Raw genomic sequence first — 45147 nt, 5'->3', positions numbered from 1 at the left:
GAGCACCCCGGGCCGCGAACACGCAGCGCGCAGGCGCTGCAAAACCAACACAGCTAATGTTGCTGCCGTGTCGGATAAATATGTGGTGTGGATGGATTGTGAGATGACTGGGCTGCGCCTGGACAGCGACAAGCTGATCGAGGTGGCGGCGCTGGTCACCGACAGCGATCTCAACATCCTCGGCGAGGGCGTGGACGTCGTCATCCACGCCGACGACGCGGCGCTGGCCGCCATGCCCCAGGTGGTCGTGGACATGCACGCGCGTTCCGGGCTCACCGAGGAGGTGCGCCGCTCCACCGTCACCATGGCCGAGGCCGAGCAGCAGATCCTCGACTACATCAAGCAGTACGTGCCGACCCCGGGCACCGTGCCGCTGGCCGGTAACTCGATCGCCACCGACCGCGGCTTCATCGCCCGCGACATGCCCGCGCTGGACGCCCACCTGCACTACCGGATGATCGACGTCAGCTCGATCAAGGAGCTGTGCCGCCGCTGGTACCCGCGCATCTACTTCGGCCAGCCGGAGAAGGGCCTGGCCCACCGCGCGCTGGCCGACATCAAGGAATCCATCCGCGAGCTGGAGTACTACCGCCGCACCGCGTTCGTCGCGGCGCCCGGTCCGTCCACCACCGAGATCGCCGCCGTGGCCACCGAGATCAGCGGCGCCGCGGTGGCCGCCGAATCGGCCCAGGTCAACGCCTCGCCGGAAACCGATTAGGGAGACGACGGGGTGACACGCTAATATCGACGGCGCCGGTGTTCATCCGGTGATGGTGACCGTAGTTCAGTTGGTAGAGCACCAGGTTGTGATCCTGGCTGTCGCGGGTTCGAGTCCCGTCGGTCACCCTGAGGGCCCGGGTCGGAGCGAAATCTCCGACCCGGGCCTTTTCTTTTGCCTCGCCGCCCACATCACAATGTGAAACATCCTTCTTCCGATTGCGGGACGGATCCCGCACCCCGTCCGTAGACTGCGGCGCGTGGGCGGTGCCGCTGGAGCATCACCCCGGTTTGACCAGAAAGACACAGGTCGTGATGCGTTCCGCGGTAATCGCAGCTTTCTTCGGCGCCACCCTCATCACCGGAGCTACCGGGACCGCGGCCGCGGGCATCGGGCTGCCCGGCATGCCGGACTCCGGTTCGGCGTCCAGCGGGTCGACCGGCGGGCTGGTCGGCACCGGATCCGGCAGCAAACTGGCGTGCCTCGCCACCGGCAGCGCGCTGGCGATCATCGGCGACGCCCATCTCGGCTGCAACATGCTCCCCTGAGCCGAGCAAGCACAACGGGCCACCAGTTCACCCTGGTGGCCCGTTCGCGTTGCGGCTCAACGCGGGTCGGCGTTACCCGCCTTCCACACCGGCCACGGGATGTTCCAGTCGCCCAAACCGTCTACGCCCGAGAGGGTTCCGCCGACGGTGTTCTTGATGATGGTGATGTCGCCGCGCTTGGCGTTCTGATAGACCCACTGCGCGTTCGCCGGGCTCAGGTTCAGGCAGCCGTGGCTGGTGTTGCTGTAGCCCTGCTGCCCGACCGACCACGGCGCGGAGTGAAAGAAGATGCCGCTGTAAGAGATTCGGGTGGCGAAGTCGATCGGCGTCTTGTAACCGTCCGGCGAGTTCACCGGGACGCCGTAGGTCGAGGAGTCCATGATGATCTTCTCGAGCCGGTCGCTGACGATGTAGATGCCGTTGTCGGTGGGCGTGCTGTTCTTGCCCATCGAGGTAGGCATGGTCCGGATGACCTGACCGTTCTGCTCGACCGTCACCTGCTTGGTGTTGTCGTCGGCGGTGAAGATGGTCGCGTCGCCGACGGTGAAGAACGACTGGATGTTGTCCTGGCCGAACAGGCCGTTGCCGAGATCACGGCCATACACGTTCACATTGATCGTGACCTTGGTCCCGGGAGCCCAGAAATTCTCCGGACGCCAGCGAACCTCACGGTTGTTCACCCAATAGAACGCGCCTTCGACCGGCGGCTCGGTGGTGATCTTGATCGCATCCTGGGCGGCCTTACGGTCCGGGATGGTCTCGTCGAACTGCACCGCGACCGGCTGGCCGATCCCGACCACCTCGCCCTCGCCGGGCAGCAGATACGGCTTGGTCTGGCTGTCCGGGGAGCTGGTGGTGAAGTTCAACACAGTGGAATTGGCGCCGCCGAGACCGATCGCATCGGCCTTGAGCCGATACGGCTTTCCGTACCCGAGCACCTCGGTGGTCTCCCACGACCGCCCGTCGGCGGCCAGCCTGCCGCCGCCCACCGGCTGCCCCTGCGCGTTCATCAGGGTCACGTTCGTGAACTTGCCGTCCTCGACCTGAAACGCCAGCGGCACACCCGGCGAGACCCCCATCTCGCCGTCCTTGATCGGGGACAACAGCTTCGGCTTGATCAGCTCGAGCATCGGGTTACGGTCGATCGCGACCGTGGAGGTCTCCGACGTCGTCGACGACGAGCACCCCGACAACACCAGTCCGGCCACCGCGAACACCACGACGGGTGCGGTGATATGTCGTATCCACCGACGCCGACCTCGACCAACGCTCATCTCAACCCCGTTTCAAGTCCCTACAGCCCAACCCGCCGTGCCTGCGGAGCGGTCGAGACCACGTTCGGTCATTCTGCCAGTGCGAGGTGCTCGCACCAACGCAAATACCGCGTCGACACAGGGGTGTTACACGGGATAGATCCGAACTGTCCGGTTCGGCGTTAACACCCCGCCCGAACCGCGCATCGCCCCCGGTCAGGGCGCGATTTCACTTCTGCCGCCTCGGCCTGTTAAAGTTTGTCCCGCACCGGAACACGGAGCAAGCGCCATTAGCTCAATTGGCAGAGCAGCTGACTCTTAATCAGCGGGTTCGGGGTTCGAGTCCCTGATGGCGCACCATGAAACAGCCCCTGACCTGGCAATATCGGTCAGGGGCTGTTTCGTTTACGGGGTAGATCGGGCCGTTCCCAAAGATATCCCAAGGATTGGCGCGTTTCACGTCCGTCAGCTGGCCCCGCCGAAACCCAACTCCAACACCGCCGATGAGTCCGGTGCTTGCTCGGGCGAGGCGATGTAGTGCCGCTCCGTGATCCCCTCGCGGGAGTGCGACACGGTGAACGTCGCAGGTTCCGCCCCCAAGGCCGAACTGATCCCAGCAGGTGCGCCAACGCCTCTCCCTGGCGCACGCCGGAGCCGAGAACCAGGTCCGCGACATCGGCTACGCACCGATCTCGTTTCCGGCCAACCCCTTATCTGCGAAGACCCCATCAGTGTGGAAACGCGGTGAGCCAATGCGGAGCCGCGGCTCAGCTGGCTTCGGTCGATTCGTGTTCGGCCGGTGCGGCCCGCTCTGTTGGTGTCTCGGCGTCGGCCCGGCCGCCACGCAGCAGCCGCCAGGCGAGCACACCCAGCGCGACCGCGGCGAGCACCAGCAGCAGCGTGCTGTTGGAGACCAGGTCGCCGACCTGCCGCACCCGCGTCTCCAGTGTGAATTCGGTGTCCGCGCTGAGGATTCCGGGCAGCGCGGCGGTGCCGTCGAAGGCCAGCAGCAGCGCCCCGAGCGCGACGAAGAACAGGCCCGACAGCACCGAGGTGGTGTGCAGCTCGATCCGACCGAGCCGGAAGCTGCTTCCGCGCAGCCACTTTCGCCGTCCCAGCTGGAATCGGTCCCAGAGCGAGGCCAGCACGAACAGCGGCGTGGCCAGCCCCAGCGCGTACACCGCCAGTAGCAGGCCGCCGTGTACCGGCGAGCCGCTGACCGCGGCCACCGCCAAGATCGAGCCCAGGATCGGGCCCGCGCAGAAACCGGCCAGGCCGTAGACCAGACCGAGCAGATACACCGCACCGGTCTGCTCGGGTCGGCCCAGCTTGGCGGCGGCACGCTGGGCGAAGCCGAAAGCGAAACCGCGGCCCAGGATCTGGGCGACGCCGAGCCCGATGATGGTCCAGCCGCCGATCGCGATCAGCAGGTCGCGATGCCCAACCAGCAGCCGTCCGGCCAGCGAACCGGCCGCACCCAGCGGGACCAGCGTGGTGCACAGGCCCAGGTAGAAGACGCCGGTGCGGGCCAGCAGCCGGCCCTGGTTCTCGAAGGAGTAGGCGAAAAAGCTCGGTAGCAGCAGGGCGCTGCACGGGCTCAGTAGCGCCAGCAGTCCACCCAGGAAGGCCGCGAACAGGCCGATGCCGCCGGTCATTCCGAGTCCTGCCCGGCGGCCTTGGCGGCGGCGTCGATGGTGGCGCGGAACTGTTCGATAGGCTGCGCGCCCAGGATCGGCCTGCCGTTGATCAAGAAGGCCGGAGTCGAGTTCACGCCGATGCCGATGCCCTCGTTCACGTCCGCCCGCACGGCCGCCGCGGCGGCGGGGGAGTCCAGGTCGGCGCGGAACTTCCCGACATCGGGAATGCCTGCGGCCACCGTCAATTCGACCAGCTTGTCGCGGGTGAAGGCGCCGGTGTTCTTCTTCTCGGGCGCATGCTCGAACAACGCCCGGTGGTACTGCCAGAACCGGCCCTGCTGCCCGGCCGCCCACGCCGCCCGGGACGCGGCCTCGGACTCCGCGCCGAAAATGGCCATACTGCGCCACTCGACGCGCAGCACGCCCTTGTCGACGTAGTCGGCGATGAGCTGCGGCTCGATCTTGGTGGCGAAGACCTTGCAGAACGGGCATTGGAAGTCGGAGTACTCGACCAGGACGACGGGGGCGTCGGCGCGGCCGACGGCCAGCGGGTCGGCGACGTCGCGGCGGGCCAGCGCGGCCAGCTGCGCGTAGGCCGGGTTGGTCTCGGTCGCGGTGGTGGCGGACTGCGCGGGCTTCTTGTCGGCGCCCAGCATCTGTACCGCGGCGATGACGAGCAGGCCGACGGCGGCCACGATGGCCAGTGCGGCGAAAGACTTTCTCGCGCTGGAATTGCGAGGTTTCCGGAATTCAGGCTTTTTGCGGGGTTCGACGGACATGCGAGTACTCCTCAACGGCTGCATCGACAATGACGAAAAAGTGCTGGACCATTCAGGAGCTCTAAATGATCAGCACGGTCGTCAGATGCGGTGCCGCCACCGGAAGGGTGGGAGCGCGCGGTTGTTTTCCGATCGAGAACTTCTGGGCAGTCTGGAATTCCGGGGCGAATGCGACGCAATCACCGACGAGTTGATCCCCGAGCGCCCGGGGCGGAGTCACCAGTGTCCCGACCGGGGCGGGGCCGGGCGACTCCTGTTTGCGGCAGGCCGGTGCGAAATCCACCGACTGCCGTCCAGAATCCTTCTCGACCTGCACGGGGGCGGCAGTAGCGGCTACCGTCGTCCCCGTCACCGGCGGTGAATCCCGCTGTGACGAACCCCATCCCGCCACCGCGGCGACCAGGCCCAGGACAATCACGACACCCGTCAACAGCGCACACCAATTCGACCGAATGAGCATTCGGTCGCGGGAGGCGGGGGTCGGATTCACCGACTCGACCATAACAGAGCGCCCGCCCGTCGACTTTCGACGAACGAGCGTCCAACCGGGGGGACGAGCCACGTCGCGTCAGGCGCGCCGCATCTACGCCGCCGCAGCCAGCGGCGAGGATCGCGGTCACGACCGACCCGTTCCGGAACCACAGCGCCTCGGCATGGTTCGAGCTCCCACCACCGCTGCACCACCCACCGCCGGACAGCAAATCACCGAGGCATACACCCCATGAGGTATTGCGGCGGCTGCTGTTCGCGCTGGCATCGGCACTCCTTGCCGCCGACGGCATGCGTGGGACCGCCGCATTGGGTGTGCGTGGTCCGCCGATCGCGTGGGGCCCATAGCCGGTGGCAGGTCTATTTTGACGCAGTTCCGTATCACTCGACGCTGACAGGGCTGCACACGGTGCGTCTAGCCGAGCAGCGCGGTTATCTGGCCCCCGGGAGCGCGATCATCGAATCCACCTGCGGCACCCTGGGATTGACCTGATGGGGGTCGACACTCATCATCCGGGCGGAGCGACCTGAGCAGGCCGCTCCGCCAGCAGCTGCCGATCCAGTCCTTACGTCACCATTTATTCAACCACTGAAATTCACCGCCGCGGACCCAGAATCCCAGATCTTTACCGTCGAGATCCATAGCCTTATAGAAGTACTGGTATCGACCTCCACCTGGAATCCAGACTTCGCCGGAGTCAGTGACATTGTAATTCCCTTTCACATTTTGACCGGTCTTTATGCATTCCCCTTTGGCCATCACGTCATCTTTGACGAAGTTGGGTCCACCATGGCTGTATCGCGTGGTTATGTATTCCGATCCGCCCTTCCCACCCGTCCAGCCGGCCATAGCATTGTATCCATCCCGCTTGCATATCTGGATATGATCGACGATGTACCCGGATGGCTCCGCGGTCGCATTCGGAGCCGCGTACGACAAACATACGAATGCGCATGCAATGGATGTAGCGGAAGCCGCCCACCGGCGATTCCGAAGCGATACGAGGGGCATGGAGGGTTCCTTTCTCAATTCGCGATGTCAAGGACGTCGATGCTGGCACCTGTTCCGGCCCGCTACTCCGATCGAACGTTCGAACCAGCGGGCCACCGCACGACAAATTATTCGTTCCACCCGGTAGCTCCGGATGGGTGACGCGCCGGATCTACCGAAACGACCCGCGCCCGGCACCGCCGAGGATTTGCGGGGCGGGGTGCTCCGGGTCATACGGCGGCCAGCCGGGATCCCCTGTGGTGGCGAAGGCGATCCAGGTGGCGTGGATCTGGGCGGCCAGGCCGGGTGGGGCGGGTTCAGGGCCCAGGAGGCCGGTTTCGCCGTGTAGCCAAGGCTTTTCGGCTATGTCGAAGACGAACGGGAGTTCGGTGGTGTGGGTGGCGCCGAGTCGGCCGTCGAGGGCGGTGGAGCGGTGTTCGAAGGAGTAGAGGTGGGTGCGGCCGGTGGAGATTCGGGCGTGCGACTGGGTCATGCGGGTGGTGCCTGCGCCGAACAGGGCCTCGCCCAGGATTGTGGAGCGTAGTTCGCCGGGGGTTGCGGTCGGGTGGGCTGTGCGGTGTTCGGCGATCTCGGATTCCGGGTTCGAGGACAGTCGGGCGGCGAGGGCGAGCAGGTCGGCTTCGGTGGTGGATTCGAGGTTGCCTTGGGGAACAACGTAGAGGTTGCCCTCTTCTGCGTTGGTTCCGATCAATAGGTCGATCTCGGAGGCAGGACCGTCGGCGAGGCTGTCGGCCGGTTGGGTGGGTAGGACCAGGCTGAACGGGCTCAGTCCGACCAGGGGGTCCGTTGCTGTGTCGGTGCGCAGGTCCAGGCCGGCGAGGGCGGGCAGGTTTTCCAGAAAGCGCTCGTCCGGGATGGCGGAGAACGCCTCGGCGGTCGGTTCGACGCCCAGCGCGGCGGCCGCTGCGACAGTCACCCGATGCGCCTGTTCCGGGGTGAAAGCGCCTGTCCCATTGCCGCTTTGGCTGATCGCGCGCCGGAACAGACCCTTCGCCGCGGGCGTCGCGAGTAGTGCTCCGACGAGCGTGGCGCCCGCGGACTGACCGAAGATCGTGACGTTGTCGGGGTCACCGCCGAACGTCGCGATCGTGTCGCGCACCCAACCGAGTGCGGCGAGCACGTCGAGCAGCCCGCGGTTGGGTGGCGCACCGGCCAGGTCGAGAAACCCGGGGATGCCGACGCGGTAGTTCAGCGTCACCAGGACGACGCCGTCGCGAGCGAACGCGCTCCCGTCGTAGAGGGCGGCGCGGGTCGAGCCGGTGACGAATCCGCCGCCGTGCACGAAGACCATCACCGGATGCTTGCCGTCGGTGGCCGGCGTGCAGACATCCACGGTCAGGTACTCCGCGCCGCGCACCCAACCCGGCCCGAAGTAGGGAATCATGTCGAGCCGCCCGAAATCGCGGGCCGGTTGGGGTGCGGTCGGCGACGGCCGGGTGCCGTCGCGCACACCGGACCAACCCGCGTGCGGCCGGGGCGCGGCGAAACGGCGAGCACCGACGGGCGCCATGGCGTAGGGAATGGCGCGGTAGAGCTCGCCGGACTCGTCGCGGATACCGCGCACGGCGCCGACGGGGGTTTCGACGGCCTCTGTATATAAGGGCATGGGAAACGCTTCCTCTGAGTGGGATCAGGACATGCGGGAGAAGCCGGCCCAGTCCTTGATCGTGAATTTCGACCCGCTGCGCTCGACCTCCACCGCGCCCTGTCCGCCGAAATGCGCGGGAAAGACGAGCGCGTTGCGCTCGGCGGCGCGACCGAGCAGCTTGTGCCGGGTGGCGCCGGCTTCGGCCGGGTCCTCGCAGAAGCAGGAGTTGATTTCCGGTTCGACGATTTGCAGCGGGGTGTGCAGCAGGTCGCCGACGAACAGGGCGCGGTCGGTGCCGGATTCCACGTTGAGCACCGAGGAGCCGGGGGTGTGGCCGGGGGCGAGATCGAGGCGCAGGTTCTTGTCGATCTGGTAGGACCCGTCCCACAGGTGGGTCAGTCCGGCCTGGTGGACCGGGACGACGCTGTCCTCGAAGACGTTCTGGTTGCCCCGCCCGAATACGGTCGGGTGCTCGTTGGCCGGATTCCAGAAGTCGAAGTCCCGCAACGGCATCAGGTAGGTGGCGTTCGGGAAGGTCGGTACCCAGGTGCGTCCGTCGAGGCGGGTGTTCCAGCCGACGTGGTCGATGTGCAGGTGGGTGTTGATCACCAGGTCGACATCCTCGGGACGCACGCCCGCGGCGGCGAGGTGGCCGAGGAAGCCGGTGTCGAGGCGGCTCCACACCGGCGCGTACGGGCGGTCCTTGTGGTTGCCGACGCCGGTGTCGACCAGGATCGTGCGGCCCTCGCTGCGCAGCACCCAGGTCTGCAGCGCGGAGTGGCACTCGCCGGTGTCGAGATTCCAGAAGTCGGGGGCCAGCAGGGGGCGGTGCTCGTCCCAGGCGCCCTCGGGGCTGTCCGGAAAGAACTGGTCCGGGCTCATTCCGACGGTGCCGTAGAACTCTTTGACACGGGTGACGGTGACGTCGCCCAGGGTGATCTGGTCCATGTGATTCGTCCTCTGGTTCGCGATTCGAGCTGAACAAGAACGAGCCTGGGCACCCGGACGCCGGCCAACCACTCCCCGGTTGTCCTACCCCCGGCAGGGTGTGGCTGGGCTCGGCAGCGCCTCGGATACTGGAGCGATGGACGGACCCGGCCCCCTGGGCGATTTCTTGCAGGCGCGGCGAGCGCGGCTGCGTCCGGCGGACGTCGGCGTGCCGGACGTCGGGCCCCGGCGGCGGGTGACCGGGCTCCGGCGCGAGGAACTTGCTCAGCTGGCCGGCGTCAGCGTCTCGTACTACACCCGCCTCGAACAGGGCCTGTCCCGCGGCGCGTCCGCCGAGGTGCTGGACGCGATCGCCCGCGCGCTGCTGCTCGACGACCACGAACGCGCGCACCTCGACCGGCTCGCCGACGCCGCCCGCCGCACACCCCGGGTGCGCCGCCCACGCCCCGAACAGCTCGCCGAGGAGACGCGAGATCTCCTCCGCGCCGTCGACGGCGTCCCGGCGCTGGTGCTCGGCCGGCGCACAGACGTGCTCGCCTGGAACACCCTCGGGCATTCCCTGCTGGCCGGTCACCTCGACTTCCACAGCCCGGACGACCCGGCCCGGCGCCCGAACATGAGCCGAATCGTGTTCCTCGACCCGCACTGCCGAGAGCTGTACTCGGACTGGAAGAGCAAGGCCCGCGCGGTGGTCGGCAACCTGCGCATCGCCGTCGGCAGGCACCCGGACGACCCATTGCTCGCCGGACTGATCGGTGAGCTGACCATGAAAAGTCCTGAGTTCGTGGCACTTTGGCGCGACCACCGGGTACTCCCCTGCGATGCCGCCGCCTACGAGCTGCACCATCCCGTGGTCGGCGCGGTAACCGTGACCCAGCAGACGCTCGCGGTCGCACGTTCCCCGGAACAGGTGCTGATCGTCTGCACGACCCCCGCAGGCTCGCCTGCCGAAGCAGCCCTCGCGCTACTCCGGCAGGCGAGCGGTGAACGGGGATCAGTACCAGGTGTCCCGGCGAAAATTACTGACCGACAACGTATCTAGGACATGTCGACCGCGGCGAATAGCCGGCGGCTCGCCGTCCGTGACGACGAGCCCCCGCCGTAATAGGCGCCAGACGGATGGGGCCGTACGTCACCACGCGCGGCATGCCTCGACGGCAGCCAATTCGCCTCTGTCAGCGACGGTTTCGCGCCACGCAGACCAAGCGTTCGTCGTCGTACCAGCTTTCGTCACCGCACCGGAATTGATAGGTGGCCAGGTGTCGAGTTCCGGAACGCAGGCACCGATAGAACCCCGCTCGATCTTCGGGATCGGCGTAGTACCCCTCCGCCTTGCCCTGACAGAAGTCCGACCCGGCGTCGCTGGGCACGACGGCGTACTGCCGAGCGGCGACATCCCGCCCGGACCCGTCGGGCACGTCCACCACAGCCAAGGTGCCGAGCGTGAACGCCGCGACGCCTAACGACGGCAGCACCGCCAGCACGGTTCCAGCGGCGAGGACGCCGGCACGACACACCAGGCTGTTCGAGTTCATGAACGGGAGTTCCCTGTCTCCCCGCGGGCGGGGTCGGCGGCTGACTGACTGCTCCCCTGTATTCGGTCTCGCGCCCCGCCCGGATCGTTTCGGTCACAAACCGCCTGGTCGGGCCGTTGCCCCGGGTGTCTCACCCGTCCCGATCCGGACCAAAATCGCGCTCGGACAACCGAAGCCCGGTTTGTTAGCCGAAAACTTCTGTGACGTGTCCCACATTGGGTTTAGCAGCAAACTCCCTGCGTAGGTAACGGTTCGGCAACGGCGCAGGGGGTGTTCCAAGATCGCCCGCACCGTTCATTCACGATTCGTTTACCGTGCGTTCATCTAGTGTGACCATTCTGCGATCAGGTCATAAAGCGACCTGGAGTTTGGTTACACCGAGGAGTTTTTCACCCACATTCGGAAAACGACCGCAATGGCAGGCCCAACGCCCGCCGCGGTCGGCGGATCGGATCCGGCAACGGACCCGCTAACCCTAACCTCCGCCGAATGGACGCGCCGAGAGGCCGTTTTTCTCCGCATCGAGATGCGGAGTCCCGCGCGACATCGCGGCCGGGCTCGCAGTTGAGCGCCCCGGGCACCGCACCACCGAACGTCGCGTTCCGGGGACTTGTGCGTCCCCCACAACAAAACCCCACAACAGCACATCAGCCCGCACCGGCGAGCGCCCACCACGCGCCCGCTCTGGATCCGTGCTGCCTGCGCGCACCCGGATCGAAACCAGTCCCCGACAAAGGAACCGATTTCGTCATGCCCGACAGACGCTTTTCTTCTCTCCGCCGCTCGACGCTTCGCGAGGGCGTAACTTTCGCCATCGCCGCCGCAGGCGTCGTGGCCGTTGCCGCCTCCTCCGCGGTATCGGTGGCCGACGACAGCGTTCCGTCCCGCATCGCGATGGTGGCCGAGGTGCAGCAGGCCGCCGCGCCCGCCGCCGAGGTGGCCGCCCCGGCGCCCATGCCCGCGCCGCTGCCCTTGCCGCTGCCGATCCCCGCACCGGAGCCCACGCCCGCCCCGGCCCCCGTGTACCCGGACAACCTCGACGGCTGGATCCGCCAGGCCCTCGACATCATGCAGGCCAACCACATCCCCGGCAGCTACGACGGCATCCACCGCAACGTGATGCGCGAGTCCACCGGTAACCCGCACGCGATCAACCTGTGGGACTCCAACGCCGCCGCCGGCATCCCGTCCAAGGGCCTGCTCCAGGTGATCGACCCGACGTTCCGCGCGTACCACGTCGAGGGCACCTCCTGGGACATCTACGACCCGGTCGCCAACATCGTCGCCGCCTGCAACTACGCCGCGCGCACCTACGGCTCGATGGACAACGTCAACAGCGCCTACTGAGCCAGCCCCCACCGACGCCTCCCCGCCTGCCCGCGGGGAGGCGTCGTCGCGTCCGGCCCGCCGTCCGGCTAGGGTCGTGCACCACCGACCTTTGGACTTTCCGCGATGACCGATTACGCGCACAGCGACACGGCGGCCAAGAGCCGCGCCGAGAAGGCCCGGCGCCTCGCGGGCTACGTCTGGCACCTCGGGATCACCGGACCGGAGCTGCTGGCCATGCCCCCGGCGACCCGGCGCAAGCTCGCCAGGGCCGCCGACACCAACCCGCCGAGCACCGAGGAGACCTGGGTGACGGTCGCCGACCTGCTGGCCGAGAAGGACGACTGGGCCGCCCGGCACCCGGAGCATCCGGCGGCGCGGCGCGAACACACCGACGAGAAGCTGATGTGGGTGAAGCCGCCGATCACGCCGTGGTCGTAACTCGTTCTCGGACAATGACTTCGGGCTCATACCCACGCATTCGGTAGACTGGCAGCGATGCCCCCTCCGTCAAAGGTGACGTGATGACCGAGCGCAAACCAGCGAACCTGGACTTCGAATCGTGGATCGACAAGCAGATCCGCGAGGCGACCGAGCGCGGCGAATTCCGGAATCTGCCCGGCGCGGGCAAACCCATTCCGCGCGGCAACGACGACGAGAACTGGTGGCTGAAGGGCTATCTCCGGAAAGAAGGGGTGAGCGGCGACGCCCTGCTGCCGCCCTCGCTGCTGCTGCGCCGGGATATCGAGCGGCTGCCCGAAGTCGTGCGCGAACTGAACTCCGAGCGGGCGGTCCGGGAGACCGTGCGCGAACTCAACAAGCGGGTGGTCGACTGGCTGCGCCTGCCGCATGGCCCCTACGTGCACGTCGCGCCGGTCGATACCGAGGAGGTCGTCACGCAGTGGCGGGCCGAGCGGAAACCGAAGCCCGCGCCCATCCCCACCGCCCCGCCGCCCCCCGAACGAACCGCCCGGCGATGGCACTTCCTCCGCAGACACGGCGCCACCTGACACCATCCGGCCACCCGCATCGAGTCGAGTCAAAAGGTCGTTCTCGTATCGAGTCGAGTCAAATGGTCGTCATTGAAGATCAACTAGCAACCCTTTGACTCGACTCAACTGACCACAGACGGAATGTGCGCATCCTGGCGACGCCACGGGGAGACCGGCGGGCGGGGGCACTCGCAGGCATTCCCGAATGCCGCCTGTCGCCACGGACCGCCGCCGACCGAACCGCTCTGCCCAGAGCGTTCGTAACGCAAGGGCAGGGAGTCAGGCGCCGATGGCGGACTGGGTGGATTCCTCAACTGCGACAACGACTTTCTCGGACAACGTTTGCATCGCGTGCGCCTCCGCGGGGGTGATGCAATCGATGAAGACCTCCCGTACCAATCGCACGTGATTCGGGGCGGCGCGCTCGAGCAGCTCCCGGCCGGCGGGGGTCAACCGGACCAGCACGCCGCGCGCGTCCTCGGCCACCGGCTGCCGGTCGACCAGCCCGCGCGCGTCCATCCGGGCCAGATGCTTGGACAACCTGCTCTTCTCCCAGCAGACCTCGGCGGCCAGATCCTTGGCCCGCAGGCAGTCTCCCGGCGCGGCCGACAGCGCGACCATCAGCTCGTAGTCCGCCGCCGACAGCCCGTCCTTGGTCAGGCCGGCGGCGATCGCCGCGTCCAGCCGCTGCCGCAGGCGGATGTAGGCCGACCACGTCGCCTGCTCGTCGTCATTCAGCCAGTCCATGGGAATGAAGTCTACCCACGGTTGGTTGACATGGACACCAAAAGCCTGACCAGGAGGTTCAGATGCCCGCCATCACCGTCCCCGACCTGATGATCCTGCCTCGCCTGCCCCAGCCCACCGAGACCATGCGCGAGCGCCCGGTGCGCACCGTGGTCAGCGCGCCGAAACAGCGCGAGGGCGCGGGCTTCGAGGTACGCAGGCCGTTCCCGAGCGTCGACCTGCGCACTGCCGACCCGTTCATCCTGCTCGACCAGATGGGCCCGGTCGCCTACGAACCGCACGAGGCCAAGGGCGCGCCGTGGCATCCGCACCGCGGCTTCGAGACCGTCACCTACGTGATGGACGGCGCCATGGTGCACCACGACTCCAACGGCGGCGGCGGGGTGATCGGCGAGGGCGACACCCAGTGGATGACCGCGGGCTCCGGCATCCTGCACGACGAACTGCCGACCGAACAGCTGGTCATGACCGGCGGCTGGTTCCACGGCATCCAGCTGTGGGTGAATCTGCCGCGCGCGCTCAAGTTCGCCGCGCCGCGCTACCAGGATCTGCGCGGCAGCGAACTGACCCTGGTCAGCTCGCACGACGGCGGCGCGCTGGTCCGGCTCATCGCCGGCTCGGTCGGCGGCTTCGACGGCCCCGGCTCGACCTACACGCCGATCGCCTATGCGCACGCCTCGATCAGCCCGGGCGGTCAGCTGGAAACGCCTTGGCCGCAACACTTCACGGCGATGGCCTACATCCTCTCCGGCAGTGGCACGGTCGGCGCCGAGCGCAGGCCGGTGCAGGAGGGGCAGCTGGCGGTTTTCGGCCCCGGCGACGCGATCACGGTGAGTGCCGATGCGCGCCAACACAATCGGACCGGCGACCTGGAGGTGCTGCTGCTCGGCGGACAGCCGATTCAGGAACCCGTCGTCCAATACGGGCCATTCGTAATGAATACTCGCGCTGAAATCATCCAGGCAATGGACGACTACCAGGCCGGACGCATGGGAAACATCCCCGCCGAGCACCTGGCGGGCCATCGTCTGGGTGAGTGAGCACGGCACGACGGACATCCCCTAATGCCCTAGTTCTCCGGCGATCCGGTTGACAACCGGCCAACGCGTCACGACAGTGGATGCGGCGTCCGGTCGGACGCCCTATCCACCGCAGCAACTATCTAGAGGAATACATGAACGTTCGTCGGCTTACCTTCAGCGCTGCCGTCGCGGGACTGACCCTCCTTGCGGCGCCGACCGCGCTGGCCCAGCCCCCCTCGGGCTCCTCCGGGACCGGCTCGTCAGCCGTCGATACCGGCTCCGCCGCAACCGGTTCCGCCGGTCTGACGCAGACCGGTTCGGCGGGCGGCGCCTTCGCCAACTGTGATGACGCCCGCGCGGCCGGACGGGCTCCGCTCTTTCGCGGAGAGCCGGGCTACGGCCCGCACCTGGATCCGGATGGCGACGGGTTCGCCTGCCCCACGGTCTGATATTCGCGAAACGGAAACACCCGGTGTGCCGAGGCGCACCGGGTGTTCTGCTGTTCGGGGACCGATCAGCGGAAGATCTTGAGCAGCACCAGCCCGACCACCAGGGCGGCCGCGCCGATCAGGCTGTACTTCACCTTGGGCTCGTTCAGCTTCCGCAGCACGATCTGCTTGCTGTCGCTCGCGATCCGCTGTGGATCCGCGCGCACCGCGAGTTCGTCGAGCGTGCTCGCCAGCCGCGTGCGCGCGGCCTCGATCTCCTGCTCGATCCGCTCGGTATCCTTCGCCACGTTCAGGCCTCCTGTGTTTGATGTGCCGCGCCAGGGCTCGAATCGCGGTGTGTGTTCGGCCTTCGCGGGTCACCCTCAGCTCCCGGACGAGTCTATCGGTCCGCGCGGAGTTGCCCGGGGGCGCGCGGCGTTCTGTCCATCCGTACAGCGCCGCGGGGCGGTGCGCGGCGCCGGGCTGTCGGTCCGCACAGTGTCGTTCGGTAGGTCCGCATTCTGTCCGTGCCGTCGGTTACGGTGCAGGACGTGACCGACAACCAACGACTCTCCCCCGGCGATGCCGCCCCCGACTTCACGCTGCCCGACGCCGACGGCAAGGACGTGTCGCTCGCCGACTACCGCGGCCGCAAGGTGATCGTCTACTTCTACCCCGCCGCGAGCACCCCCGGCTGCACCAAGGAGGCCTGCGACTTCCGCGACAACCTCGCCGACCTGGACGGCGCGGGCATCGACGTCATCGGCATCTCGCCGGACAAGCCGGCCAAGCTGGCCAAGTTCCGCGACGCCGAGCAGCTGACCTTCCCGCTGCTGTCGGACCCGGACCGTTCCGTGCTCACCGCGTGGGGCGCGTTCGGCGAGAAGACGATGTACGGCAAGACCGTCACCGGCGTCATCCGCTCCACCTTCCTGGTGGACGAGGCGGGCAAGATCGAGGTCGCCCAGTACAACGTGCGGGCCACCGGCCACGTCGCCAAGCTGCGCCGCGACCTGTCGGTCTAGGCCTGCTCGTAGGACCGGATGAACTGCTCGTACCCGTCGAGCAGCCGGTCCAGGCCGAAGCGCAGATCGGCGTCGTCCCACTCGACGTCGTCGTCCTCGAAGGCCTGGGCGGCGAAGGCGCGAGCCAGCGCGGGGAAGCGCTGCGGATCGAGTACCCGGCTCAACAGGGCCGGGTACTCGTCGGTCTCCCCGCCGTCGGCCATCTCCTTGGCGACCCGCATCCGGCCGATCATGTACAACGAAACATTCAGTACCAGTTGCAGTTTGATCGACTCGGGGACGGCGGTCCCGGCGAACATGCCCAGGCCCGCGTCCAGCCAGGCCATATTGCACGGCCCCATCGGCGGCGCGGCCAACGGCAGATCCAGGAACCAGGGATGCCTGCGCATCGCCGCGGCCACCCCCCACGCCCAGGCCTCGATCCCGGTCCGCCAGCCGGCCTCGGCCGGCAACTCCGGCGGTAGCCCGATCGCCCGATCGGATACCAGGGTGAGCAGCATGTCCTTGCTGTCGACGTATCGGTAGAGCGACATCGTGGTGAAGCCGAGATGCTTGGCCACCCGGCTCATCGACAGCGCCGTGACCCCTTCGGCGTCGGCCACCTCGATCGCCGCCTCGATCACCTGATCCAGGCTCAGCCCGCGCTTCGGCCCGCGGGTCCCCGGTTCGTCCAGGCCCCACATCAGGGCGAACGACTTCGCCGCCGCCGATGTGCCGCTGTCCGCCTCCGGCGTGTCCACCACTTGTCGACCTCTCTTCTTCGATCACCTCTTGCCTCGAACTGAAAACTGTGTACCGTTTAAACAAAGTTTAACCCATACGCAGTTTCGATTCGAGGAACCCCATGACAGTCCCATCCACCCCCGCCGTCAGCATCAGCGGGTTGACCAAAGCCTTCGGCGACCGGACGGTGCTGGCCGGCATCGACCTGGAAGTCGCTGCGGGAACGGTTTTTTCGCTACTCGGCCCGAACGGCGCGGGCAAGACGACCATGGTGCGCATCCTGGCCACGCTGGCCCGCCCCGACCGCGGCGAGGTCCGGGTGGGCGGCCACGATCTCGCGCGGGACCCCGGCGCGGTGCGCCGCCTCATCGGCGTCACCGGCCAGTACTCGGCGGTGGACGAGATCCTGACCGGTGCGGAGAACCTGCGCCTGATGGGCAGGCTGCTGCACCTGGACAAGTCGGCCAGCGCCCGGCGCGCCGCGCGCCTGCTCGCGCGATTCGAACTCACCGAGGCCGCCGACGCCCGCGTCGCGACCTACTCCGGCGGCATGCGCCGCCGCCTCGATCTGGCCATGAGCCTGATGGGCGACCCGCGGATCATCTTCCTCGACGAGCCGACCACCGGACTCGATCCGCGCAGCCGCCGCGAACTCTGGCAGGTGATCCGGAACCTGGTCGCGGACGGCGTGACGATCTTCCTCACCACGCAGTACCTGGAGGAGGCCGACCAACTCGCCGATCGAATCGCGGTGCTGCACGACGGCAAGATCGTCGCGGCGGGCACGCCGGGCGACCTGAAGCGGCTCGCCCCCGGCGGTCACCTCCAGCTGCGATTCGCCGATCAGCAGGGGCTGGACGCCGCCGCGCTGGCCGTGCCGGGTGCGGAGATCGACGCCGAGCAGCTCACGCTGCTGGTCCCGTCGGACGGCAGCGTCGGCACCATCAAGCGGCTGCTGGATCAGTTCGACGATCAGGCGATCACCATCGACCGGCTCGCCATCCACACGCCCGATCTGGACGACGTGTTCTTCGCGCTCACCGGGCATCCCACCACCCAGAAAGCGGCGGCGCTGTGACCACCACCCTCACCAATTCCCGGCTGGCCGTGCAGGATTCGGCCAGCATGCTGAGCCGCAACCTGCGGCACACGGTGCGCAGTCCGGACACGATGATCATGTCGATCGTGGTGCCGATCCTGATCCTGTTGATGTTCGTGTACGTGTTCGGCGGCGCGATGAACGTCGGCGGCAAGTACATCGACTACGTGGTGCCCGGCATCATCCTGCTGTGCGCCGGATTCGGTTCGGCGACCACGGCGGTGAGCCTGGCCACCGATCTGTCCAACGGCATCATCGACCGATTCCGCACCATGGACATCGCCCGTTCCTCGGTGGTGACCGGGCATGTGGTGGAGAGCCTGCTGCGCAACCTGCTCACCACCACCCTGGTGATCCTGGTTGCCGTCGGGATCGGTTTCCGGCCGACCGGCGACCCGCTGCGCTGGCTCGCCGCCTACGGCATCATCGCGATGTTCGTCCTCGCGATGTCCTGGCTGGCGGCCGCGTTCGGGCTGCTGGTGAGAAATCCCGAGGCGGCCAACGCGTGCATGTTCTTCTTCATGTTCCTGCCGTATGTGAGCAGCGCGTTCGTGCCGACCGACTCGATGCCGAGCGCGTTGCACTGGTTCGGCGAGAACCAGCCGGTCACGCCGGTCATCGAGACCATGCGTGGGCTGCTCATGGGGACGCCGATCGGCAACAGCGCGCTCCTGGCCGTGCTCTGGTGCGGCGGCATCGCGCTGGCGGGTTATCTCGTCGCGGGCGTGCTGTTCCGGCGCAAGACACAGCACTGACCCGTCATAGGTAAAGGTCCGGCTCCGGAGGGGTAGAGCCGGACCTTTACACCGCAGGTGTTCCGGATCTAGGTGGGCGTGATCTGCTGGGCGGCCCATTGCAGCATCATGCGGAAGTGGTTGTCCCACCAGTTATAGGAATCCTCGGTGAAGGCCGCCGGGGGCGGCAGCTCACCGGGGAAGAGCAGGGCGTTGTTCGGGGCGCCGACCTTGTTGGTCGCCGCCGGGACGCCCGAGCCGGAGAACAGCGCGGCCGCGGCATTCGTCTCGGCCTCGTGCGCGGGTTCGGCAGGCACCAGCTCGGTCCGCTCCGGCTGGGCGCTGCCCCATCGCTGGACGGAGTACTGCGGCAGGACGTCGGCCGGATCGATGGTGACCACCGATATCTCCGAATCCGACACCACCACCGGGGTTCGCCGGTCCAGCACCGGACCGTCGACCCCACGCGGATCGGGCCGCACCTGATCCAGCTTGCCCGCGACCGAATCACCACGAACGATCTTGGCGTCGGCGGTGCTGTGCGCGTCCTTGAGCGCCGCACCCGGCAACGTCCGCGCCGAACCACCCGTCGCGTACACACCGCCGACCACCAGGCCGCCCGCGAGCACGCTGGCAGCGGCGAACACCGCGGCGCCGCCACGCACCCGGCGCACCCGCTCCTCGGTCTCGCCGATGCCGTCCACGTCGGCCATCGCGTACAGCGCGGCGCCGGCCGCCGACGCGGCCGCCGCGGCCTTGCACGGGATCACCGGCGCACCGAAGGCGTCCACGGCCGCGACCACCGCGGGCTTGCCCGCCGCCGAACCGATCAGCACCACCGCGTCCGGCCGGACCGCCTGCGCCTCGAACTGATCCCAGGCCGCCGTCACCGCGGCGCCCATGGATTCCGCCGTCGCCCCGCCCGCCTGGGCGATCGAGGCGAGAATCCGGCGACGGTCGCCGTCGACCAGGGTGAACGCCTGATGCCCCGGCACCACCTCGCAGATCAGCAGGTCGTCGAACTCGTCCAGCCAGGTCATCATCCCGGCCACGCTGAGGTGCGCCGACTTGGACGACACGAGCGAGGCGGTGTGCCACTGCCCGGACGCCAGGCGAGTGACGATGGCTCGCCGCTCCGCCGCGTCCCGGTAGACGACCGCGGCGCCGGCGATCTCATGCTCCTGGCCGAGCTCGGTGGCGAGTTCGTCCATCGCCAGCTCGACCGCTTCGGCCAAGTCCGCCTTGCTGTCGCCTGCCGTTCGTTTCACCCGATGCAGCAGCACGCGCTCGGGTAGCCGGGCGCCGGTGTCGGCGAACGCTACCGCGTGCACGGCGCCACGTTCGGTGGAAACGCCGAGTGTTACCACTGATCGAGCTACCACTGGTCACGCCTTCCTGGTCCTTTCGCGCGATGGAGCCACGCGCGCTCGGTATGTGTTCGGCGCCAGATTCGATCTGGATGGGTAGTGAATCGGACAGAAGATGAACACGCAGAAGCCGTGCGCGTGTCGTGTGCGTGTCCATACCGTTAGCCTGGATACGTGGAAGTACGCGCGGAGGCCAGGTCGAAGCAACGTCTGGACCCTGCGTTGGAGCTGCAGGACGACCCACAGGAGCTCATGCCGCGGCGACGGCCGACGCAGGAACGCAGCAAACGCAAGTTCGACGCGCTCTTACAGGCGTCAAGGGAACTACTCGTAGAAGTGGGTTTCGAGTCGTTCACCTGTGAAGAGGTGGCGGCGCGCGCCGAGGTTCCGATCGGCACGCTCTACCAGTTCTTCGCCAACAAGTACGTCATCGTCTGCGAACTGAATCGGCAGGACCTCGTTGCCGTTTCCCGGGAGCTCGCCGATTTCCACGGCGAGATCCCGTCGCTGGACTGGCTGCGGCACATGAACCAGTTCGTCGACCACATGGCGAACCTGTGGATGACCGACCCGTCCCGGCGCGAGGTGTGGCTCGCCATGCAGTCGACGCCGTCCACCCGGGCGACGGGCGCGATCCACGAGAAGGAGTTCGCCGAGGTCGTCGCGCAGATGCTGCGCCCGCTCACGCCGCGCACCCCGCGGCCGCGGCGCACCATGATGGCCGAGGTGCTGGTGCACGTCGTCTATTCGATGCTGAACTTCTCCGTGCAGGACGAGCAGAGCAACGCCGAGGCGGTGTCCGAGCTCAAGCGCCTGATGGTCGCCTATCTGCTGGTCGCCGAGAAGGAGTCCCGCTCGGCCAGCGGCCGCTAGGCGCCGGTCGGTCGACCGCGCGCACCCTTTGTCGCGGAGTCCAAACAGAGCTACCCTCCAGCAATGGCTGGTCCACCACCACCTGGCGACCGCCGCGCCCTGCTGGCTCGGCTGTTCTCGCACGCCACCGAGCTGACCACCGAGGCGATCGAACGGCTCAGCGCGGAGATTCCCGCCTATGCGCAGCTGGATCGGGCCGCGCTGCTGCCGGACGCCATTCGCACCGTGCAGCAGCTGCTGCGCTCGCTCGCCGCGGGGCGTGCATTGACCGTCGGCGAATTGGCCGTCTTCACCGCACTCGGGGAAGACCGTGGCCGCCAAGGGATTCCGGTGACCGAGATGTTCCGCGGCTGGCGGGTGGCGGTGCGGTTCGCGATCGACGAGACCGTCGTCATGGGCCGCCGCCTCGGCATGTCCGACCGCCAGTTGCTGGAGCTGACCAACGACATTCTCGCGCTGACCGATACCGCGATCCTGGCGGTGACCCGCGGCCACCTCGACGCCGAATTCCAAGTGACCCTGCACGATCAGCAGCATCGCGCCGACCTGGTCCGGGGCATCCTGTTCGGCACGCTCGCCCCGGGCGAGATCCGCCTGCAGGTCGAGCGCTACGGCCTGGATTCCTACCGCGAATATCACGCGATCCGCGTCCGTCCGAGCGCCGACCTCCCCGCCGACCGGCTGATCCGGCTGCTCGAGCCACCGGCGAGCAACCCGGCCCGCGGCCTGCTCGCGGTCATCGACGGTGACCTCGCCGGCATCGTCGACACCCCACCTACCGTGGAGATCGCGACCGCGGCCGGCCTCGGCCCGCCCGCCCGGCTGGATCGGATGGAGCCGTCGTTTCGCCGGGCGACCCGGGCGATGGCGACCGCGGACGCCTTCGAACTCACCGGCGTGCGCGACCTGGCCGGTCTCGGGCTGCTGCCCGCGATCCTGGCCGACACCGAGGTCGGCGACGAACTCGTCCGTCGCTATCTCACCCCGCTCGGCGAGAACGACACCGCCGCGGCGTTGATCGAGACCGCCAAGCACTATCTGCGCAACGGCCTGCGCGTCGACCACACCGCCAAATCGATGGGCCTGCACACCAATACGGTGCGCTACCGGCTACGCCGCTACCAGGAGCTGGTCGGGATCGATCTCACCGAGCCCGACCGCGCCCTGGAAGCCTGGTGGGCGTTGCAGCGCAGCCGATTACAACGCACCCACCGAGACTGACTGTCCGCCTTACCCTTCGCGCCCTTCGATCAAATCCACCATCTCACCGGGATCTTCGAGCACCACCATCGCGGCGGCGGTGTCCCCGTCGTGGGTCAACGACAGGTGAACCCTTGCCCGGGGCAGGAATTCGGCGGCGAGGCCGTGCAGCTTGATGCTCGGCCTGCCCCAGGCGTCGTTGACCACTTCGATGAGCGGATACGGATTGTCGCCGATCTGCGGGCGGCGAGCGAAACGGGATGAGGCCCAAGCCTTTATCACCGCTTCCTTCGCCGCCCAGCGCACCGCGTAGCTGCGCGCGGGATCGGTTCCCTTGCTCTGACAGTAGCGTCGCTCGCCCGCGGTGAAACTCTCTCGGAGCATGGTGGTTCCGGCGCGTTCGAGCTGTTCGGCGAACTCGGAGATGGTCACCAAGTCCAGGCCGATACCGAGGATCGTCATATGCCGGGAGCCTACGACCTGCTCTGGCGGCCGGTGGGCGAACTGTCCGCAATGTGGCCTGCGCCGCAACCGAAGCCGTCGGCCCGGTAGGCGCCGTCCCCGCCGAGGCGCGCCTTGGACGAGAGCAGCACATCCGCTTCCAGCTGCCGCGACTGCTTGGCCGGCGTGCCGTCGCCACCCAGGCGCCGATCCGCCGGACGCTCGTACAGCGGGGCACCGCCGCACATCGCCTCGGTGAACCGCTGCCGCCCGGCGAGCTGACGCTGCTGCGCCCGCTCCTGATAGGCCTCGCGACGCTCCGGGTCGATCGCCTGGATGAACGCCTCCGGATGCACCACCGCGAGCAGCCCGTTGACGTGCCCGAAGCCGAGCGAGGTCAGCAGGCCCGCCTTCAGCGCGAACTTCTCGCCGAAGCGCAGCGGCTCGCGCGCCCACACCAGGTGCGGGTACGCCTGCATCTTCTCGTCGACGCAGTCCAGGCTCCGGTTCGGCGGCACCACACCGTTTTCCAGCACCTGGCACAGGCCGATCAGCTGGAACGCGGCCGCGCCGCCCTTGGCATGCCCGGTCAGGCTCTTCTGCGAGACGACGAACAGCGGGGCGCCGTCGGAGCGGCCGATGGCCGTGGCCAGGCGGGTGTGCAGCTCGGACTCGTTCGGGTCGTTGGCCGCGGTCGACGTGTCGTGCTTGGAGACGACCGCGATGTCGTCCGGGCCGACGCCGAGCTTGCGCAGCTCCGCGGCGAACCGGGACTCGCGACCGCCACGCCCCGCCCCGAGCGCGCCGAGACCGGGCGCCGGGATGGAGGTGTGCACGCCGTCGGCGAAGGACTGCGCGAAGGCAAGCACGCCGAGCACCGGCAGGCCCATCTCCACCGCCACGTCACCGCGGGCCAGCAGCACGGTGCCGCCGCCCTGCGATTCCACGAACCCGCCGCGACGGCGGTCGTTGGCGCGGGAGAAGTACCGGTCGCTGATGCCCTTGGCGCTCATGGCCGCCGAGTCCGCGGTGGCCGACATGTCGCCGAAGCCGACGATGCCCTCGATGCCGAGATCGTCGAAGCCGCCGGCCACGACCAGCTCGGCCTTGCCGAGGCGGATCTTGTCGACGCCCTCCTCCACCGACACCGCGGCGGTGGCGCAGGCCGCCACCGGGTGCACCATCGCGCCGTAGCTGCCGACGTAGGACTGCACCACGTGGGCGAGCGCCACGTTCGGCAGCGCCTCCTGCAGGATGTCGTTCGGCCGCGATTCGCCGAGCAGGTTGTCGACGTAGAGCGAGCGCATCGAGGACATGCCGCCCATGCCGGTGCCCTGGGTGTTGGCCACCAGGCTCGGGTGCACCCAACTCATCAGTTCGGCCGGGCTGAAGCCGGAGCTGACGAACGCGTCCACCGTGCAGACCACGTTCCAGAGCGCAACGCGGTCAACCGAATTCGCCATCTCCGCGGAGATGCCCCAGATGGTCGGATCCCAGCCGGTCGGGATCTGGCCGCCGACCGTGCGGGACAGCTTGGCCCGCCGCGGCACCCGGATCTCGGTGCCCGCCTTGCGCGTCACCGTCCAGTCGGCCGAATCCGCCACCGGCACGATGACCGTGTGCTCGGGGTCGGCCGCGTGGAAGGCGCGGGCCTCGGCCTCGCCGCCGACCGTGAAGGTCAGGTCCTGATCGAGGAACACCGACGTCATCAGCGGCGCTGTGACATTTCCGTCTGCGCCGGCGATCATCGCGCCGTCGTCACCGTAGCGGCGCACGCCGCAGCGGGCGACCACCGCGTCGTGGTACTTGTCCGCCAGCTCGGATTCGGCGACGTAGTCACCGGATTCGGCGTCGTACCAGCCGGGCTTGGGATCGTTCTCCCAGGTGACCAGGCCGGTGGTCCAGGCGAGCTCGAGCACGCCCGCGGCGGAGAGCCGGTCTTCGACCTCCATCTCGAACCGGGTGCGCGCCGAGCCGTACGGGCCGAGCTCGCCGGCACCGACGATCACCACCATGTCGGCGAGATCGGCGGTCACCGTGCCCCATTCGGGCACCGGCAGCTTTGACGACATGGTCGGCGGTGCGGGCAGCGCCGAAATCGTCGCCGCCGCTTCGGCTTCCACCTCGTCCTCGGCGGCGCGGTCGGCCGCCTGCTTGGCCAGTGCGGGCAGATCCAGCTTGGCCCTGGCCAATCCACCGGTCAGGTCGATCTGCTGCGGGCCGGTCACGGTGACCTGGCGGGCCCGCGAGGTGCACCACTTGAGCAGTTCGTCGGCCATCTCGGCGGTGGACCAGGTGGTCACGCCCGCCGCTTCGACCGCCTCGACCATCGGGTCGTTGTGGCCCATCAGGCCGGTGCCACGCACCCAGCCGATCATCGCGTGCACCAGGGTGACCCGGGTCGACCACGACTTCTCCGCCCGCCACTTGGCGACCACCGCGTCGAGCGCGGCCTTGGACTCGCCGTACGCGCCGTCGCCGCCGAACAGGCCGCGGTTGGGCGAACCCGGCAGCACCACATGCAGTTTGGCGTCCACGTCGTGGTCGGCGCCGATGGTGGACAGGCCACCGATCAGCCGTTCCACCGACCAGAGCAGCACGCGCATTTCCATTTCCGCGCGGGCGCCCGCGTCGGCGAGGTCACCGGCGACCCGCGGCGCCGCGAACGGCAGCAGCAGGGTCGGGGTCAGCGCGTCCTTGGTCTTGATCTTCGCGCCACCGGCGTTGTCCACCTGCTCGGTGCCGACCCACTCGATGAGCGCGTCGATGTCCTGGTAGGACGCCATGTTCGCGGGCACCACCCAGAGGGCGGCGCCGTGCCGGGCGTTGTCCCGGTACAGCTTCCGGTAGAAGCTCAGCCGGTCGTCGTTGAGGCTGGAGGTGGTGACCACCACGGTCGCGCCGCCGCCGAGCAGCTGCCCGGTGACCGCCGCCGCGATGGAACCCTTGCTCGCGCCGGTGATCACCGCGATGTCCGCGGACCAGATGCCGCGATCGTCGGTGCTCAGCGCCGCCTGGCCGATCCGCTCGTACACCCCGGCCAGCACCGAACGCGCCTCGTGCTTGGCCCGCTCGCGCCACCAGTTGGCCTGCGCGGCAACGGCTTCGCCGGCCCCGAGGTAGCCGTTCACCGGCAGTTCCGCGGTCTCGGCGTCGTTGCCGAGCCACAGCCGGGCCAGATCCTCACGGGCCGTGGCCCACCGGTCGTCGAGCAGGACGGCCTTGCGCGGATCGAACGCGGGCGCGACCAAACGCGGCCAGTCCGAACCCAATTCGGCCGAGACCAGGTCGACCAGGGTGTTGTCGGTCGCCTCCGGGGCGGACACCTGCTCGGTCAGGCCGAGCTGCTCGAGCACCACGCGAGCCGCGGTGGCCAGCACGCCGTCCCGGCCGGTGATCTGCTCGGTGAATTCGCCGAGCGCGGCCGCGTCGACGGTGCCACCGCCGCCGCCACCCGCCGACGGCAGCGAGACCGCGACCCCGCGGCGCGCCGCGACCGCCTGGACGGCGGCATCGATGGCCGCGTCGACCGAGGCGCCGTCGCCCAGCGCGCCGGAGACCAGCCCGCCGAGGTCGCCGCCGCGGACGCTGGCGCCCTCGCGGGTGCCGAGCGAGACCTCGGCGGTGACGTGGCTGGCCCAGCCGTCGCCGAGCTCCCAGACCTTCTTCACCCGTTCCGCGATCGCGGCCGGCCGCTTGCCGGACGGGCCGAACACCTTGCGCAGGTGGTCGCCGATCGAGTCGGACAGCACCGAGCCGAACGGCTTGTAGGTGCGGGCGAGCCGCTCGACCGTGACCGACAGCGCGCCCATGTCCGCGTCCGCGGCACCGTCGATGGCGCCGAGCGAGAGCTCGGAGCCGAGGTCGACGAGCAGCTGGTTGCGGCGCGAGGAGACGCCGTCGCACAGGCCCTCGATGGTGTCGACCGGGCCGATCTGGTCCAGCCGCAGCTTGGTCCACAGCGCGATGAGCACGCGGGTGGCGTCGGCGGCGGTGAAGGCGATGTCGTCCGGACGGGGTCCGCCCGAGCCGGCGACCGGCGCGGCAGCGGCCACGGGGGCCGCGGCAGGTGTTGCGGCCGAGGCGGTTTCGACGGTTTCCTCGACCGGCTCGTCGACCGGTGCGGGATCGGTGTCGGTGGAGTAGACGATGCCGGCCTCGCGCTCGAGGTTGAGCACCTCGACCGTCGCGCCGCTGAACGCGGGCAGCTTCAGCGTCTGCGTGGCCAGGTTGGCCACGGTAGGCGTTGCGCCCAAACCGATCTCGACGAAGCGCTCGACCCCGAGGCCACCGTGCGCGGTGTCGGTGAACAGCAGGTCCTGGGTCTCGATCCAGCGCACCGGGCTGGCGAACTGCCACGCCAGCAGTTCGACCAGCACGATGCGGCACAGCTCGACCGGTCGCGCCGACCAACCCTCGAAGTCGGCGAGGACCGCGGCGAGCGGCTCGGACGGCACCAGATCGGCGATCTCCTGGACGAATTCACGCTCCAGGGAGAACGTCTTGGGCACCAGGTTCGGGATGTAGCGGCCGATCAGGACCTCCGGGTGCAGGTCCGCGGGCAGCAGCTGCTCGAGCTTGTGCCGGAACTCCGGCACGCCCTTGCGCAGCACGGTGGAGTGGAACGGCACGTCGATGCCGGGCACCAGGATGAACGCCCGCTTGCCGCCGAATTCGGCACGGCGGCGGTCGATCTCGGCCTCCAGCGCCTCGAGTCCGGCGACCGTGCCCGCGATGGCGTACTGCGAGCCGCGCAGGTTCAGGTTGACCACCTCGAGGAACTCACCGGTCGCCGCGCCGATGCCGTTGACGAAGTCGATCACCTCGTCGTCGGGCAGGCCGATCTGCGAGGGCCGGATCGCCGCGAGCCGATAGTCGCTGCGGCCCTGGGCATCCCGCGGCACCAGCTCGTGCATCGCGGAACCGCGCTGGAACACCACCTCGAGCACCGCCTCCAGCGGCAGCACGCCGGCGGCCGCGGCGAGCGCGTTGTACTCGCCGACCGAGTGTCCGGCCAGCATGGCGCCCTCGACGAAGGCGCCCGCCTCGCGCAGCTCGGCGACCTGCGCGACACCGAGGACCGCCATCGCGACCTGGGTGAACTGGGTCAGGTGCAGCACGCCGTCCGGGTGCCGGTGCTCGACGCCCCGCGCCTTGAGGTAGGTCGGATTGTCGCGCACCACAGCGAGAATGGAGAACCCGAGCGCGTCCCGGGTGTGCTTGTCGGCCCGGTCCCAGATGGCCTTGGCGGCCTTGGAGCGGGTCCGTGCGTCCAGGCCCATGCCCTTGCGCTGGATGCCCTGGCCGGGGAACGCGTAGACCGTCTTCGGGGCGGCCGTGCGGCCGGTCGCGGTCATCACCAGATCGCCCGCGGTCCGGCAGGACACCTCGACGATCTCCGCGCCCGCGTCGACCGCGATCCGCTCGACGCGCACATCGATCTCCGCGCCGGGACGAACCATGCCGAGGAACCGCGTGGTCCACGCGGTCAGGGTGCGGGCCGGGATCGCGCTGTCCGGATCGACCGCCGAAACCGCGTGCTGCGCCGCGGCCGAGAGCCACATGCCGTGCACGATCGGGCTGCCCAGGCCGGCCAGCTTGGCCGCGGAATCGCTGGTGTGGATGGGGTTGTGGTCGCCGGAGACCGCCGCGAACGCGTGCATGGTGCGCGGCGCGACGATGGTCACGTCGCGCCGCCGGCGGCGCGGGGTCTCGGTGGCGTCGTCGGACACCGTGCCCGCGGCCCGCGGCGGATCGGTGAGCTCGCCCGCGCCGTTGCGGCCGCGGATGGCGAACCGCTCGGTGAGGGTGGCGACGGTCGGCATGGACATGCCGGTTTCCGGCCGGTCCAGCATGCCCGTGATGCGCACCCGCACCTCGACGACCCGGCCCAGGTCGGTGTCGAGCGTCTCGCCCGCCTCCGCCCGCACCGCGAGAACGCTTGCGCTGGTTGGCAGTTCACCGGCCAGCTCGATCTGGTGATCGAGGTGGACCAGATCCAGCATGCCCTCGATCACGCTCGCGCCGTCCGCGGCGCGCGCCGCACCGAGCACCGCGAACACGGCGGGCCAGCAGGCGCCGACCAGCACGTCGGGGACGGTGCGGCCGAGCGTGCTCAGCGCCGACGGCAGACCCGAACCGGTGACACCGGCGTGGTCGGCGACCAGGTCCGGCGACCAGGCGATGTTGAGGTGGGCGACCCTGCCCTTCACCTCGGGCAGCGCCTGCCCGGCGGCGACGGCGATCAGCGCGGTCATCGCGGTGTGCGCGTCGGCCTCGGTGACCACCGGGGCGCCGCCGTTGTAGGTGGTGGACGGCACGGTGATGCGAATGCGAACCACGTTGCTGCCCAACAGCGGAACGGTCAGTTCGACGTAGGCGTTGTCGGCCTCCGGGCCGGTGGTCTCGGTCAGCGTGGCGCCGCTCGGCGGGTGCACGGCGCCCTTGCCGTCCACCGTCCACTCGGCCACGTCGCCGAGCCGGTACACCGGGTTGACCGTGGTGCGGCCGGACCATTCGATGTCCGGCGCGGCGAGCACCGTGTCGATCGGGCCGGTGGTCACACCGGCGACCCGGCGAGCGTCGATCGCGACCGGCACCACACCGGCGCGGACCAGCGAGTACGCGGTGTCCTGCTCGAAACGGTCGAGCAATTCGCCGACCGGCTCGTCGACCCGGGTGATACCGGCGACCGAGACGGTGCCGGGGATCACGCACACCTGATCGGCGGAGTAGCGCGAATCATGGGCCTGCCACAGCGAATCCGACCGCCACCAGCGACGCACGTCGCCGTCGACGACCGGCACGAAGTTGACCGGCTTGCCCGGGGTCTTGCACAGCGTGACGAAGAACGGGACGTCGGCCGGGTGCAGCACGGTCTGCTCGGCGACCGGGTACCGCTCCTTCAGCGCGCACAGTGCGCCGACCGGGTTCTCGAAGTCCGCGTCGTCGGCGAACAGCGTCGGGATCTCGCCGCGATCGGCCGGGTGCAGCCGGGATTCGGTGCGGCGCATCATTTCCGCGAAACGGTCGCGCCAGGTGATGTCGAGCCACACCGAGCGGGTGGCGTCGGCGATCGCGTCGCCGATATCGCTGCCGCAGTCGAAGTCCTTGCGCCGGTCCAGGCCGACCGCGAGCTCGATGTAGCGCTCCAGCCAGTCCAGGTAGGTCATCGAGGCGACATCGCCGAAATACGGCTTGGCCGTAGCGTTCAGCGCCGCGATGATCTCGGCGCGGCGTTCGGCGACGGCGTCGGCGTCACCGGCGACCTCGTCGAGCAGCCGGCCGGTGCGCGAGGCGGCGTTGTCGATCTCGTGGATGTCGGCGCCCAATTGGCTACGGCCCGAGGCCATTCCGCCGGACGCGGTGCCCGCGCCGACCCAGTCGGGGGTGCCGGGGGTGTCGACCAGCAGCTGCTTGACCTCGGCCGCGGTGGTCGCCTCCAGCGTCGCCATGGCGGCCGTGCCGACCAGCACGCCGTCCAGCGGCATCACCGGGTAGCCGTGCTGGGCCGCCCACTCGCCGGTCAGGTATTCCGTTGCGCGCTCGGGGGTTCCGATGCCGCCGCCGACGCAGACCACCACGTTCTCGTGGTTACGCAGCTCGGCGTAGGTCTCCAGCAGCAGGTCGTCCAGGTCTTCCCAGGAGTGGTGCCCGCCTGCCTTGCCGCCCTCGATGTGCATGATCACCGGGTAGTCCGGCACCGCCGCGGCGATCCGCAGCACCGCGCGGATCTGCGCGACCGTGCCCGGCTTGAACGCCACGTGCGAGATGCCGACCTCGGTGAGTTCCTTGATCAGCGCGACGGATTCGTCGAGTTCCGGGATGCCTGCCGTGACGATCACACCGTCGAACGGGGCGCCCGCGGTGCGTGCCTTCTGCACCAGCCGCTTGCCACCGAGCTGCAACTTCCACAGGTACGGATCGAGGAACAGCGAGTTGAACTGCACCGCGCGACCCGGCTGCAGCAGCGTCTTCAGCTCGGCGACCCGATCGGCGAAGATCTGCTCGGTCACCTGACCGCCGCCGGCCAGCTCCGCCCAGTGCCCCGCATTCGCCGCCGCCGCAACGATTTTCGCGTCGACGGTGGTCGGCGTCATGCCCGCGAGCAGAATCGGCGAACGTCCGGTCAGCTTGGTGAACGCGGTCTCGACCACGATCCGCCCGTTCGGCAGCCGAACCGGGCGCGGCGCGAACGCCGTCCACGGCGCGGCCGTCTCCGGCGCGGCACCGGGGGTGAGCAGGCTGCGCTGCCCGGCCCTGGTCGCGGCGGCGACCATGCCGACGCCGGTGCCCTTCAGCGAACCGCCGGTCACCCGGGACAGCAGGTCGCCGGGGCCGAGGTCCAGAATCCATTGCGCGCCGGCGGCGACCACGCCGTCGACGATCTCCACCCAGTCGATCGGGTCGACCAGAATCTCCTGCGCGAGCGCACCGGCCAGCGCGGCGTCCAGCCCGCACTGGTTGGCCCAGGAGCTCACCAGGTCCACCGTGTCGGCCAGCGCCGGGTGGTGGAAGGCGACGTCGACGAGCACATCCTCGAACACCGGCGCGAAGACCGCGCCGCCGCGTACCTTGGCTTCGCGTTCGCGCGACTGCTCGTCATGAATCTGCGTGCAGCGCTGGCGGACTCGCTCCAGCTGGGCCGGCGTGCCGGACAGCACCGCGCGCCTGCGCCCGTTGCGAATCGACACCACCGCGGCCGACGCCGGGTCGATGCCCTCGGCCACCTGGGCCACCACGGCCCGCAGTTCCTCGGGATCGACATTCGACACCGCGACCATCGGCGAGCGCTCGCCCACCGGCATCAGCCCGCGCCGCCGCGCCACCAGGCCGACGGCCGCGCCGATCAATTGCGCCATCGCCAGGATCTCGGCGTCGCGCTGCCCGCCGGCCTCCACCGCGGTCGCCGCCAACCGGCCCTGCGAGTGGCCCACGATCGCCACCGGCGCGTGTTCGGCCGGATCCAGACCCTGCAACCGCAGCGCGCGCATCGCGGCGATCTGGGAGAGCAGCACGCCCGGCATCGACACCGCGGCCGAACGCAGAATCTGCGCCGACGGGGCCGCGGACACCTCACCCTGGTCGGTGTCGACCAGTTCGTCCTCCAGCATCCACCCGATCGGGTCGAAGCCGACCGGACGGACCACAAGCAGTTGTGCCGCAACGGGTTCCAGCAGCGCCTCCGCCTCGTTGACCAATGCGGTCAATTCGGGCTCCAGCGCGCTGTCGCGGCCGATCTCTTCCAGTTCGTCGAGCCACTGGGCGCCCTGTCCGCCGAACGCGAGCGCGTAGGGCGTCCCGTTCAGCAGGCGATCCAGCAGTGGCGATCGGGTCCCAGCCCCCTGGGCCGCACCGACCTTCGCGCTCTGTCCGGTACCGGTCTCGGTGCTCTCGTTGATCGTCAAGACGATTCGACTTCCTTCTCCTGGCGACATGCCCTCCGAGACACGCCGCTCCCTCCGGTGCGCAGGTGTTCCTCAGCGTTGGGGCCTGATAACGGCGAGGATAGCCAGAATCATGAGGAAATCCTCACGTTTGCTCGTCGCCCAGAGCGCATACTGCCCAGTATTCGTGTACGCCCGTACCAGAACTATGCCAAACATGACCCTTCCTCATGTTTGAACACGCTGGTCTACCGGGTTACTAACCCGTACGAAACATGAGCGCCCCTCATGTTGATGGTTATCTAATCGTTATAATCCCTGGTAGGGTTACCCACCAGTACGCCACGCCCGCCCGGAGCTTCGCGAAGTCGGTCAAGCCCGGTAGAGTTTGCACGGTCGTACCATCACGCGCGAGTGGCGAAATTGGCAGACGCGCCAGATTTAGGTTCTGGTGTCCACGGACGTAGGGGTTCAAGTCCCCTCTCGCGCACGTTTCTCCGACATCTGTGTCGGATGTTCGCCCCGTGTGTTCGAGAGCTCTCGAGCACACGGAGGACGACCAGTGACTATCCATTCTGACCTGCGCAGATATCTGACATCCCTGTCGCGATCAAGGTCATCGGTGTCGTGCGGGAGGTTTGCTGAGCGGGGGTGCGCATGATTCCCGCGTTGGTGCCGCCGCAAGGTCAACTCCAGGAGTTGGTCCATGGTCCAGTACCTACCGACCGGATTGTCCGGGTAGCTGACGGCGATCTCGTCGTCGGCGTGTCGTCGGTGGGCGATGGTGGCCGAATCGCTGACAAGCATCTACTGTCCGCGCTAGGGTGCCGCCCCTCCGTTCGCCTGGAAGTAGCCGTCACCGAAACCGGGGCGCTGCTGCTGTGCCCGGGGGCGCGCGGCACGGTGATCGTGACCGGTAGTGGGCATATCCGGCTGCCGTATCGCCAGCGCCGCCGGGTGAGCCTGTTCCTCGGGGACCGGGTGCTGCTGATCGGGAGGCGCAGCACCGCACGCCTGTTCGTCTATCCCCCGGCCGCGCTCGGCGAGCTGCTGGCGGCCGCGCTGCCGATGCTCGCGGCGGCGGTGACCGAGTGAACGCCCCGGCGGTCGGCGCGGAGACACTCGCCGCGGCGAAGCTGCTGCTCGCCCAAATGGGGATCTCCCCAGCCGACCTGGTCGCCGGCACCACGGTGGCGCCGACCTTCGCCGAGGTGATCCCCCAGGTCCGCGCCACCCTGACGCCGGGCACCCTGCGCACCTACAACGCCGGGCTCACACGCCTGGAACACACCTGGCCCGATCGCCGCCTCGACGAGCCGACCAAGGCCGACTTCGAGGCAATGGCCCGCGACGTCCAGGCCGGCGCGCGAGTCAATCGCGCCTCCCGTGGGGGCACCAGCGCGGTCGAGCACTTCATCAGCGCGGCGCGCTGTGTCTACCGCTACGCCGAGGACAAGGGATGGATCCGCCCCGCCGACAATCCCGCCCGCCGCCTCGCCATGCCGACACGGCGCCCCTCTCACCGCTACGCCATCCCCTCGGCCCGCCTGGCCGAGATTTGTCACGCCACCGCCACCAGCGGCGACGACCCCGAGCTCGACGCGTTGATCCTGCGCCTGCACATCGAGACCGCTTGCCGTCGCAGCGGTGCCCTCGCGCTGCGCCCGCACGACCTCGACCGCGAGCAGTGCCTGATCTATCTGCGGGAAAAGGACGGCGTCGACCGCTGGCAGCCGGTCTCACCGACCCTGATGCGACACCTCGTCGAGCACGCCGAGCAACGACACAGTCCGCTCATGGGTCAGCTGCTGCGCTACCGCAACGGGCGCGCGATCAGCTCACGCCGCTACGACCACCTTTGGAATCGCGTCGGGGAGATCCTGCCGTGGGTCGCCGCCCAGGGCATCACCACCCACTGGCTACGCCACACCACCGTCACCTGGGTCGAACGCACCTTCAGCTACGCCGTCGCCTGCGCCTACGCCGGACACCGCGGCAAAGGCCCCGGTGCCACCGCCACCTACGTCAAGTCCAACCTGGCCGAGGTCGCCGCCGCGCTGTCGGTACTCACCGGCGAACCCCACCCGATCCTGTCCGCACAAATGCCCACCCCGGCCGCGATGACCGCGCCCGCACGCTGATCGCATGGGAAAGGTTCCCCACGGCCGACATCACCCGTGCGCTCACCTCGACGGCGATCCTCGCCCGCGGGTGCGCACGCCGCCGCGTCCGCGTCCGCACATCTTCTGGAGCGTGCTCACCACGGCGGGGCCTTTCCCCTTTTCTGGGGAGTGCTTACGTCCTGGTGAAGGTCACATGGGTGACCGCGGGAGAGCGGACCACCGAGCTGATCGCGTAACCGGGCAGCGTGCCCAGGTCGTCGTAGAGACGCTCGCCGCCGCCGAGCAGAATCGGCACGACCGCCAGATGCATCTCGTCGACCAGGCCGGCTCGAAGAAACTGGCGCACGACCGATGAGCCGCCGCCCAGGCGCACGTCCTTGCCGTCGGCGGCCTTGAACGCCTGCCGCAGCACCTCCTCCGGGGTGTCGTCGACGAAGTGGAACGTGGTCCCGCCCGCCATCGGCAGCGACTGCCGCGGGTGATGGGTCATCACGAACGTGTCGTGGTGGTACGGCGGGTTGTCGCCCCACCAGCCCTTCCACTCCTCGTCCTGCCACTCGCCGCGAATCGGCCCGAACATGTTGCGGCCCATGATGGTTGCGCCGATGCCGACATCTCCGGCCTTGACGAAATCGTCATCGATCCCGGTCTCGCCGCCCTCGGCGCCGGACCAGCCGTTGCCGGTGCGAGTCGCGAAGACCCACTCGTGCAGACGCATGCCGCCCTCGCCGATCGGGTTGTCCGGACCCTGGTTCGGGCCGGCCACGTAGCCGTCCAAAGAGATCGCCAGGTTGCGTACGAGGAGCTTCGCCATGGTCTTGTCTTTCGGTTGAGTGCTTGCAGTTTGCAATCGCTTGGGTACAGACTAGGACGGACTAGTTGTATATTGCAAGCAGAAGTTCGAAGGATTTCGCGGAGTGAGGAGCGGTGGATGCGCGACGAGGGACGCTCGGGCTGCCCGATCAACGCGACGATCGAGGTGATCGGGGATCGGTGGACCCCGCTGGTGCTGCGCGACGTGATGTTCGGCAACCGGCGCTACTTCCGGGAGCTGCTGGCCGCGTCGGACGAGGGCATCGCCTCGAACATCCTGTCCGACCGGCTGAAACGGCTGGTCGCGGCGGGCCTGCTCAGCCGGGAGGACAGCAGGCCGGGGCAGAAGGCGGAATATCGGCTGACCGAGCCGGCCATCCAGCTGGTGCCGATCATGGCCCAACTCGGATCGTGGGGGTTGCGGCACCGGCCGACCACCCGGCAGCTGCGGGTGCGCGCCGAACTGCTCGAGCAGGGCGGCCCCGAGCTGTGGGCGGAGTTCATGGACGAACTGCGGGAGTCGCACCTCGGGATCTCCCGGCCCTGGCCGTGCGGATCCTCCCCCGTCACCATCTCGATGGCCGGAGCCTCACCCAGATCGCCGAGGAGACGAACCGCAGCCGCTCAACCCTCAGCCGGATCATCAACGAGACCGCGCAGACAAAAGCCTCAGAGCAGAACCTGAGGAAGAACTGATCGCGCCTTGAGGCCGCTCCCGCCACCACCGCCGGTCCTTCACAGACGACCAGCGTCAAACACGGTTCCATACCCACCAACTCGCGACGAACGGCATCGCCTGCTCAGGCTGCGCTTCTCGGGTGCCGTCGTGGTTCGAGTCCAGAGCGGCCGTTTGCGTTTCTGGCCGCACTCGCGGCTCTCGATGCCAGCCGCGAGCCACGGCAGTGCCGCGACCTCCACGCACTTGGCCGATGCGTGCAGACCAGTCATGGCGGCTCGAAATGCCTCGCCCGCTGCTCGGAGGCATCAACGCTCCACCTCCTCCGTGGCATTTTTCAGCGGTGCCACCCCGCCGGGGTGTCTAGCGCGGAGCTGTGCGACTCCGCAGCATCGCATAGACCAAAACACGCCGCCGAAGCTGTTCGGGAATCCCACTGAAAGAAGGTCACTGGAGAGCTATCTCGATGCGCTGCGACAAACCGAGGAAGAAGTACGAACATAGGTAGAGGTTGGTCGATCAGGCAGCGTGCGTCGTGTAGCGCTTTTACCGTGGTCATCTGGGGGTGCTGATATCCGCGCCGTAACGAATGTCGGCGTTCTGGTAACTAGCCGACATACAGAGGAAAGCTACACCAGTTCGCCAATCGCGGCATTCGAACTTTGGATCTCATGCAGCCAAGCGGTATGGAATGTCACGAAGGCGGCAAGGAGCGCTTCCTCCCCCGAACGTCTTAGCCGAAACCGGACCGCTGTCCTCCAAAGCTCCGAGAACCACCACGACATTGTCATACGCCCGAACGACGCCCGCGACCGTCACGGGAAACGCAGCTGAGTCGAACCCCACTTCGTGACGATGAAGTATGGCATCATATCCACAGTCCTTCGCATCGCTATCGACCCGATAGCCACATCTCGACAAGTCGGGCACCCTCGCATGACAACATGGCTACGGGCCATGCGGATCAGCCATCAGCGGCAGCCTGCCCCGTCAACCATGGAACGGCGATACTGCCGCCATTACCAGCATTGGGAATAGCGGCAGTATCTGGCGCTTAAAATCGTACCATCGGGGCCACCATAGACGCTACGACCACGGGGATATTCCGAGTTTAGAAGACACGATCACGCGCCACATACGAACACGTAGCCACATCGAAGACGAAGTCCATAATGTTCCTATTCACCTTCTATAATTTTCGTCGATACTGAAGGAGTTTTCACATGGCCGTCGCCCGGCAATGGCCCGAACGGTTCAGTCCACGTATTGCCAGTCCGACGCTGTACATGTTTGTCCGTCCGAACTGAGAACGACGATGTTTTCCATGCCGAGTGCAAAACGGCTCCGTCTTCAGCCGGTGGCCGAGGGCGCTTCGGTGACGCAGCTCGAACTGTTTTTCGACCTCGTGCTCGTCTTCGCGTTCACTATGGTGACCGACCTTGCAGCGGAGCAAACCAGCGCTAAGAACATGCTGCGCGCATTTCTCGTCCTTGCACTGATGTGGTGGTTGTGGGTAGGCTACTCTTGGCTCGGCAATGTGATCCGCGCGGACGAGGGGTTCGCCCGGCTTGCGGTATTCGTCGCCACGGGCGGCGTGTTCATCACCGCACTCACAATTCCCGAAGCCTTTCATGATCTACCCGGCGGTTGGTTTGGTCCGCTGATCTTCGCCTTCGCCTACCTTGCAGTTCGTCTGGTACACGTGATTGTGTTCTGGCTGGCCAGCAGCGACGACGCGGCGCTGCGCCTACAGGTCCAGCGCTGGTCGGTCGGCTCACTGACGATCGGCACGACATTATTGTTAATCGCATCGGCAACCACTGGGCGAGTCCAGATCGCACTATGGATTGCTGCGATCGCCGGCGACTACTTGTGGACCTTGTTGGCCGGCACCGACTGGCGTATAAACTCGGCACGCCATTTCGCCGAACGGTACGGGTTGATTGTCATTGTGGCTCTCGGCGAGTCGATCGTCTCGATCGGCATAGGCGTAGCGGGGCTCCCTATCTCCTGGCCCATCGCGGTCGGCGCCTTGCTCGGGCTCGCCATCTCCGGCTTATTGTGGTGGGCGTACTTCGATGTCGCTGCGCTGTCGATCGAACATCAACTCAAGCGTGCCCAGGGTGCGAGGCAGATCAGGATCGCTTTGATCTCCTACACCTTTTGGCATTTTCCTATGATCGTCGGCATCATCGCCATATCGTTAGGCTTGAAGAAGGTCCTCCATTATGTCGGAGATACATCGAATCACACACTAAGCGAGGCTCTTTATGGGATCCCGTTGTTCGCACTGTACGGGGGGACGGTACTGTACCTGGCAGCGCTGGTAGGCGCCAAACACTATGCCACACAACAGATCAGTGCACATCGGATAGTTGCCATCGCAATACTCCTCACCCTGATCCCAGCGGCCACGAGACTACCTGCCCTCGCGTCACTCTCACTACTCTGTGCAGCACTTGTCAGCCTGATCGTTTGGGAGACAACCAGACTCGCGCAGCCACGGAACCAGATCAGGCATGACGATCAGCACTGAGCCACAGATCGTGATAGAAGTCCGATCGGTCTGGTGAAGGCGAACCGTTGTTGATTCTGCGACCTGACAGCTGTCAATCGGAACTATCCACGTGACCGCAGGTTGCATCTGGGCGGCGACGACGCGGATCGAGAGGAGTTCGATACTGGATGAATTTTCCAATTTTCCAGGCAACTAACCTCAGAGATACCTCGTCGACGGAGCACTTCGCCCCATGTCTCACGACAAAATCTGATCGGCGAAGATACTATCCGCGCCAAGATGGCGGCGTCTACTGCGGCAAAAGCACCGCTGTAATTCACTGCGTGAGGCCGAGTGATATCCGCGCGCCGAGGCCTTGCCGGTAAGCGAGGCGGACGAGCAACATCGACACAGGCTCGATGAAGCGCGCAGCGTCCAGACCTCCCGTGTCAACTACGGTCCCCGGTAGATCAGTCATCAGCTCAATCACTGCTGCCTTCGCCTCAGCATCATCGCCGGCAACAAACATTCCTGCGGGCCTGCCCGCCACCAGCGGATCATCGGAGTGGAGCAGTTCGGCGAAGGTCGGGATGCCTTTTACGACACGCGCACCGTCCGCCTGACGTTGAAGCTCCTCCCCCGCAGACGTCGTAGTACCGATTTCGAGCGCACTCATATCTGAGTTCAACGAATTCGTACAGTCCCACAGCACCGCGCCGTTCAAGTCACCTAGCTGCGTAATTGCGTCCTGCACGGCGTGCCACGGAACAGCGATAGCAATGACGTCGGCCCAAGTCTTGACGTCGGCCGGCGCACCGTGGCCTACGCCGAATTTAGCTGCCGTAGCCGCCAATTTCTCGGTGTCCCGACCGAAGCTTAGTCGAACGCTGTGGCCCGCAAGCGTCAAGCGCTTAGCGAGCGCGGTCCCGAGGCTGCCTGCACCAATGATGCCTACCCTCATCATCTCCTCCTGACAGTCACGCCCACGGATCGCAGGGCCGGAATCGACCCAATACTCCACCATCTTCCGATCCCGTACTCGGATCACACTTACCACTGATGATAAGCGCCGACGGGCCACCACGACAGCTGTCGCCCAGGCATTTCGTGAGCCGCTTTTGCGTCGCCGGCGGCACAGCTAATTGTCTACCTCTTCAGCAATTCGTACTGCACGACACGTCGAACACATTACGCAAGTATTTCGACGGCTCAACGGCCTCAGTTCCAGACAGGTTCGATCTGACACAGTGGTGCCGTACCGAACTAGCGCACGGCACCACTGTGTCAGCCGAAAACATTGGCGATGGAGAACAGCCAGGCCAATATGTTGGCGAGCAACATAACCAATGCGCATTCGAACGCTACCCGCATCCGCCGGACTGTTCGCCCGTTGCTTCTGAAGTCGGCCTCGATTCGCAGCGCTAGATCTCGATACATCTCCGTCATGCCCTTCGTAGCATCGGAGTCGACGTACCGTTTAAACAGCTCGTCAGGCTTGAAACGGAACGAGAGCTCATAGTAAGGCCATAAAACAACCACGGTAAGGGCGCCGATACCGACTAGCAAAACAAGCGCAAGCCAGTCCCAGCTGCTCAACCCGTCGTCCAGCGCACGACTTCCGAGCAGCGAGCTGGCGAAGGAAGCGGCGAAGATTAATGTGCCGGCGCGGTTTCGCAAGCTTTCTACCGCGTCCTGCTGTTGGAGCAATCCCCGAAGGGCCTCTTGATAGATGAATGCGACGCGAGGATCGGCGACATCGCTCGGACCGGGACGTTCTGCCGGGTTTTCCGATGTATACATAGATCGAGTATGAGGCCACACACCGCTTCAACATCCGAACCCGGCGAGGCGGAAGAGTGAGAACTCACCCTTCCTCACCCCCGTCTCGACATTCCCTGGCCACCGCTGGCCCCTTGCATCGGCACAACAGTCCCGTAGAAGCGTTGATCGATGCCACAATCACGTCCATTTCGATGAACGTCCGACCGACATACATGCTCCGGATGCTACCGACCACGGGTGAGGCCAGACCAGTAGGCGCACAGGCGTTTGCGACGGGTACCCGCTGTGACCGGCCTCACGGCCGTTGAAATGTCTGGATTCGCCCTGCGGTCGTGCAGACTGCGTATGCGAACACACGTCCGGTGACTGACCCAGGCGTCGTGGGGTAGCGGAACGATGCCGCTTCGGCTTAGAGGCGGCCATCGGTAGTCACGAATACCTGCTCTCACCGCCGGGAAGCCGATGCTGTCTGCTACGGTCGGGCACACGTAGGCGAGTTCGACGCAGGCCTCAACAGGCCGTCGCTCCACACATTTTCATAGCCATTACATGACGTCTCCACCTTCCGAGTGATGCGCGTCAGTATGACAGGCCGACCAAAGATAAAAGAGAGAAACTATCATCCATTCACCAGACTGCTGGCCTTCGATGCCTTCTGCGGCAGTCATCCATACATATCTGGCGCTGTCACATACGCATCCGAAGGCGGCCTCAACGTCATACCGCTTGCCGACAGATGCCCAGTGCCGATGCAATCAGGCACTCCGGTGGATGCCAACGCTTTGCGAGTGCCCGACGACTACGTAACACAATGGCAGAGTGCTGGTGTTCGTCGTCGACTTGTGCAGTCCCACCGATTAACACGAAGTCGATCGCTGCGACTGCACTCTCATATTTCCAGGATGGCCGTCACGCCAGAGCTCGCGACGTGAAGGAGCATAGGCTCAGGCCTACGTTCGAAGCCTTGTCGGAAAAGAGACAGACTGCCGCCGTCGCCGTGCGTCCGGCGGTCGTGCGCTCGCTAGGAGATGGTTCTGCGATGAATCAGTGGCCCGAATCAGCTCGGGACATGGCCGATCAGGTAGCGAAAGTATTGACCAGAATTGCTGAAAATGATGCTAAGCATTTCATGCTATTGATCCGTACGTATCGAGACGCCGCGGTGGAAGCGAAGAATTTAGATAGACGCCTGCCATCCATGTTCTCTGAGCCGATATTCGACTCTTTACTCAGTTCCAAAGAGTTGGACGACAAACTATATCATGTCACACGTAAAATTCATTCGAAACACGTTTTTAATGAACGCCTGGATAATCTCAGAGGAAGAACTGCAACCACAGAGGAGCTGGCACTCACCGATTACGGTTGTGTCGGGCTGCTGTTCCGACTCCTCGGACGGACCCGATACCAAGAGTTTACGCACGATCTGTACTTCACAGACTCGGCTGCACAGTGGCAATTAGCGAATTTGAATAGGCTCTTCGGCCCGCCCGAGATGGCTACAGGCGTTGTGGTGATGCGGCTGCGAAAACTGGATCGCGCGAGAGCAGATCTGGACGATGCCTTGCATGATAACGAGCTCAGCGGCATCCGTCGAAAGTCGCTGCAGGCACAAGTTAATGAGGCAAGAATACGGATTGAGCACCATGAGCGGATGCTGAAAATCGAGACAAAGGTCGCAAAGGAGCGATGGGCGATGCGCACTCCGCGCGACTGGCATTCGCTTCGACAGGCACGATGGAAAGTAAGTATCGAGGGGCACCTTAGACTACTTACGAAAGGCACGAAATTGGTCGACAAATTCAACCACCTGCTGTCCAGTTCATCCGGAAAGAGCGACTTCTTCTATCGGGTTAAGAATGACGTGGATCTAAGCAGTACCAAAGGCATACCCGAAGCTTTACCTGACAAGAAATTGGCATCAATATCGGCGCGTGGATATTTCAAACATTTCCATTCGGGCCAACAGGCGATTCGCGGCGCCGATGACGCGCCGCTCTTGCACCCCGATTCGCACCGTCGGGCCGGTGTGCCGCATGTTCGGGTGACAGGTCCTGATTACCGTAATTTCAACGCTAATTATTTTGATCAGGTCGACATGACGAATGATGGCCACGCAAAGATGGAGGGTTTCACCTATTTTGACTATGGATGGTATGTACAACATTCACGTGACCAGATAGGTGAGGTGATACACGCTAACCATAACGATCTGCGACACTGGTTTCGTCCGCAGGATCCCATGGTGGTCTACCAATCTGGCATAGCCCGGTTCGCGAAGGTTGTGCCTGGCCAGGATCAATTCGTTTGGGGAATAGCATTTGTGTAAGTTGGAAAGCACGCTACATAATATAGCGCCGAAGCAGAGCGACAAGGGTCAGAATCCGCGCTGACTCCACGGCATAATCACCACCCGACAACCCCGAACCCCAGATGGCCACCATTGCAGCACCACAGCGGATCGCAGGATTCTTCAAGCGACCACATCCATTGGCCAGCAACACCACCAAGATCGTTGACAGCCATGGGTTCCGGCGAGCCTCGTACGCGCGGCACCGGCCATCGATGCGAACACCGCGAGCGCGCGGAGGTACCAGAGCGTTCCACCGGAATGATCACAGCGCCGACCCTAGCCTTTCCGAACGTACACGAGCATCGCAACGATGCTAAAAGACACAGTCCGACTCGGATCGTTGATCGCACCTCCCCAAACTACTTTCTCCACGTCCAACCCACTCATCAAGCTGAACCGGCCGCGAGTATACCGGTCTCTAGTTGTCGCGCCTTATCGACTCACGTCTGCGGCAGGTTGAGGCTTGACCAGAACTTACTCAATTTGGCGGAAAGAAGCGATCAAAGTCTACTTCGGCGCCGATGTAACCGTCAGCGTCTACTGTAACCGGCGTAACTTCGCCGTTGGAGAGAACAAGCCATGCCACTACGTCCTCGCGCGGCGAATCATCATCGTGTGGTCCCCTGCCTCTCATGCAACCGCGCCAGCCACCACCGGGGAGTGCGGCAATGATGCTGTCTGCAGTTTCGAGATGCGAGAAGTCGGCATAGTCGGTAACCGGTCGTCTGGCACCGAGTTGCTCATCGACAACCAAGGCAGTTCCGCTTGCCAGATCCCAACTGTCCACCACCCGTGTCCGGGCAACGAGAAAGTCGTTGCCACTGAAGATGGCAACCCATCCGGTGCCGCCCTGACGGCGCATGAATTCCATGAAAATATGGTCGCTGATCTAAATCTTGATCTACTTCCCAATGCTGACCATACCCGAGTTGCGGGCGACGCAGTTCAGGTTCGCCGCATGTAGCATGCGTAACTCATGTTGCCCATCAGGAACTTATGTTGCCAGAGTGGCACGAACGTGGGTCCGCAGCTAGTGATTCTGGGATCAGCATCGGGCCGGCCGGCCGATCGGGTCCACCGTGACACTTGGTAGCATTTCACGACGGAAACCACTACATTCGCGAATGACCGCGTCACCATTCGCTGACGTAGCGGAACCCGGATTAGCGACAGCGTCGCTGAGTGCGCGGCAGCCGGTGGATTGTTCCCGAACCTGGTTCGTGCTACAGGTTCGCCATTCGATTGCCGCACTCGTCCCAACTGCATCGCCACCGATCTTCGCGGCCATTGCATCGCCGTACAGGCTAGGAGCGAGCCTCCACATTTCTGCCGGAACCCGCAACCTCTGTCGTTGATATGAACACCTGCCCGCGCGTTCGTGCGCCTTTGGATCCTGATCGAAGTGGCGCCGATCCCGAAAATCGGCTTTGATGGAGGAGGGAGAATCAGGCGGCACGGCGAGGAGCCGATGCCCGATGCACACGTTTCAACGACAGTTCGCGACACCGACGAGCCCCGCTCGGCCCCTCGTGGTTTCAGCGCCAAGGACTTCCGACCTTCCCCAAATCAGCAACGCAGGCATTTCACTGTCGGTGCTCAACGACCGCGCAAGGATCGCCGCACGGCGCATTTTCGACGTCATGGGCTGGCCAGCCAGGACTCCGGTCGAGCACATCGTGCTCGACCGGGTCCTCGCCATCCGTGCGGCCGAACCTCGCGGCAGTCGATTCGCCATAGACTCGCGCGGTCACATCCGGTTGCCCGCCGCGGTCCAGCGAGCCACCGGCACCGCACCAGGGGACGCTCTGCTACTCATGGCGATCCGCGCTTGCGGCGTCGTCGCGGTTCTTCCTCCGGCGGTCCTGTTCGATGCTCTCTCGCCTGTCTTGGCTCGCATTGAGGTGCTGGGGTGAGTAGCCACGACCTCGAGGTTGCTCGTCAGGTCTTGGAGCGGCTCGGTATCCGCCCTGAAGAGCTTCTAGCTGCCGGCGACCGGATAGTTCCGACCTTCGGGGAGTTCATACCACGGGTCAGTGTGACGGTGTCCGATGGAGCCCGGCGAACATACGGCCCGTATTGGCGGCGCCTCGATGCGCTGTGGCACGAGCGCACCCTCGACGAACCGACTGCGGCCGAGCTGAGCGAAGTGGTCCAGCAGACCCAGCAGGGAGCACTCAGCAAACGCAATAGCCGCGGTGGGCGCTCGGCCGCCGAGCACATGGTCAGTGCGATTCGCTGCCTGTATCAGTTCGCGGTGCAAGATCGTCATCTGTCCGCTTTCGACAACCCGGCGACGAACCTAAAAGTGCCTCGGCGCCTGCCGAGTACCCGTCGAGCGCTCGCCACAAAACTCGTCCACGATATTCACCGCATCGCGGCCACCACCGGCAACGATGAAGACCTCGATCAGCTGATAGTCCGCATCCATATCGAAACCGCATGCCGCCGCGCAAGCGCGTTGAGCATCTGTGGCGATGACCTCGTTCCCGAGCAATGCTTGCTGCGCCTGCACAGCAAAGGCGGAACGATTCACTGGCACCCCGTCTCCCCGACATTGATGAACCAGATGATCTCCCACACCGCACGCGGTTCCAGCCCCGCCGGTCAGCTGTTGCGCTATAGAAACGGTCGTCCGATCACCCATCGCCGCTACGACCATCTGTGGGAGCGAATCGGACGTTTCCTGCCCTGGGTCGCTATCCAGGGGGTCACGACGCACTGGATCCGCTACACCACTTTGACTTTCGTCGAGCGGAACTTCGGATACGCCGTTGCCCAGCGATTCGGCGCCCACGCCGCACCCTCAGGGAGAGCCGGCACCACCCTGACCTATGTCCAGGCCACAATCGAGGAAGTGGCCGCAGCAGTGTCCGCCTTGACCAACGAACCCCATCCTCTCGCAGCGGAATTCGAGCCCGGCACAAGTTTGCTCGGCACCGAGTCTCCACGCTATCAACCGACCAGCCTGTATCCGGCGAACCCCGCAGACGCGACCGAAGCCCTGAATCTCGCACCGACACCGTGCCGTTCGTG

The 45147-nt window shown here is 66.4% G+C and carries 38 protein-coding genes and 3 tRNA genes (1 of these 41 cut by a window edge); 23 read left to right on the top strand and 18 right to left on the bottom strand.

Annotated elements, in window-relative coordinates:
* The first annotated feature begins 67 nt into the window (after positions 1-67).
* The 3 genes from orn to ACFQ9K_RS38650 all read left to right on the top strand — a co-directional run bounded on the left by orn (position 68) and on the right by ACFQ9K_RS38650 (position 1266).
* Positions 68-718: an oligoribonuclease gene (orn, locus tag ACFQ9K_RS38660; RefSeq protein WP_378727278.1), complete on the top strand. Its 651-nt coding sequence runs from the start codon at positions 68-70 to the stop codon at positions 716-718.
* A 55-nt stretch (positions 719-773) separates the two neighbouring features.
* A tRNA-His gene (locus ACFQ9K_RS38655) sits at positions 774-846 on the top strand.
* A 186-nt stretch (positions 847-1032) separates the two neighbouring features.
* Entirely contained in the window at positions 1033-1266 is a 234-nt protein-coding gene (locus ACFQ9K_RS38650; RefSeq protein WP_378984304.1) for a hypothetical protein, read from the top strand.
* Positions 1267-1322: 56 nt separating this feature from the next.
* Here ACFQ9K_RS38650 and ACFQ9K_RS38645 read toward each other — a convergent pair whose 3' ends face one another.
* Positions 1323-2540, bottom strand: coding sequence for an Ig-like domain-containing protein (locus ACFQ9K_RS38645; RefSeq protein WP_378719411.1), 1218 nt, complete (start codon positions 2538-2540; stop codon positions 1323-1325).
* A 263-nt stretch (positions 2541-2803) separates the two neighbouring features.
* On the opposite strand from ACFQ9K_RS38645, the gene ACFQ9K_RS38640 reads away from it, so the two are divergent.
* Positions 2804-2879: transfer RNA gene (locus ACFQ9K_RS38640), tRNA-Lys, on the top strand.
* 407 nt (positions 2880-3286) lie between these two features.
* Here the strand turns inward: ACFQ9K_RS38640 and ACFQ9K_RS38635 are convergent.
* From ACFQ9K_RS38635 to ACFQ9K_RS38610, 6 genes are all read right to left on the bottom strand, one after another.
* Entirely contained in the window at positions 3287-4174 is an 888-nt protein-coding gene (locus tag ACFQ9K_RS38635) for a cytochrome c biogenesis CcdA family protein (RefSeq protein WP_378719412.1), read from the bottom strand.
* Entirely contained in the window at positions 4171-4935 is a 765-nt protein-coding gene (locus ACFQ9K_RS38630) for a DsbA family protein (protein WP_378719414.1), read from the bottom strand. The genes ACFQ9K_RS38635 and ACFQ9K_RS38630 overlap by 4 nt, the downstream gene beginning before the upstream one ends.
* 61 nt (positions 4936-4996) lie before the next feature.
* A complete protein-coding gene (locus tag ACFQ9K_RS38625; protein WP_378719417.1) occupies positions 4997-5251 on the bottom strand; it encodes a hypothetical protein in 255 nt (84 codons plus the stop codon).
* Between the two features lie 744 nt (positions 5252-5995).
* Entirely contained in the window at positions 5996-6274 is a 279-nt protein-coding gene (locus tag ACFQ9K_RS38620; protein ID WP_378719419.1) for a hypothetical protein, read from the bottom strand.
* Between the two features lie 313 nt (positions 6275-6587).
* Positions 6588-8042, bottom strand: a complete 1455-nt coding sequence (locus tag ACFQ9K_RS38615; RefSeq protein WP_378719421.1) for a carboxylesterase/lipase family protein — start codon at positions 8040-8042, stop codon at positions 6588-6590.
* 24 nt (positions 8043-8066) lie between these two features.
* Entirely contained in the window at positions 8067-8972 is a 906-nt protein-coding gene (locus ACFQ9K_RS38610) for an MBL fold metallo-hydrolase (RefSeq protein ID WP_378719423.1), read from the bottom strand.
* 136 nt (positions 8973-9108) lie between these two features.
* Between ACFQ9K_RS38610 and ACFQ9K_RS38605 the strand changes: the two genes are divergently transcribed.
* Positions 9109-10014: a helix-turn-helix domain-containing protein gene (locus ACFQ9K_RS38605; protein WP_378719425.1), complete on the top strand. Its 906-nt coding sequence runs from the start codon at positions 9109-9111 to the stop codon at positions 10012-10014.
* A gap of 133 nt (positions 10015-10147) precedes the next feature.
* Here the strand turns inward: ACFQ9K_RS38605 and ACFQ9K_RS38600 are convergent, their stop codons facing one another.
* Complete coding sequence (locus ACFQ9K_RS38600; protein ID WP_378719427.1) at positions 10148-10507, bottom strand: chitin binding peritrophin-A domain-containing protein; 360 nt, start codon at positions 10505-10507, stop codon at positions 10148-10150.
* 750 nt (positions 10508-11257) lie between these two features.
* On the opposite strand from ACFQ9K_RS38600, the gene ACFQ9K_RS38595 reads away from it, so the two are divergent.
* From ACFQ9K_RS38595 to ACFQ9K_RS38585, 3 genes are all read left to right on the top strand, one after another.
* Positions 11258-11854 (top strand): transglycosylase SLT domain-containing protein, encoded by a 597-nt coding sequence (locus tag ACFQ9K_RS38595; protein ID WP_378719430.1) that lies wholly within the window; start codon positions 11258-11260, stop codon positions 11852-11854.
* 105 nt (positions 11855-11959) lie between these two features.
* On the top strand, positions 11960-12274 hold the full coding sequence (locus ACFQ9K_RS38590; protein WP_378719432.1) for a hypothetical protein: 315 nt from the start codon (positions 11960-11962) through the stop codon (positions 12272-12274).
* An 83-nt stretch (positions 12275-12357) separates the two neighbouring features.
* Positions 12358-12843, top strand: a complete 486-nt coding sequence (locus ACFQ9K_RS38585) for a DUF1992 domain-containing protein (RefSeq protein ID WP_378719433.1) — start codon at positions 12358-12360, stop codon at positions 12841-12843.
* Positions 12844-13104: 261 nt separating this feature from the next.
* On the opposite strand, the gene ACFQ9K_RS38580 is transcribed toward ACFQ9K_RS38585, so the two are convergent.
* On the bottom strand, positions 13105-13572 hold the full coding sequence (locus tag ACFQ9K_RS38580; protein ID WP_378719435.1) for a MarR family winged helix-turn-helix transcriptional regulator: 468 nt from the start codon (positions 13570-13572) through the stop codon (positions 13105-13107).
* A 62-nt stretch (positions 13573-13634) separates the two neighbouring features.
* Here ACFQ9K_RS38580 and ACFQ9K_RS38575 point away from each other — a divergent pair, with 62 nt between their 5' ends.
* Positions 13635-14612, top strand: a complete 978-nt coding sequence (locus ACFQ9K_RS38575) for a pirin family protein (RefSeq protein ID WP_378719437.1) — start codon at positions 13635-13637, stop codon at positions 14610-14612.
* A 134-nt stretch (positions 14613-14746) separates the two neighbouring features.
* The gene (locus ACFQ9K_RS38570) at positions 14747-15043 is read left to right on the top strand and encodes an excalibur calcium-binding domain-containing protein (protein ID WP_357391113.1); all 297 of its coding nucleotides are present in this window, start codon (positions 14747-14749) and stop codon (positions 15041-15043) included.
* A gap of 65 nt (positions 15044-15108) precedes the next feature.
* On the opposite strand, the gene ACFQ9K_RS38565 is transcribed toward ACFQ9K_RS38570, so the two are convergent.
* The gene (locus tag ACFQ9K_RS38565; RefSeq protein ID WP_218474887.1) at positions 15109-15330 is read right to left on the bottom strand and encodes a DUF3618 domain-containing protein; all 222 of its coding nucleotides are present in this window, start codon (positions 15328-15330) and stop codon (positions 15109-15111) included.
* Positions 15331-15573: 243 nt separating this feature from the next.
* On the opposite strand from ACFQ9K_RS38565, the gene bcp reads away from it, so the two are divergent.
* Positions 15574-16047: a thioredoxin-dependent thiol peroxidase gene (gene bcp / locus ACFQ9K_RS38560; RefSeq protein WP_378719440.1), complete on the top strand. Its 474-nt coding sequence runs from the start codon at positions 15574-15576 to the stop codon at positions 16045-16047.
* Here the strand turns inward: bcp and ACFQ9K_RS38555 are convergent.
* Positions 16044-16790 (bottom strand): TetR/AcrR family transcriptional regulator, encoded by a 747-nt coding sequence (locus ACFQ9K_RS38555; protein ID WP_378719442.1) that lies wholly within the window; start codon positions 16788-16790, stop codon positions 16044-16046. The genes bcp and ACFQ9K_RS38555 overlap by 4 nt on opposite strands.
* 101 nt (positions 16791-16891) lie before the next feature.
* Between ACFQ9K_RS38555 and ACFQ9K_RS38550 the strand changes: the two genes are divergently transcribed.
* Positions 16892-17848 carry an ATP-binding cassette domain-containing protein gene (locus tag ACFQ9K_RS38550; protein WP_378719444.1) on the top strand — a complete coding sequence of 319 codons (957 nt, stop codon included), beginning with the start codon at positions 16892-16894 and terminating at the stop codon, positions 17846-17848.
* Between the two features lie 47 nt (positions 17849-17895).
* Entirely contained in the window at positions 17896-18624 is a 729-nt protein-coding gene (locus ACFQ9K_RS38545; protein ID WP_378719469.1) for an ABC transporter permease, read from the top strand.
* 68 nt (positions 18625-18692) lie between these two features.
* Here the strand turns inward: ACFQ9K_RS38545 and ACFQ9K_RS38540 are convergent, their stop codons facing one another.
* On the bottom strand, positions 18693-19934 hold the full coding sequence (locus ACFQ9K_RS38540; RefSeq protein ID WP_378719445.1) for a hypothetical protein: 1242 nt from the start codon (positions 19932-19934) through the stop codon (positions 18693-18695).
* A 288-nt stretch (positions 19935-20222) separates the two neighbouring features.
* Here ACFQ9K_RS38540 and ACFQ9K_RS38535 point away from each other — a divergent pair, with 288 nt between their 5' ends.
* A complete protein-coding gene (locus ACFQ9K_RS38535) occupies positions 20223-20843 on the top strand; it encodes a TetR/AcrR family transcriptional regulator (RefSeq protein ID WP_223885232.1) in 621 nt (206 codons plus the stop codon).
* A gap of 63 nt (positions 20844-20906) precedes the next feature.
* The gene (locus tag ACFQ9K_RS38530; RefSeq protein ID WP_378719447.1) at positions 20907-22064 is read left to right on the top strand and encodes a PucR family transcriptional regulator; all 1158 of its coding nucleotides are present in this window, start codon (positions 20907-20909) and stop codon (positions 22062-22064) included.
* A gap of 9 nt (positions 22065-22073) precedes the next feature.
* Here ACFQ9K_RS38530 and ACFQ9K_RS38525 read toward each other — a convergent pair whose 3' ends face one another.
* A complete protein-coding gene (locus ACFQ9K_RS38525) occupies positions 22074-22505 on the bottom strand; it encodes a holo-ACP synthase (RefSeq protein ID WP_150403360.1) in 432 nt (143 codons plus the stop codon).
* Between the two features lie 11 nt (positions 22506-22516).
* On the bottom strand, positions 22517-31891 hold the full coding sequence (locus ACFQ9K_RS38520; protein ID WP_378719450.1) for a fatty acid synthase subunit beta domain-containing protein: 9375 nt from the start codon (positions 31889-31891) through the stop codon (positions 22517-22519).
* A 387-nt stretch (positions 31892-32278) separates the two neighbouring features.
* Between ACFQ9K_RS38520 and ACFQ9K_RS38515 the strand changes: the two genes are divergently transcribed.
* From ACFQ9K_RS38515 to ACFQ9K_RS38505, 3 genes are all read left to right on the top strand, one after another.
* A tRNA-Leu gene (locus ACFQ9K_RS38515) sits at positions 32279-32360 on the top strand.
* A 167-nt stretch (positions 32361-32527) separates the two neighbouring features.
* Positions 32528-32965: a hypothetical protein gene (locus tag ACFQ9K_RS38510; RefSeq protein ID WP_378719451.1), complete on the top strand. Its 438-nt coding sequence runs from the start codon at positions 32528-32530 to the stop codon at positions 32963-32965.
* Entirely contained in the window at positions 32962-34011 is a 1050-nt protein-coding gene (locus ACFQ9K_RS38505; RefSeq protein ID WP_378719453.1) for a tyrosine-type recombinase/integrase, read from the top strand. The genes ACFQ9K_RS38510 and ACFQ9K_RS38505 overlap by 4 nt, the downstream gene beginning before the upstream one ends.
* Positions 34012-34165: 154 nt before the next feature.
* Here ACFQ9K_RS38505 and ACFQ9K_RS38500 read toward each other — a convergent pair whose 3' ends face one another.
* Positions 34166-34807 carry a dihydrofolate reductase family protein gene (locus ACFQ9K_RS38500; protein WP_378719455.1) on the bottom strand — a complete coding sequence of 214 codons (642 nt, stop codon included), beginning with the start codon at positions 34805-34807 and terminating at the stop codon, positions 34166-34168.
* Between the two features lie 117 nt (positions 34808-34924).
* Between ACFQ9K_RS38500 and ACFQ9K_RS38495 the strand changes: the two genes are divergently transcribed.
* Entirely contained in the window at positions 34925-35491 is a 567-nt protein-coding gene (locus ACFQ9K_RS38495; RefSeq protein ID WP_378719457.1) for a winged helix-turn-helix transcriptional regulator, read from the top strand.
* Positions 35492-36806: 1315 nt separating this feature from the next.
* Positions 36807-38018 (top strand): low temperature requirement protein A, encoded by a 1212-nt coding sequence (locus ACFQ9K_RS38490; RefSeq protein WP_378719458.1) that lies wholly within the window; start codon positions 36807-36809, stop codon positions 38016-38018.
* A 298-nt stretch (positions 38019-38316) separates the two neighbouring features.
* Here ACFQ9K_RS38490 and ACFQ9K_RS38485 read toward each other — a convergent pair whose 3' ends face one another.
* A complete protein-coding gene (locus ACFQ9K_RS38485; protein WP_378719460.1) occupies positions 38317-39003 on the bottom strand; it encodes an NADPH-dependent F420 reductase in 687 nt (228 codons plus the stop codon).
* Positions 39004-39263: 260 nt separating this feature from the next.
* Positions 39264-39779: a hypothetical protein gene (locus tag ACFQ9K_RS38480; protein WP_378719462.1), complete on the bottom strand. Its 516-nt coding sequence runs from the start codon at positions 39777-39779 to the stop codon at positions 39264-39266.
* A gap of 946 nt (positions 39780-40725) precedes the next feature.
* On the opposite strand from ACFQ9K_RS38480, the gene ACFQ9K_RS38475 reads away from it, so the two are divergent.
* Positions 40726-42090 (top strand): hypothetical protein, encoded by a 1365-nt coding sequence (locus tag ACFQ9K_RS38475; RefSeq protein WP_378719464.1) that lies wholly within the window; start codon positions 40726-40728, stop codon positions 42088-42090.
* Positions 42091-42592: 502 nt separating this feature from the next.
* Here ACFQ9K_RS38475 and ACFQ9K_RS38470 read toward each other — a convergent pair.
* A complete protein-coding gene (locus tag ACFQ9K_RS38470) occupies positions 42593-42985 on the bottom strand; it encodes a hypothetical protein (RefSeq protein ID WP_378719467.1) in 393 nt (130 codons plus the stop codon).
* A gap of 604 nt (positions 42986-43589) precedes the next feature.
* Here ACFQ9K_RS38470 and ACFQ9K_RS38465 point away from each other — a divergent pair.
* Together ACFQ9K_RS38465 and ACFQ9K_RS38460 are read left to right on the top strand one after the other, a co-directional pair.
* Positions 43590-44027, top strand: coding sequence for a hypothetical protein (locus tag ACFQ9K_RS38465; protein WP_378984299.1), 438 nt, complete (start codon positions 43590-43592; stop codon positions 44025-44027).
* Positions 44024-45147, top strand: the 5' portion of a protein-coding gene (locus tag ACFQ9K_RS38460) for a tyrosine-type recombinase/integrase (protein WP_378726655.1). 13 nt of this gene lie beyond the right edge of the window; 1124 of the gene's 1137 nt are visible here — the first part of the coding sequence; it begins with the start codon at positions 44024-44026; the stop codon falls past the right edge of the window. The genes ACFQ9K_RS38465 and ACFQ9K_RS38460 overlap by 4 nt, the downstream gene beginning before the upstream one ends.

The organism is Nocardia sp. NPDC056564, from assembly GCF_042793755.1.
Classification (GTDB): Bacteria; Actinomycetota; Actinomycetes; order Mycobacteriales; family Mycobacteriaceae; genus Nocardia.
Note: the sequence above shows the minus strand (reverse complement) of the source record. Positions and strands in the feature narration are given on the sequence as shown.

Bases quoted from the DNA above. Each gene is read 5' to 3' on its own strand.
- ACFQ9K_RS38650 (WP_378984304.1), top strand. From the start codon at position 1,033: ATGCGTTCCGCGGTAATCGCAGCTTTCTTCGGCGCCACCCTCATCACC.
- ACFQ9K_RS38645 (WP_378719411.1), bottom strand. From the start codon at position 2,540: ATGAGCGTTGGTCGAGGTCGGCGTCGGTGGATACGACATATCACCGCA.
- ACFQ9K_RS38635 (WP_378719412.1), bottom strand. From the start codon at position 4,174: ATGACCGGCGGCATCGGCCTGTTCGCGGCCTTCCTGGGTGGACTGCTG.
- ACFQ9K_RS38630 (WP_378719414.1), bottom strand. From the start codon at position 4,935: ATGTCCGTCGAACCCCGCAAAAAGCCTGAATTCCGGAAACCTCGCAAT.
- ACFQ9K_RS38620 (WP_378719419.1), bottom strand. From the start codon at position 6,274: ATGGCCGGCTGGACGGGTGGGAAGGGCGGATCGGAATACATAACCACG.
- ACFQ9K_RS38615 (WP_378719421.1), bottom strand. From the start codon at position 8,042: ATGCCCTTATATACAGAGGCCGTCGAAACCCCCGTCGGCGCCGTGCGC.
- ACFQ9K_RS38610 (WP_378719423.1), bottom strand. From the start codon at position 8,972: ATGGACCAGATCACCCTGGGCGACGTCACCGTCACCCGTGTCAAAGAG.
- ACFQ9K_RS38605 (WP_378719425.1), top strand. From the start codon at position 9,109: ATGGACGGACCCGGCCCCCTGGGCGATTTCTTGCAGGCGCGGCGAGCG.
- ACFQ9K_RS38600 (WP_378719427.1), bottom strand. From the start codon at position 10,507: ATGAACTCGAACAGCCTGGTGTGTCGTGCCGGCGTCCTCGCCGCTGGA.
- ACFQ9K_RS38595 (WP_378719430.1), top strand. From the start codon at position 11,258: ATGCCCGACAGACGCTTTTCTTCTCTCCGCCGCTCGACGCTTCGCGAG.
- ACFQ9K_RS38590 (WP_378719432.1), top strand. From the start codon at position 11,960: ATGACCGATTACGCGCACAGCGACACGGCGGCCAAGAGCCGCGCCGAG.
- ACFQ9K_RS38585 (WP_378719433.1), top strand. From the start codon at position 12,358: ATGACCGAGCGCAAACCAGCGAACCTGGACTTCGAATCGTGGATCGAC.
- ACFQ9K_RS38580 (WP_378719435.1), bottom strand. From the start codon at position 13,572: ATGGACTGGCTGAATGACGACGAGCAGGCGACGTGGTCGGCCTACATC.
- ACFQ9K_RS38575 (WP_378719437.1), top strand. From the start codon at position 13,635: ATGCCCGCCATCACCGTCCCCGACCTGATGATCCTGCCTCGCCTGCCC.
- ACFQ9K_RS38570 (WP_357391113.1), top strand. From the start codon at position 14,747: ATGAACGTTCGTCGGCTTACCTTCAGCGCTGCCGTCGCGGGACTGACC.
- ACFQ9K_RS38550 (WP_378719444.1), top strand. From the start codon at position 16,892: ATGACAGTCCCATCCACCCCCGCCGTCAGCATCAGCGGGTTGACCAAA.
- ACFQ9K_RS38545 (WP_378719469.1), top strand. From the start codon at position 17,896: ATGCTGAGCCGCAACCTGCGGCACACGGTGCGCAGTCCGGACACGATG.
- ACFQ9K_RS38535 (WP_223885232.1), top strand. From the start codon at position 20,223: ATGCCGCGGCGACGGCCGACGCAGGAACGCAGCAAACGCAAGTTCGAC.
- ACFQ9K_RS38530 (WP_378719447.1), top strand. From the start codon at position 20,907: ATGGCTGGTCCACCACCACCTGGCGACCGCCGCGCCCTGCTGGCTCGG.
- ACFQ9K_RS38525 (WP_150403360.1), bottom strand. From the start codon at position 22,505: ATGACGATCCTCGGTATCGGCCTGGACTTGGTGACCATCTCCGAGTTC.
- ACFQ9K_RS38510 (WP_378719451.1), top strand. From the start codon at position 32,528: ATGATTCCCGCGTTGGTGCCGCCGCAAGGTCAACTCCAGGAGTTGGTC.
- ACFQ9K_RS38500 (WP_378719455.1), bottom strand. From the start codon at position 34,807: ATGGCGAAGCTCCTCGTACGCAACCTGGCGATCTCTTTGGACGGCTAC.
- ACFQ9K_RS38495 (WP_378719457.1), top strand. From the start codon at position 34,925: ATGCGCGACGAGGGACGCTCGGGCTGCCCGATCAACGCGACGATCGAG.
- ACFQ9K_RS38490 (WP_378719458.1), top strand. From the start codon at position 36,807: ATGCCGAGTGCAAAACGGCTCCGTCTTCAGCCGGTGGCCGAGGGCGCT.
- ACFQ9K_RS38485 (WP_378719460.1), bottom strand. From the start codon at position 39,003: ATGGTGGAGTATTGGGTCGATTCCGGCCCTGCGATCCGTGGGCGTGAC.
- ACFQ9K_RS38480 (WP_378719462.1), bottom strand. From the start codon at position 39,779: ATGTATACATCGGAAAACCCGGCAGAACGTCCCGGTCCGAGCGATGTC.
- ACFQ9K_RS38470 (WP_378719467.1), bottom strand. From the start codon at position 42,985: ATGGAATTCATGCGCCGTCAGGGCGGCACCGGATGGGTTGCCATCTTC.
- ACFQ9K_RS38465 (WP_378984299.1), top strand. From the start codon at position 43,590: ATGCACACGTTTCAACGACAGTTCGCGACACCGACGAGCCCCGCTCGG.